The organism is Plantibacter sp. Leaf314 (assembly GCF_001423185.1).
Lineage (GTDB): Bacteria > Actinomycetota > Actinomycetes > Actinomycetales > Microbacteriaceae > Plantibacter.
Map to the genome: position 1 here is coordinate 969190 of NZ_LMOB01000001.1, position 57052 is coordinate 1026241.

Sequence of the window (57052 nt, forward strand, 5' to 3'; positions counted from 1 at the left end):
AGCCGTCGAGGAGGTCGGTGTCCGGAGTGCGCTCGGTCATGTCCTCATCGTGCCCTATGCCGCGCGGCCCGATTCACTAGACTTCTAGGCGAATCGTCCCCACGCAAGGAGAAGACATGCCCGTCGCCACCCCGGAACAGTACGCAGCGATGCTCGACAAGGCGAAGTCGAACGGGTTCGCGTACCCCGCGTTCAACGTCTCGAGCAGCCAGACCATCAACTCCGTCCTGCAGGGCCTCACCGAGGCCGGTTCCGACGGCATCATCCAGGTGACCACGGGCGGCGCCGACTACTTCGCCGGCCACACGGTCAAGAACCGCGCAGCGGGCGCCATCGCCTTCGCCAAGTTCGCCACCGAGGTCGCCAAGAACTACCCGGTCACGGTCGCGCTCCACACCGACCACTGCCCGAAGGATGCGCTCGACGGCTTCGTCATGCCGCTCATCGCCGCCTCCGAGGAGGAGGTCAAGGCCGGCCGCAACCCGATCTTCCAGTCCCACATGTGGGACGGCTCGGCGGTCCCGCTCACCGAGAACCTCGAGATCGCGACCGAGATGCTCAAGCGCACCAAGGCCATCAACGCCATCCTCGAGGTCGAGATCGGCGTCGTCGGCGGCGAGGAGGACGGTGTCAGCCACGACATCAACGAGCACCTGTACACGACGCTCGACGACGCGATCGCGACCGTCGAGGCGCTCGGTCTCGGCGAGCAGGGCCGCTACATGGCCGCCCTCACCTTCGGCAACGTCCACGGCGTCTACAAGCCCGGCAACGTCAAGCTCCAGCCCGAACTGCTGAAGACCATCCAGGACGGTCTCACCGCGAAGTACGGCCACGGCCCGAAGCCCCTCGACCTCGTCTTCCACGGCGGATCGGGTTCGACCGACGCCGAGATCGCCGAGGCCGTCGCGAACGGTGTCGTCAAGATGAACATCGACACCGACACGCAGTACGCGTTCACCCGCTCGATCGCCGGCTACATGCTCTCCAACTACGAGGGTGTGCTGAAGGTCGACGGCGAGGTCGGCAACAAGAAGCTCTACGACCCGCGCGCCTGGGGCAAGGTCGCCGAGTCGGCCATGGCCGCTCGCGTCGCCGAGGCGACGAAGCAGCTCGGCTCGTACGGCACCAGCACCTCCTAGCAGTCGCACCACGAGAACGGGCCCGGCATCGCTGCCGGGCCCGTTCTTCGTGTGGTGCGCGACTACGGCTGCTGCGAGCGGACGTACTCCATGAACGCGGGGTCGGCGCCCATGGCGATGGCCAGGCAGATCACCACGACGATGTTCGCGGCGACGCCGGCGACGAGCGGGATCCAGAACGTCAGTCGTCCGGCGCGCAGCGAGCGCCCGGAGAGGATGATCGCTCCGACCCACAGGGCGATCTGGAGGCCGAGCGCCAAGACGCCCATGGCACTCGCCAGGCCGTCGGACGAGTAGCCGGAGACACCCATCTGCACGAGCGCCGGGCGGATGAGACCGGGGAGGTCCAGCAGCCCCGGCATCATCACGATGAGGCTGACGAGGCCGAGACCGAGCAGGATCGACGTCGCGAGTCGGTCGCCGGTCACCGGTCGTCGAGGGGTCCGTCCGGTGGATGGAGCCGGAGCCGTCACCGGGGCCGCGTCGGTCGTGTGACGGGTCTGTTCACGCAGGGTCGGCTGCGCCGGCCCGTGATCCGCCGGGACGACGGGTGCCACACCGAGCTCTTCGGCTCGCTGGGCGTCGATCGGCTCGGCGATGCTCGCGCGTTGTTCCTCGGGAGTCGCGTACTCGCCGAACTGCGGACGGGGGCGGGGTTCGCTCATGTTCTGCGCCCTCCCAGGGCGCGCGGATCGGTCGTGCCCGCAAGGTCTTTGCGGAGCTCCTTCGGCAGGGAGAACATGAGGTCCTCCTCGGCCGTCTTGACTTCCTGCACGGTGCCGTAGCCGGCGCCCGCGAGCTCTTCGAGCACTTCGTCCACGAGGACCTCCGGCACGGAGGCACCGCTCGTCACGCCGACCGTGCCGACGCCTTCGAGCCAGGCCTGCTGGATCTCGTGCGCGTAGTCGACGCGGTAGGCGGCCTTCGCGCCGTACTCGAGCGCCACCTCGACGAGGCGGACCGAGTTCGAGGAGTTCGCCGATCCCACCACGATCACGAGGTCGGCGTCCTGCGCGACCTTCTTGATCGCCACCTGGCGGTTCTGGGTCGCGTAGCAGATGTCGTCGCTCGGCGGATCCTGGAGCTTCGGGAAGCGCTCACGCAGGCGTCGGACCGTCTCCATGGTCTCGTCCACCGACAGCGTCGTCTGCGACAACCAGACGACCTTCTCGGGGTCGGCGACGACGAGTCCGTCCACGGCCTCCGGGCTGGTCACGAGGGTGACGTGGTCGGGTGCCTCGCCGGCGGTGCCCTCGACCTCTTCGTGCCCCTCGTGTCCGATGAGCAGGATCTCGTAGTCGTCGCGAGCGAAGCGCACGGCCTCCCGGTGCACCTTGGTGACGAGCGGGCAGGTCGCGTCGATCGCGAGCAGGCCGCGCTCGGCTGCGGCGTCGACGACGGCGGGCGAGACCCCGTGCGCGCTGAACACGATGTGCGCACCGGAGGGGACCTCGTCGACCTCCTCGACGAAGACCGCACCCTGGGCCTCGAGCTGATCGACGACGTGGACGTTGTGGACGATCTGCTTCCGGACGTACACGGGCGCACCGTAGTGCTCGAGCGCCTTCTCGACGGCGATCACGGCTCGGTCGACACCCGCGCAGTAGCCGCGCGGGGCGGCGAGCAGCACGCGCTTCTCACCGGCGACCGGGAGGTCGACGAGGCGTCCGGCGACGCGTCGGAGCCTCGGCATGCCGAGGCCGATGGCTGGGGCGTCGCGGAGATCGGTCACGAGTGGATTCTACGCGGCAGCGCTCGGGAGTCGGCCGTGAGCGGACCGCCGCCGCCCGGCCGCGTCCCGTCGGTGCCCGCGGCTAGGCTGGAGGGATGAGCGATGCACCGGCCACGATGGAAGCCCCCTGGCCGGTCGCGCTCCTCGGAACGAAGCTCCGCGACTACATCGACCGCCTCGGCACGGTCTGGGTCGAGGGCGAGCTGACCCAGTGGGGCGCCTCGGGCGGCAACGTCTACGGCAAGCTGAAGGACCTCGAGGTCGACGCGACCGTCGGCTTCACCATCTGGTCGTCCGTTCGGGCGAAGATCCCTGCCGACCTCAAGCAGGGCGACCACGTGGTCGCGCTCGTCAAGCCGAACTACTGGCTCAAGGGCGGCACCCTCACCATGCAGGTGATGGCGATGAAGCACGTCGGGATCGGCGACCTCCTCGAGCGCCTCGAGCGGCTGCGGCGTCAGCTCGCCGACGAAGGGCTCTTCGACGCGTCCCGGAAGCGCGCCCTCCCCTTCCTGCCGCAGTGCATCGGCCTCGTGACCGGCAAGGACTCCGACGCCGAGAAGGACGTCCTGCGGAACGCGGAGCTGCGCTGGCCGTCGGTCCGGTTCCGTGTCGTCCACGCCGCGGTCCAGGGCGACCGCACGCCGGGCGAGGTGGTGAGCGCCCTGCAGACCCTCGACGCCGATCCAGAGGTCGACGTGATCATCGTCGCTCGCGGCGGCGGCGACTTCCAGAACCTCCTCGGCTTCAGCGACGAGCGGGTGGTCCGGGCGGCCGCCGCGTGCAGCACCCCGCTCGTGAGTGCGATCGGCCACGAGGCCGACCGCCCCCTGCTCGACGACGTGGCCGACCTCCGGGCCTCCACGCCCACGGACGCCGCCAAACGGGTCGTCCCCGACGTCGCGGAGGAGTTCGCCCGAGTGCAGCAGGCACGCACCAGGCTCTCGTCCCGCGTGACGTCGATGATCGGTCACGAGATCGACCGACTCGCCACCCTCCGGACGCGTCCAGCCCTCGCCGACCCGTCGTGGATCGTCGACTCCCGAGCCGACGAGCTCACCCGCACCGTCGCGCGCGGCGCGGAGCTGGTCGACCGCGCCGTCGAGCGCGCCCAGCGGGAGGTCACGGAGCTCCGCGCCCACCTCCGCGCCCTGTCGCCGCAGCGGACGCTCGATCGCGGGTACGCCATCGTCCAGCGGGCCGACCCGCAGGGGGACGTGCCCGGCGGCGCGGTCATCCGTGCCGACGGCGACGCCCCGGCGGGCACCGAACTCCTCATCACCCTCGCCTCCGGCGCGATCGGCGCCGCCAGCACCGGCCCGGCCACGGCTGCCGTCGTGACCGACGACGAATAGGATGGAAGCATGCCAACCCCCTCCGATGTCCAGGAGCTCAGCTATGAGCAGGCACGCGACGAACTCGTGCGTGTCGTGTCCGAGCTGGAACAGGGCTCGGCCTCGCTCGAGGACTCCCTCCGGCTCTGGGAACGCGGCGAACAGCTCGCCCAACGCTGCGAGGAATGGTTGATCGGCGCGAAGGCCCGGCTGGACGCCGCCCGCGCGGCACAGCTCGGATCCGCACCGACGGACGCGCCACGGTGAAGGACACCAAGCCCCCTCGCGTCGTGGCCGAGCTCGGCCGCCCGGAGACGCCGCAGGAGACCGCCGACCGCAAGGCCGAGAACTCCCGGCTCTACCGATCCCGCAAGACCGTCAACAACCTCGTCCTCTCGCTCCTGGCCACGGTCGGGCTCGTCGTCGTGATCGTGCTCGCCGTCCCCCGCGGTGAAGCACCGGAGCGTCCGACCGTCGACTACGCGCAGCTCGCCGGCCAGGCACAGCCCGACCTCCCGGTCCCGCTGCTCACGCCGGAACTCGGCGACGAGTGGGGCAGCAACTACGCGGAGGTGCGCACCGGCAGCTCGCCCGTCGCCGGCACCCCCGACATCCGCTCCTGGAACGTCGGCCTGATCTCCCCCGACGACGAGTTCGTCGGCCTCGTGCAGGGCGTCGACGCGAACGACACCTGGCTGGTGGCCGAACTGGACGACGCCCGCCCGACCGGCACCGTCACGATCGACGGCGTCGACTGGGTCGAATACGCGAACGGCAGCGGTGCCGAGGACGGCAACGTCGGCTACGCCCTCTCGACCGTCGCCGGGCGCAGCACCATCGCCGTGTTCGGCACCGCGAAGCCCGAGTACGTCCTCGACGTCGCACGCTCCGTGCGCGCCGGGGTCACCGCCAACCTCGACGCCCCATCGGGCGCCCCTGCAGAAACGGACTCAGAATGACCCAGAAGCGCCCCGGTGCCGTCTGGCGCGAGATGCAGCGCGGCAACGCGCGGTTCGTCGCCGGACAGCCAGCCCACCCCCGCCAGGACGTCGAGCGTCGAGCGACCCTCGCGCACTCGCAGGCTCCGGAGGCCGTCATCTTCGGGTGCTCGGACTCCCGTCTCGCTGCTGAGATCATCTTCGACAAGGGCCTCGGCGACCTCTTCGTGGTCCGCAACGCCGGCCAGATCGTCTCCGACTCGGTGCTCGGCACCCTCGAGTACGCGGTCGGCGTCCTGGAGGTCCCGCTCATCCTCGTGCTGGCTCACGACGAGTGCGGTGCGGTCCGTGCGGCGATCGACTCGCAGATCGAGGACGCCGTCCCGCTGCCGCCCTACATCGACCAGCTGATCCAGCAGATCGTCCCCGCCGTGAGTGCGGTCGCCGGCCCGGCGCCGATCGACGCCGCCTCGGTCGACACCTCCGAAGTCGGACGACGCCACCTCCGCCGTACCGTCATGGAGGTCGTCTCACGCTCCGAGCTCATCAGCGACGCCGTGGCCGCCGGGACGGTCGCGATCATCGGCGCGAACTACAAGCTCCTCGAGGGCACCGCCGTGGCCGACATCGTGATCGGCGACGTCACCGTCCCCGAATGACCTCCACCGCGCCGGCCGACCGGTCGAGCGCAGCACCGACGCAATCGCACGAAGGAGAACGAACAGCGTGGTAGACACCTCAGCAACCGAGTACCGCATCGAACACGACACCATGGGTGAGGTGCGGGTCCCCGCGAACGCGCTCTACGGTGCGCAGACGCAGCGGGCCGTCGAGAACTTCCCGATCTCGGGCAGCGGACTCGAGTCGGCGCAGATCGCCTCGCTGGCACGGATCAAGAAGTCCGCGGCACTCGCCAACGCGAAGCTCGGCGTCCTCGACCAGGGTGTCGCCGACGCGATCGCCGCTGCGGCCGACGAGGTCATCACCGGCGCGCACGACGCGCAGTTCCCGGTCGACACCTACCAGACCGGCAGCGGCACCTCCTCGAACATGAACATGAACGAGGTCCTGGCGACGCTCGCGAGTGCGCGTCTCGGAAGCCCCGTGCACCCCAACGACCACGTCAACGCCTCGCAGTCCTCCAACGACGTGTTCCCGACCTCGGTGCACATCGCGGTGACGAGCGCGCTCATCGACGACCTGATCCCCGCGCTCGACCACCTCGCCGTGTCGCTCGAGCGCAAGGCCGAGCTCTGGAAGACCGCCGTGAAGCCCGGCCGGACGCACCTCATGGACGCCACCCCGGTGACGCTCGGCCAGGAGTTCGGCGGATACGCCCGCCAGATGCGCCTCGGGATCGAGCGCGTCCGCACGGCGCTCCCCCGCGTCGCCGAGGTTCCGCTCGGCGGCACCGCGACGGGCACCGGCATCAACACGCCGAAGGGCTTCCCGCAGCTCGTGATCGAGCTGCTGGCGCAGGAGACCGAGCTGCCCATCACCGAGGCCCAGGACCACTTCGAGGCCCAGGGCGCTCGCGACGGACTCGTCGACGCCTCCGGTGCCCTCCGCGTCATCGCCGTGAGCCTCACGAAGATCTGCAACGACCTCCGCTGGATGGGTTCCGGGCCGAACACCGGCCTCGGCGAACTCCACATCCCCGACCTCCAGCCGGGCTCCTCGATCATGCCCGGCAAGGTCAACCCCGTGATCCCCGAAGCCGTCCTCATGGTCGGCGCCCGGGTGATCGGGAACGACGCGACCATCGCCTGGGCCGGTGCCTCCGGTTCCTTCGAACTCAACGTCGCGATCCCCGTCATGGGGACGGCGCTCCTCGAGAGCATTCGACTCCTGTCGAACGCCACGCGGGTCCTCGCCGACAAGACCGTCGACGGCCTCGAGGCGAACCTTGACCGCGCGGCAGCCCTCGCCGGCTCCTCGCCGTCGATCGTGACCCCGCTCAACAAGATCATCGGGTACGAGTCGGCAGCGAAGATCGCGAAGCACTCGGTCGCGAAGGGCCTGACCGTCCGCGAGGCCGTCGTCGACCTCGGCTTCGTCGAGCGCGGCGAGATCACCGAGGAGCAGTTGGACACCGCCCTCGACGTCCTCTCGATGACGCACCCGGGCTGAGTCTCGACGCTTCGCGCAGACCCACCGTGTCGGCCCCGGATCCCCTCGGATCCGGGGCCGTTCCGTCGCCCTAACCGGTGATGACGAGCAGGGCGACCGCACTCCAGCAGCCGAGCAGGAGGAAGGGTCCGAACGGGATCCTCGTCCTCCAGCCGGCCGAACCACCGGTGGACCGCGTGGCGACCACGACGATCGCGCCGACGACCCCGGCGGAGCAGATCGACACCACGGCGAACGGCAGCACCGCCGTCATCCCGAAGCACCCCACCGTCACACCGAGCAGGGCACCGAGCTTGACATCGCCCATGCCGAGGCCGCCGAAGGCTGCGCACGCGTACAACGCTCCACCGACGAGCAAGCCTGCGAGGAGCGGCTCAGTGGGCATCCGCCCGACGACCAGCGCGTCGAAGATGCCGAGCGGAACGGCGACCGCGAGCGCCGGCAGCACGATGCGGTTCGGCAGACGATGCTCGGCGAGGTCGATGCGGACGAGTGGCGGCGTGATGCAGGCGAGCCACACCAGCAGGACCGCCACCGGGCGGAGGTGCAGCCCCTCACTCGCCACCGTGCCGGCGATGAGCACTGCGGCCATCGGGACCATCCATACGGCCGAGGAAAGCCTGCGGCGCGAGCGAGGACGGCTCCTCGGACGTGTCGGCATGCCGTCAGGATAGGTCGGCCGCCGCCACCGCCGCGGGAGTTCTCCACAGCCCCGGGTGGAGCCGAGGTCGACCGACCCCGACTCCGCCCGGGCCAGGACTAGGCGAGCTCGTTGCCCTCGAGCATCTCCGTGACCAGCGCCGCGATCGCCGAGCGCTCGGAGCGCGTCAGCGTCACGTGGGCGAACAGCGGGTGTCCCTTGAGCGTCTCGATCACCGACGCGACCCCGTCGTGGCGCCCGACCCGGAGGTTGTCGCGCTGCGCGACGTCGTGCGTGAGCACCACCCGGGAGTTCTGCCCGATCCGGCTGAGCACCGTCAGCAGGACGTTGCGCTCGAGCGACTGCGCCTCGTCGACGATCACGAATGCGTCGTGCAGCGATCGACCACGGATGTGGGTCAGCGGGAGCACCTCGAGGATGCCCCGCTCCACGACCTCGTCCAGGACGTTCTGCGACACGACGGCGCCGAGGGTGTCGAAGATGGCCTGTCCCCAGGGGTTCATCTTCTCGCCCTGGTCGCCGGGCAGGTACCCGAGCTCCTGACCACCGACCGCGTACAGCGGGCGGAACACCATGATCTTCTTGTGCGCCTGGCGTTCGAGGACCGCTTCGAGACCCGCGCAGAGGGCGAGCGCGGACTTCCCCGTCCCTGCTCGACCTCCCAGCGACAGGATCCCGATCTCGGGGTCGAGCAACAGGTCGATCGCGAGGCGCTGCTCGGCCGAGCGACCGTGGAGGCCGAAGACGTCGCGGTCGCCCCGGACGAGCTTGTAGCTGCGCTCGCCGGTCACCCGCCCGAGCGCCGACCCGCGATCCGAGTGGATGACGAGTCCGGTGTTGACGGGCATGTCCTCGACGAGCGGGGTGGTCCCCTCCTCGCGCTCGTACAGGACGCTCATGTCGTCGGCGCCGAGGGTGATCTCGGACATCCCCGTCCAACCGGAGTCGACCGCCAACTCCGCGCGGTACTCCTCCGCCTGCAGGCCGATGGACGCCGCCTTGACCCGGAGCGGCAGGTCTTTGGAGACGACCGTGACGGCCAGGCCGTCGTTGGCGAGGTTCAGGGCCACCGCGAGGATGCGTGAGTCGTTGTCGCCCAGCTGGAGCCCCGACGGCAGAGCCGCCATGCTCGAGTGGTTGAGCTCGACGCGCAACGACCCGCCGTCACCGACGGGGATCGGGAAGTCGAGCCGCTCGTGCTCGATCCGCAGCTCGTCGAGGATGCGGAGCGCCTGACGCGCGAAGTACCCGATCTCCGGGTCGTTGCGCTTGCCCTCCAGCTCGCTGATGACCACGACCGGGATGACGACGGCGTGCTCGGCGAAGCGGAAGAGCGCCTTCGGGTCCGACAGCAGCACGGAGGTGTCGAGCACGTAGGTGATCTCGGCCTGCGCCTGACCACCTCCGCTCGCCGTGCGGTCTGCGGGTCGTCGGCGTGTGTCCGTCGACGCGGTCCGCGTCTCGGTGTCGGCTGACGTGTTCTGGATGTCTCGCGAGGCCACAACCACTCCCACCCCGAGCAACTGATGCTCGGATCACTGTGCGAAACGGCCGCCTGCAGGGTTTCGAGCCGAACTTGTGTGGCCGTCTCGACCGGGCTCCATGCCCGATGAGATGAACGTACGTCCGGCCACCGACATCGATGCGACGACACGCCCCGTGTCCTGTTACGGGGAGGTGAACAGATGGGGGTCGCCCGACGAACCGGGGGTGGAGCGGCGGATCAGTAGCTCGCCGCGGTCGCGAACGACACCAGTGCCCCGCGGAGCAGCTCCAGCGTCTCGCGCGTGGTGCCGGCGTGCACGCTGAGCCGCACGGTCGTGCCGCGCGTGGTCGCGGTGACGCCGTGGTTCGCCAGCGACGTCGACAGGGTCTCGAGGACCGCCTCCTCGGGCTCCAACGCGACGATCCCGGCTCGTTCACGCTCGTCGCGCGAGGTGAGCACGGGGATGCCGAACTCGTCGGCCAGCTCGATGACCTCGCTCACGAGTCCGGCGATCGTGCTCTGGACGACCGGTGTGCCCACGGCCAGGGTGGCCTCCAGGGATGCGCCGAAGCGTGCAGCCGCGAGGGGGTCGGCCCGGGTGATCGAGTACGCGCTCGCAGTCCGGCTCGGTTCCGGGGTCGCGCTGAACGGCCAGGGTTCGTCCGTTCCGGTGACCCCGGAGAGGACGGGCTCGAGACGGTCCAGGGCCCGATCGCTCATGGCGAGGAACCCGGTGCCCCACCCGGCCCGCATCCACTTCTGTCCGCCGCTGGCGACGACGTCGGCCGCCTCGAACGGCGCGTCGACGACGCCGAAGCCCTGGATGGCGTCGACGATCAGCAGACGGTCCCCGATCACCTCGCGGATCGCGTGCAGGTCGGCCAGGAACCCCGTCCGGTAGTCGACGAGGCTGACGGCGACCGCGGTCACCTCGTCGTCGAGCTGCGCGCGGATGCGGTCCGGGGTCACGTGGCCGCGATCGGTCTCCAACCAGCGCGGGGTGAGGACGCCCCGGTGCTGCGACGCCCGCTCAGCCGCCAACGGGAGCGAGGGGTACTCGGCCGCAGAGAGGAGGACGACGCCGCGCAGGCCGAACATCGTGTGGACGAGGCCCTGCGAGGTGTTCGGCTGGGCGACGATCTGATCGGACCGGAACCCCGTGAGCGCACCGACGGCGGCGCGCATCCGCGCGTCCGTCGCGTCGACGTCGACGAGCCCGCCGAACGCCGCCTGACCGAGCACCTCGTTCCACCGGGCGGCCTCGGCTCCGGCGCTCCGGGACAGCGGCCCGACGCTGCCGTAGTTGAGGTAGCCGGTGTCCTCGCCGAAGTCGCCCTGGAAGGCGGACAGACGGTCGTCGGCGTCACCCGGGTCCGCGGTCTGCTCGTCGGGGTTCCGGTTCATCCGCCGAACCGCCGCTGCCGCCTGGAGAAGTCGCGGAGGGCACGCAGGAAGTCGACCTCTCGGAGGTCGGGACCGAGCGCCTCGACGAAGTAGAACTCACTGTGCGCGCTCTGCCACAGCATGAAGTCGCTCATCCGCTGCTCCCCGCTCGTGCGGATCACGAGGTCCGGGTCGGGCTGGCCACCCGTGTAGAGGTGCTCACCGATGAGGTCGGGGGTGAGCAGGGCAGCGAGGTCCTCGAGACTTCTGCCCTCGAGGTGGTGCTTGGCGACGATCGCCCGCATGGCGTCGACGATCTCCGTCCGTCCGCCGTACCCGACGGCGAGGTTGATGTGCATCCCCGCGCGATCGGCGGTGCGCTCCTCGGCGCTCTCGAGCGCGGTGCGCAGCGATTCGGGGAGCCCCGCGCTCGACCCGACGTGCTTCACCCGCCAGTCGCGGTAGTGGGACAGTCCCTCGGCCAGATCGGCGATGATGTCGACGAGGTCGTCGAGTTCGTCCGGGGCCCGGTTCACGAGGTTGTCGCTCGAGAGCAGGTACAGGGTGACGACACCGATGCCGAGGTCGTCGCACCAGGTGAGGAACTCGCGCATCTTCGCTGCACCGGCGCGGTGACCGTGGGCCGCCGTCTCGTAGCCGAGCTGCTTGGCCCACCGCCGGTTGCCGTCGATGATCATCGCGACATGGTGCGGCAGTGTCTGCGGACTGAACGTCTTCCGCAGGCGTCTCGCGTAGAGGCCGTACAGGAAGCCGTCCACCGGTGCGGAATGCCTCGTCATCACCCTGCAACGCTAGTGCAGTTTCCTCCGCTGCTCCCAGGAGGAGTTCCGCACCACCCCGTATCCTGAGCACATGACGACCGGAGAGCCCGAGCTGCCGAACCTGCCCTTGCTCGAGGTCGCCGCCGTCGACGCCGCCACACCGGACGAGGTCAAACCGAGCTGGCGCGGCTGGCTCCACGCCGGGATCTTCCCCATCTCCATCATCGCCGGGATCGTGCTCGTGACGCTGGCGCAGGGTGCTGCGGCGAAGTGGAGTTCGACGGTGTTCGTGCTCACGTCGATGCTGTTGTTCGGCAACTCGGCGTTGTACCACCGGTTCTCCTGGCGGCCCCGCGTGAAGCTGCTCCTCAAGCGGATCGACCACGCCAACATCTTCCTGCTGATCGCCGGTACCTACACCCCGCTCGCGGTCCTCGCCCTCCCTCCGGAGCAGGGAACGCTCCTGCTCGTCCTCGTGTGGGGTGGCGCGCTCCTCGGCATCGGGTTCCGAGTGTTCTGGATCGGTGCTCCGCGCTGGCTCTACGTCCCGCTCTACCTCGCGCTCGGGTGGGGCGCAGTCGCCTACCTCGGCGAGATCGCGAACAGCAACGTCGCGACGATGGTGCTCATCGCGACCGGCGGGCTGTTCTACACGGTCGGGGCGATCATGTACGCCATGAAGCGGCCGAACCCCTGGCCCGGGCGGTTCGGGTTCCACGAACTGTTCCACCTGTGCACGGTGCTCGCGTTCCTGTGCCACTGGAGCGGCATCCTGCTGATCGCGATCGACCCGGTGTACCACCGCTGATCATCGTCGCGTCGGGCGCACGCCCGACGGTGCGACACCGTCGGCTCAGCGGCGCGGGTCGTCCGGCTTCCGGAGGGGATCGGTCGAGCCGCCATCGGGGGCGATCGGACCGTCAGCGCCGTCGGCGCGTGCCGCATCCCGCTCGGCGACCTCCGCCTGGAGGCGCTCGTCGATCTCGGCACGGTAGTTGACCCGGCGAACACGGCGCACCATGTCGATCACGAGGAAGACCACGATGCCGGCGATGGCGAAGGTGATGACGAAGCCCCAGGGCCCCGGCGTCACCTGGTTCTCGTCGAACTGCGGTGAGGGTGACGGCGACGGCGTGACCGCCAGGACGAGCTCGGTGAGCAGGTGGTGCATCATGCGGTTCCTTCACTGGTGTCGACGCCGTCGAACAGCTCCGACTCTGGGGTGGCCGACGCGACGTGCGAGGTGACCAGCTGGTAGTCCTCGAACGGCCACGCGGCGCGCAGGACGTCGTTCGGCCAGAAGAAGAACGGTGAGTCCGGCGGCACCTGGCTGCCATGGGCCCGGAGCGCGTCGTCGCGTGCCTCGAAGAAGTCGCCGACACGCACGTGCGTCGTGGCGAGGTCCGGCCGACCGGCCATCCACTCGCGCATCTCCGCCAGTCGCTCGACCGCCGGGTCGTCGGGGTGGTGCTCGAGGAGATAGGCGTACACCGCCTCGAGCCTGGCCGGGCTGAACGAGCGGTCGTAGTAGAGCTTGTCCACGCGCCAGGGCTCGCCGGCCTCCGGGTAGCGGTCGGCGTCGGCCGCGGCGTCGAACGCGGCGACGCTCACCTCGTGGCACCGGATGTGGTCTGGGTGCGGATACCCGCCGTTCTCGTCGTAGGTGACGATGACCTGCGGACGGAACGACCGGACGATCCGCACGAGCACGCCGGTCGAGACCTCGAGCGGGATGTCGGCGAAGCTCGCCGGCGGGACCGTGCCGTCGTCGCGGGCCATGCCGCTGTCCTGGTAGCCGAGCCAGCGGTGCTCGATGTCGAGGATCTCCTGAGCCGCGGCCATCTCGAGGCGGCGGTACCCGGGGAGGTCGCGCTCGATCATCGCGACGTCGGCGAGTCCGGGGTTCTGGAGGTCGCCGCGTTCGCCTCCTGTGCAGCTCACGACCATGACCTCGGCGCCGAGGCTGCGGTAGTACGCGAGCGTCGCGGCCCCCTTGCTCGACTCGTCGTCGGGGTGGGCGTGCACCGCGAGCAGTCTCATGGTCATGGTGCTCCGCCTTCCGGCTGATCTCCGCGAGGAACGGCCTCGCGACTCGTGACGTGGCGACGCGGTCGGGACGCCGCATCCAGGAAGAGGCAATACGCTTGAGGTGTCGACCTCGAGCCGTCTCGCGCTCCTGGTCAAGCTTAACCGTTCGAACCGGAGCCCGTGACGTGACCCCCTCCCCTCGGAACGCCGCCCCGCACGCGGCCGACTCCCAGGACACCGCACCGCCGTCGGCGGTCCTCCCGGACGCCATCGCGGCCCGGTACGGACGCACGTCCCGGAACCGGGCTCGGGACCGCCGCCTGATCTGGTCCGCCGCGGCCGCGTTCGCCGTCGTCTTCGTCGCCTGGGTCGTCTGGGCGGGCCTCGACGGCAGCCGCCCGAGCATCGAGTCGCGCAACACCGCGCACGAGATCGTCGACGACACCCTCGTCAGCGTCTCCTTCGAGGTGACCGGCCCGCAGGACACCCCGATGGCCTGCTCGGTGCAGGCGCTCAACGAGCAGTTCGCGGTGGTCGGCTGGAAGGTCGTCGAACTGCCGCCGTCGGAGCAGCGCACCCGGAACCTCACCGAACTCGTCCGCACGACGGAGCTCAGCAACACCGGCGTCGTCGACACCTGCTGGGTGGTCGAGGACGGTTCCTGACCCGGAGCACCCCGGGCCGCGCCGCACTCCTGCGGCGATCGTGCGATACTCGATGGACGTACTTCTCACGCCCCGGCATTCCGCCGGGGCGTCTGGCATATGACAGGCGTTTCGGCCGTCGTGTGCGACCCACCATGCAAAGGAGTTCCATCGTGTCCGAGCAGATCCAGGAGACGTTCCTCACCCAGCAGGCCTTCGACCGGCTGCAGGCAGAACTCGAGCACCTCAGCACCACGGGCCGCGAGGAGATCGCCAAGCGCATCGAAGCGGCTCGCGAGGAGGGCGACCTCAAGGAGAACGGCGGCTACCACGCCGCGAAGGACGAGCAGGGCAAGCAGGAGGCGCGCATCCGCACGCTCACGCAGATGCTGCGCGACGCCAAGGTGAGCGAGGCCCCCGAGTCGAACGGCGTCGTCGAGTCCGGCACCGTCATCAGCGCGGTCGTCGCGGGCGGCGAAGAGCGCTTCCTGCTCGGCAGCCGAGAGATCGCCGGCAACACCGACCTCGATGTCTACAGCGAGGGCAGCCCGCTCGGGGCGGCCATCCTCGGACTGAAGATCGGCGAGACGACCACCTACGAGGCGCCCAACGGCAAGGAGATCACCGTGTCGATCACCGCGGTGGAGACCTACACCGGTTCCTGATCCCGGCGGCCGCACCGCGGTCGCCCGGACGTGACGAAGGGCCCCACCGATGCGGTGGGGCCCTTCGTCGTCGAGCGTGGTGTCGTCCCGACTCAGTCGTCGACGATCTGCGGGTCGTAGCCCGCCTCACGGAGGGTCTGCACCACCAGGTCGCGGTGGTCGGGGCCGCGTGTCTCGATGCTGAGCTCGAGCTCGACGTCGCTGATCTGGAGTCCGTGGCCGTGCCGGGTGTGGAGCACCTCGATGACGTTGGCGTTCGCCTGCGCCACGAGTTCGGCCGTCCGCGCGAGCTGTCCGGGACGGTCGGGCAGTGGGATGCGGAGGGTCAGGTAGCGGTCAGAGGCGGCGAGCCCGTGGCTCACCACCCGCTGCAACAGGAGCGGGTCGATGTTCCCACCCGAGAGGATCGTGACCGTCGTCCCGGTCGGCTCGATCTTGCCGGCCAGGATCGCCGCGACCCCGGCCGCCCCGGCCGGCTCGACGACGAGTTTCGCGCGTTCGAGGAGGACGACGATCGCACGGGCCAGGTCGTCCTCGGAGACGGTGACGACCTCGTCGACGAGCGCGCTGATCATCTGGAAGTTCAACTCGCCGGGACGGGCCACGGCGATGCCGTCGGCGATCGTCGGCTGCACGGTGATGGTCGTCGGCGTGCCCGCCTCCAGGGACACCGGGTACGCGGCGGCGTTGGCCGCCTGCACGCCGATCACCCGGATGGTGCGACCTTCCAGGGCCGCCCGCTGCTTCATGACGCCGGCCACGCCGGAGATGAGGCCGCCGCCGCCGATCGGGACGATGACCGTCTCGACGTCGGGCACCTCCTCGAGGATCTCGAGGCCGAGCGTGCCCTGCCCCGTGATGACGTCGGGGTGGTCGAACGGCGGGATGAGGATCGCACCCGTCTCCGCGGCGAACTCGGCGGCGGCGATGAGCGGTTCGGCGACCGTGTGGCCGCGCAGGATGACGTGGGCACCGTAGTCGCGGGTGGCGGCGAGCTTGGGCAGCGGGACCCCGACCGGCATGAAGATGGTCGCGGCGATGCCGAGCTCGCGCGCGGCGAATGCGACTCCCTGCGCGTGGTTGCCGGCGGAGGCCGCGACCACGCCCCGAGCGCGTTCCTCCGGCGTCAGGCTCGACATGCGGTTGTACGCGCCACGGATCTTGTAGGAGCCGGTGCGCTGGAGGTTCTCGCACTTCAGATGCACCGGGACGCCGAGGACGTCGGCGAGGTAGCGGGAGCTCTCCATCGGGGTGCGTTGGACGGTGCCGACGAGGGTGTCCCTGGCACGCTCGAACGCGGCGAGCGACGGGCCGGGGATCACAGGTGCGGTGGTCGTTGAATCGGTCATGGTGTGCGGGGTCCTGGACTTTCTGGGGACGGGGTCGCTGGGAGGTCGTCGCTGGGGTGCTGGGGCTCCTGATCGGCTGGGCGATCCTTGGGCTCGTGGGACGAGCGGGAGCCCGGACGGATTCGCCTGGGGCTCGGGACGGTCTGCCAGATGGCGCCGTCGGCGTCCGGCTCCGGTGGAGCGGTGCCGCCGGTCCGCCAGGTGCCGCTGGCGATGGTGTGGACCATCACGTTGATCACGGCCACCACGGGTACGGCGAACAACGCGCCGGGGATGCCCGCGACGAGCGTGCCGCCGGCCACCGCGAGCACCACGGCCAGGGGGTGCACCTTCACCGCGGTGCCCATGATCAGTGGCTGGAGGACATGCCCTTCGAGCTGCTGCACGAGGAGGACGACACCCAGCATCAGCAGGGCGATCAACGGTCCGTTGTAGACGAGTGCGAGGAACACCGCGACGGCCCCGGTGACGACGGCGCCGACGATCGGCACGAACGAACCCAGGAAGACGAGCACGGCGACCGGGATGGCGAGGGGGACCCCGAGGATGAACGCGCCGAGGCCGATGCCGACCGCGTCGATCGAGGCCACGAGGATCTGCGTGCGCACGTAGTTGCCGAGCGTCCGCCAGCCCGCGCGGCCCGCGCTGTCGACGGCGGGACGTGCCCGCTGCGGGAAGACGCGTACCGTCCAGCGCCAGATCGTCCGACCGTCGATGAGCATGAACAGCAGGCAGAAGAGGGTCAGGAAGACGCCCGTGGCGACGTGGCCGAGCGTCGAACCGATCGACAGCGCGCCGGAGAGGAGCACCTGGCCGTCCTGTTGGAGCGAGTCGAAGGCCTGGGCGATGAAGTCGTTGAGCTGCGCCTCGGTCACGTGCAACGGACTGGCGAGCAGGAAGGCCTTGAAGTCGCCGTAGGCGGTCATGGTGCGGGCCTGCACGGAAGCGAACTGCGAGGTGATCTGCGAGATGGCGAGGAAGATCAGTCCGCTGACCACGGAGAGCGTGCCGACCATCGCGAGCGCGATGGCGAGGCCCTTCGGCCAGCGATGCCGCACCAGGACGTCGACGACGGGCTTCAGCAGCGCCGAGACGAGGACGGCGATGAGCAGCGGGATGACGATGAGGCGGAGCTGCACGACGAGGAAGACGAGCAGTGCGACGACCGCGGCGACCAGGAGGATCCGCCAGGACCATGCTGCGGCCACGCGCATGCCGCGCGGAACACTGCTCGAGCCGCTCAGCTCGGGTTCGCGCACGGGCGTTGTCGCTTCGGGAAGGAAACGTCCCCACCAGGTCTTCGGAGTGTCGTCCGCCATTGCTCAAGTGTAGGGCTGGCACATGCCTGTCCGAGCATGCGGATGACGGGCTCTGTGCCCTCGTCGTGGGCCGCCCGGGTGTCGGCGGCCGGTGCTAGCGTCGGGCCGTGCCCGCTCCCCTCTCCCCTGCTCTCGCCCGACGGATCGCACTCGGTGCGCAAGGCCTCGGCGGGCCACCGCGCACGTCCCCGGCCGGGACCCGCACGCTCCGCTCCACGATCGACCGACTCGGCCTCCTGCAGATCGACTCCGTCAACGTCTTCGAGCGCAGTCACTACCTCCCGCTCTTCGCGCGGCTGGGCGGGTACGACAAGGCCCTCCTCGACCGCCTGACCCTCGCGGCCGACTCGCCCTATCTGGAGTACTGGGCGCACGAGGCGGCGTTCATCCCCCGCGAGTCGTGGCCGTTGTTCCGTTGGCGGATGGAGGCGAACCGCGCGAAGCATGCGGGCGACGACACCACCTGGGCGAGCCAGAACCCGGAGATGTTGGACTGGGTGCGAGCCCTGCTGCGCGCCGAGGGGCCGTTGAAGGCGAGCGAGATCGAACACGACGCGAACGTCCGACGCGGACCCTGGTGGGGATGGTCCGACGTGAAGCGGGCGTTGGAGGTGCTGTTCCTCTACGGCGAGGTCGTCACGGCCGGTCGCGATCGATTCGAGCGCCGGTACGCGCTCGCCGAGCAGGTGCTGCCGCAGCACCTCCTCGACGTGGACGTCGCCCGGCCCGACGCGATCCGCGCGCTCGTCGAACAGGCCGCGGCGGCGCAGGGCGTCGCGACCCTCGCCGACCTGGCGGACTACTTCCGGATCAAGCCGCAGACCGCGGTCCGCCTTGCGGTCGACGAGCTCGTGGACGTCGGCGTCCTCGAGCCGGTCTCCGTCGCCGGTTGGGAACGACGCGGCGGGCCGCAGGAGGCCTGGATCCACCGCGACGCCCGACGACCGCGACGCATCGAGGGGGCTGCGCTCCTCAGCCCGTTCGACCCGGTCGTCTGGTTCCGCGAACGCGCACTGAGGATGTTCGGACTCCACTACCGGATCGAGATCTACACGCCGGAGCCCAAGCGCGTCTACGGGTACTACGTCCTGCCGGTCCTGATCGACGGCGAGATCGTCGCGCGCGTCGATCTGAAGAGCGACCGCCAGGCGGGGGTCCTCCGTGTCCAGTCCGCGTGGTTCGAGCGTGGGCATGAGGATGACGTCGCCCGGGGGCTCCGTCCCATCGCCGACGACGCGATCGCGGGGCGCCTCGCGGGGTTGCTCGAGCAGACGGCCCACTGGCAGGGACTCGACGCCGTGGTCGTCGTCGATCGAGGGACGCTCGCGGCTCCCCTGGCCCATGCGGTCGGCACCACGCTCGTCTCCCGTCCACCCGCGTAGGCATGGGCACTACTCCCCATGCTCAGGGGGCGCAATCACTCTCAGGGGATGCACACCGACTGCTAAGTTGATGAGCACCTTCATGGTCCGAAACGAGGGGAACCCGCCCATGAGCAACGACGACACCACACCCGCACAACCCGGCCGACCGAACCCGGACGAGCAGCCGAACCAGCCGTACCAGGGGCAGCAGCAGCAGTCCCCGTACCAGCAGGGTCAGCAGCCGTCCGACAACCCGTACCAGTCGGGCCAGCAGCAGACGCCGAACCCCTACCAGCAGGGCCAGCAGATGCCGCAGAACCCCTACCAGTCGGGCCAGCAGCAGACGCCGAACCAGGCACCTCCGGCTCCGTACGGCCAGCAGCCGACCGGCGGCCACAACCCGTACCAGCAGGGCCAGCAGCAGACCGGCGCGCAGAACCCGTACCAGCAGGGCCAGCAGGGCCAGCAGGGCCAGCAGCCGAACGGCCAGTACGCGACGGCGCAGAACCCCTACGCGACGGGCGCGCCCAAGCAGCCGATGGATCCGAAGCAGAAGAAGCGGATCATCATGTGGTCGTCGATCGCCGGTGGAGCGCTCGTCCTCATCGCAGCGGCAGCCATCACGATCGGTGTCTTGAACACCACGGCCTTCGGACCGCAGGCGAAGGTCGAGGAGTACCTCAAGGCCATCGCCGCGGGTGACGCCAAGCTCGCCAACAGCCTCGTGGCCCCCGACCCCTCGATCGTCGGCAGCACGGACGACGCCACGGCGGAGCCCGAAGCCACGAAGGAACCTGAAGCCACCCCCGACCCCGACGAGTCGGCAGCCCCCGACGATGACGCTGACGCTGACGCCGATGCTGCAGCTCCCACCGCGGTGAAGCCGACGGCGCTGCTCACGAACGAGGTCCTCAAGGCCGCGGACGAGCGCATCAAGGACCCGAAGGTCGGCCGCGTCTACAACCGCAACGGCGAGGCTCGCGTGCAGGTCACGTACGAGCTCGGCGGCAAGAAGTACGAGGACACGGTCACGCTCGAGAGCGAAGGCAAGCAGTTCCTGTTCTTCGACCAGTGGAAGCTCGCGAGCTCGCTCGTCGGCAGCATCAGCGTGTACACCGGTCTCGGCGGCACCGCGTTCAGCGTCAACGGCGTCAACTTCGACGGTGCGGCTGACGCAAGCCTCTTCGCTTACCCGGCCGTGTACACGATCGCGCCGCCGGAGAGCAAGTTCCTGCAGGGCGACGCGCAGACCATCACCCTGACCTCGTACACCGCCGGCGAAGGTTCGGCCTTCGTCGACATCGACGTGACGGCCACGGAGGCGCTCACCACCGAGGTGACCAAGCAGGTCGTCGCCATGATCGAGAAGTGCCTCGGCGCGACCACGCTCGACACCGAGTGCGGTGTCATGCCCGACTGGCAGCAGAAGCAGTTCTCGAGCGTCGGTCCGGTCACGTGGACGCTCACCTCTCCCCCGACCGTCGAGGTCGATGAGAGCGGTTCGTACTTCTACACCTCGGACGGCCGCATCGACGGCTCGTTCGACGCCTCCTGGTACGGTAGCGCCGTCACCGGGCAGCAGGTGTGGGACACGTACCTGAACTTCCCGGGCAAGATCACGATCGACGCCGATGACAAGGTCACGGTGACGTTCGACTCCGACGAGCAGACCGAATAACGGTCCTCGCCTGAACGCCGAATGGGGCGGCACCTCCGGGTGTCGCCCCATTCGTGTGTCCCGGTTCGAAACCCTGACCGGTCCAGACCGCGCCGACAGGAACCAGACGGTGCCCGCGAGAAACCCTCGGTGCCCCCGCGAACCCGACCTGCCCGTTAGAACCCGTCGCCGATGGTGCTGAGTCGCTTGATGCGCTCGACGAGCGGCGGGTGCGTGCTGAAGAGTCGGGCCACGGCCCCTGGCTTCAGCGGGTCGGCGATCCACAGGTGCGCCATGGACGAGTTCTGCTTCGCCATGGGTCGACCGTAGGCGGCCAGCTTGCCGAGCGCACTCGCGAGGGCCTCCGGGTGGCGGGTGGTGAGCGCGCCCGTCGCATCCGCGAGGTACTCGCGCTGCCGCGAGATGGACAACTGGACGAGCGTCGCGAGCAATGGCGCCACCAGCATGGCGACGATCCCGATGACGAGCATGACGGGGTTGCCGCCGTTGTTGTTGTTGCGGTTGCCGCCGCCCCAGATCGTCATCCGGAGGAGCATGTCCGAGAGGAACCCGATCGCGACCACGAGCCCGAAGACGACCATCGAGACGCGGATGTCGTAGTTGCGGACGTGGCCGAGTTCGTGCGCCATGACGCCCTCGAGCTCAGCGTCGTTGAGGATCTCGAGGAGGCCGGTGGTCGCGGCCACCATGGCGTGCTCCGGATCGCGTCCCGTCGCGAAGGCGTTCGGCGCCGGATCGACGATGAGGTAGACCTCGGGCATCGGTGTACCGGTGGTGATCGCGAGGTTCTCGACGATGCGGTACAGACGCGGGTGGTCGGCGAGCTCGATGCGTTGCGCGCCCGTCATCGCGATCGCCTGGCGGCCGGCGAAGAAGTACTGGATACAGGCGTACACGACGGCGACGACTAGGACGATGATCGTGATCGTGAGGTTCTGGTACAGGTATCCGGCCAGCCACCCGAGCCCGCCGATGATCGCCAGGAAGACGATGAAGATCAGGACGGTGTTGCGCTTGTTCCGCGCGATCGCTCGGTACACCGGACGGCGCTCAGGCGATCAGAACTGGACGCGCGGCGGTTCGGCGATCGCCGCGTTGTCGGTGACCTCGAAGAAGTCGCTCTCGGAGAAGCCGAGCCCCTTGGCGAAGAGGTTGTTCGGGAACACCTTGATCTTCGTGTTGAGCTCCCGGACGCCTCCGTTGTAGAAGCGACGCGAGGCCTGGATCTTGTCCTCGGTGTCGACGATCTCCGACTGCAGCTGCAGGAAGTTCTGGCTCGCCTGCAACTGCGGGTAGGCCTCGGCGACGGCGAAGATGCTCTTGAGCGCCTGCTGCATGTGCGTCTCAGCCTCGCTCACCGCGGCCGGCCCCTGGGCGGTCAACGTCTCGGCACGGGCCTTCGTCACGTTCTCGAACACCGCCTTCTCGTGGGCGGCGTAGCCCTTCACCGCCTCGATGAGGTTCGGGATGAGGTCGGCGCGGCGCTTCAGCTGCACCGTGATGTCGCTCCAAGCCTCCTCGACGCGGACGTTCAGCGTCACGAGCGAGTTGTACGTCACCCAGAAGTAGATGCCGACGATGACGACCAGGGCGACGACGATGAGGACTGGGATCAGCCATTCCATGAGGATGGGCTCCTTGCGAATCGATGGAGAGCGGGTGTGTCTATTCTATCCGCGAGGCGCGGCAACCCTTGGGGACTTCGCAGGAAGCACGCAGCCGCCATGCAGCCAGCGCCTGCGGGCCCCGCTCCGGCGTCACTCGCCGAGGACGCGCGTGAGGTACGGGTTGCCGAACACCCGGCCCGGGTCGAGACGGTCGCGAAGGGCGAGGAAGTCGTCGAAATGCGGGTACACGCCCCGGAGGGACGAGGCGTCGCGAGCATGCAGCTTGCCCCAGTGCGGCCGACCCCCGAGCTCCGTCATGATCGCCTCCACGGCCCGGAAGTACTCCCCCGGATCCTCGCGGAAGAACCGGTGGACGGCGACATAGCCGGTCGCCCGGCCCGAGGCCGTGGACAGCCAGAGTTCGTCGGATGCCGCGACCCGCACCTCGATCGGGAACGAGATCCGCCACCCGCGTTCCTCGATGAGGGCTCGAACCCTCGCGAAGGCGGTCGGCAGCTGCTCGAGCGGGACGGCGTACTCCATTTCGACGAACCGCACCGTCCTGCTGGTCGTGAACACCGCCGTCGACCGGTCGACGAACTCCCGATCACCGACGAGCCGGTCGGCGAGTCGATTCACCCCCGGGACGATGGCGGGCGCCACGGTGCCGACGTTGCAGAGCACGCGGTACACCCCGTTCGCGAGCAGGGTGTCGTCGACCCACCGCTCGAGCGGCCGGAGTGGGCGCACCGCGGAATCACCCGGGAGTCGCACGTTCGTCTTCGTGAGGGCGGTCCCGGTGTGCGGGAACCAGTAGAACTCGAAGTGGTCGACGGCGGCGGCCCGAGCGAGCAACTCCGACAGCAGCCCGTCCAGCGGCTCGGGTCGCTCGACGGCATGCAGCACGAAAGCGGGGACGCACTGCAGGGTGACCTCGACCAGGATGCCCAGCGCTCCGAGACCGAGCGCCAGCGCCGGCAGCAGCGCGGTCTCCTGCTCGTCGTCGGCGGTCAGCAGCTCGCCGTCGGCGGTCACCAGTACCACGCCGACGACCTGCGTGGCGATCCCGCCGAAGGCCGATCCCGTCCCGTGCGTCCCCGTGGAGATCGCGCCGGCGATGGACTGCCGGTCGATGTCGCCGAGGTTGGGCATCGCGAGCCCGTAGGGTTCGAGCAGCCGCGGGACGTCGTGGAGGCGGGTCCCCGCCAGCAGGGTCACGCGGCCTCGCTCCCGGTCGACCCGCACCACCCCGGACAACGCGTCGAGTTCGAGCAGCACCCCGGGTGCCACGGCGATCCCGGTGAAACTGTGACCCGCACCGACGGCTTTGATCGGCAGGCCGGCACCGGCTGCCGCACGAATGAGGCGCTGCACCTCGACGATCGACGCCGGGCGTTCGACGCGCACCGGCCGCACCCGTTCGGTGCGCGCCCAGTTCGTCCACACACTCCGACCGCGCATCAGATGAACCCCCGGCCTTCACCGCGGTACGTCGGGAGGACGGCCTCGACCCCGTCGTCGCCGATCACGTGGAACGCGTCGACGCGCTCGCTGAGCTCGCCCGACTTGGTGTGTCGCAACCAGACACGGTCGCCGAGCCGCAGAGCCGCCGCCGCCGCGCCGGAGACCGGCGTCTGGACCTCCCCCGCCATCTCGCGCGGGAGCATCCGCAGGCCTTCGGGCCAGGCGATCACCGGGAGCCGGTCCAGCCCGGGTGGCCCGGAAGCCACCCAACCGCCACCGAGGACGGTCGCGAGTTCGGCCGACGGCTTGCGGACCACGGACAGGCCGAAGGCAGCTGCGGGAGCCGGCGTGAAGGCCCGGTAGTGGTCGAAGAGGTGGCCGCCGAAGACACCGCTGCCGGCGGCGATCTCCGTCACGGCGTCATCGGACGCGGTCAGTTCGAGCGACCCGGTCCCTCCGCCGTTCACGAACTCGAGGTCCGTCACCGCGCGCACCTCGGCGACGACGGCGGCACGCCGCTCCCGGAGCTCCGCCCACGATCGCCGTTGGATCGCGCGGAGGGCGGCCGACCAGGCAGGCCGACCGGCCAGGTCGTCGCCCTGCCCCGCGATCTGCGCCTCGTAGGCCATGACACCCACCAGCCGGAAGCCCGGCCGGCGGTCGACCACCTCAGCGAGCGCCCGGACCGCGTCGGGGGTGCGGAGCGGTGAGCGGCGGACGCCGATGTGGCCGAGCGCCGGCGTGCGGAAGGAGGCGTCGAGCTCGATGCAGACCCGGATCTCGGCGCGCCGCCCCGGTGGCACGACGCTGTCGACGAGGTCGAGGTGCTCGACCGAGTCGATCATGATGGTGACCCTCCGAGCCGCCCGTTCGTCGGCGCCGAGCCGGTCGATCGCGCCGCGTTCCGCGGTCGGGTACCCGACCACGACGTCGTCGACGGTCTCCGCGAGCCAGAGCGCCTCCGCCAGGGAGTACGCGAGGACGCCCTCGTAGCCGGGCTGGCGGAGGAGGGCGTCGATGACGCCGCGCACGCGGATCGACTTGCTGGCGATGCGGATGGGTTTGCCTGCGGCCCGCCGGAGCAGGTCGTGGGTGTTGTACCGGAGCGCCCCGAGGTGCAGGACGGCGGCGGGCGAGTCGACGTGGGCGACTGCGCGTTCGATGCCGCCCCAGTACCGCCTCGGGTCGAGCCACGGCGTCGGGTCGGTCACACGACCGCCCGCGGTCAGTTCGATGGACATCAGCGCACTCCTCTGACTCGGGTGACGGCGATCGCCCCGGCGACGGCACACGCCGCCGAGACGAGGTACAGCCCGGCGAATCCGCCGAGCCACGCGACGAGACCGGCGCCGATGAGCGGCGCGACCGCCTGCGGCACGGCCTGCGCGATGTTCATGATGCCGAGGTCCTTGCCGTGGGACGCGGGGTCCGGGAGCACCTGCGTGGCGAGCGCCTGGTCGACCGACATGAAGCAGCCGTAGCCGAGTCCGATCAACGCGGACGAGACGAAGCCCATCGGCAGCGACGGCCAGATCGCGAGCAGGAGCGCGGCGAGGGCCTGCGACACGGACGCGGCGACGACGAAGGCCCGGCGACGACCGAGCCGGTCGGAGAGGCGGCCGAGCAGGATCGAGGACGCGACCACGAACACGGTGTAGACGATCGTGACGAGCAGGAGGTCGGTCTCCGCGTCGGCGTCGCCGAGCCCGTACAGCAGGAAGTAGAAGAGCAGGGAGGTGCTGAACGCGTTGCCGAGGTTGACGAGCACGCGGCTGAGCATCGTCCAGGCGAAGTCCGGATGCCGGCGCGGTGAGACCCAGAGGCTCTCCACGAGCGTCCGCGGGGTGAGCGGCGCGGGCCGCTCCCCCGCCGGGATCGGGTCGGGCAGGCGGAGGAAGGGCACGACGAGCGCGACGAGGATCGCCGCGAGCGCGAGGTAGCCGACGAACGGCTGGGTGTCGAGGAGGAGGAGCAGGGCGATGCCGAGGATGACGCCGACGGCCTGGGGTGCCGAGATCCATCCGGAGACGAACCCGCGTCGCTCCACGGGGACCTGGTCGGAGATGGTCGCGGTGAGTGCCGCTCCGAGCACGCAGAAGCCGACGATAGCGAGGCACCAGCAGACGCCGATACCGACGACGTCGGTCTGCAGACCGAGCAGCACGAGTCCGAGGGCGAACAGGAGCGTCCCTGCGGCGATCCACGGTCGCCGCCGGCCGTACCGCGACCTGGTGCGGTCGGAGAGGGCGCCGGTCAGCGGGTAGACGACGATGGAGCAGAGCCCCGCGGCCCCCGCGACCAGGCCGAAGGCCACGACGCTGTCCACCCAGTGCTCGGGGGCGAGCCGGGCGTCGATCTGCGCCGGCAGCAGGAGCTGCAAGGGTGCGAGTTGGGCCATCCACACGCCCAACCAGGCGGCGGCGAACGCGGTGACCCAGCGACCGGTGATGCGTCGGCCCACCATGGCGGTACCCGTGCCGCTCATCGTCGTCGCGATTCGGCCTGGGGCTTGAGACCGGGCGTCCGCATGGCGGAGACACTCGGTGGCTCCTGCACCGCGGGGATCCTCGCCATGGCGACCCTTCCAGGTGCGCTCCCGGGTCGTACCGCTCCATCGCCACCGGCCCGCCTGGGGCAGACGACCCAGTCGGGCCAGTATGTCGGACGAGCGGTCGCGGCGCACCTGTCCGAGCCGGGCTCCGGTGCGGATCGCCCGGGAATTGTCGGCCGATCTGGCGCGGGAGGTTGACTTCGCGCGGCGATCTTGGGGGAATGGAGACGGTGACCGGGGAACACGCGCGCGCAGGAACAGGAGTCCGATCGAATCGCTCGATCGGACGCGTCGCGATCCTCCTCACCGGTTTCCTGCTCGCGGGGCTCTGGACCACGACGATCGCCGCCCCCGCCTGGGCGACGCCCGAACCGCTTCCGGCTCCCAGCCCGAGCGACACCTCGGCGGCCCCGACCCCGCCGCCGCTCGACGGTCCGACGATCACGAGTCCGGCCGCCGGTTCGTTCATCGGCAGCGGGTCGGTCACCGTCACGGGCACGAAGGACACCGGGACCGGCATCCAACTCCAGCTCGGTGACGGCATGGAACCGGCCTGCATCCTGCCGCAGGACGACGGCACCGACTGGTCCTGCTCGGTCGTCCTCCCGGACGGCGGCGGCATCTCGATCACCGCGGTCGAGGTAGGCGCCTCCGAGACCTTGTCCGCGCAGGTCTCCGTGTCCGCGCTCGGCCCGCCCACGATCACGGACGGGACCCCGAGCAACGGTGGCGTCCGCGGCACCGCCTACCCGGGCGCGACGGTGACCGTGCGTGCGGACTCCGGCGCCACCTGCAGCTTCGCGGCGGACAGCTCGGGCAGCTGGTTCTGCGTGCTGGGTGAGCCGCTGCCGGCCGGCGACCTCTCCGTCACCGCCACGCAGCAGGCGTCGTTCACGGGTGGACAGCGTTCCGACGCCTCCGCCCCCGTCGTCCTCTCGATCGATCGGGACGCGCCCGCTCCCCCGGTGATGACCTCGCCGGTCGCCGGCCAGGCGATGCCCCTGGGCGCCTCCACCTACGCCGGCACCGGCGAAGCGGGCGCGACCGTCACCGTGTTCGCCGACTCCACCTCCGTCTGCACGGCGGTCGTCGTCGACGGCTCCTGGACGTGCTCGGGTGCCGGTGTCCCGGCCGGCGCGCACGTGGTCCTCGCCATCCAGCAGGACGCGGCAGGCAACACGAGCGGCGCGAGCACGGCCGTCACCCTCACCTTCGGGGACGCCGCCGGAGCACCCGCCACACCCGCACCCTCCCAGCCCTCCCCGCTGCCGACGGAGGGCGCCTCGCCGGCGCCGGCCCCCGGGAGCCAGCCGCCGGGGACGCAGCAGCCGGCACCCTCACCGAGCGGCGAGCCGACGCCCGATGCGGCTCCCCCGGTCGGTGGTGGCGGCGGGCTCTGGTCGGGCTCGACGCCGTTCTCCCAGACCCTCTCCTCGACGATCGACGGCCGTGGTCAGCCCGTCTGGTGGCTCGCGGCCCTGCTCGCGCTCGCAGCCGTGGCCCTCATCGCGGTCCCGGCGCGACTCCTCGCGACCTCGACCGCCGGATGGCTGTCGATGGTCGGCGAACACCGTCGAGCGCCCGTGACGGGGCGCAACCGGCCCCGGAGCGAGTTCGAGCGCCCGCCGTCCGTGCCGCGGCCGAGCCGGTCGATCCTCGCCGTCGTCACCACCGTCCTCGCCGGCGGCATCCTGATGTTCGCGCACCCGGTCGTCGGACAGCCGGCCTACCTCCGCCTGTGGTTCGCATCCGTGCTGGCCGTGGTCGTCATCAACGTCGCAGGGCTCCTCGCCCAGCTCGTCGTCGCCCGGCGGTCCGCACTGGGTCCGATGCGGGTCAGCATCCGGAGCGGTGGCCTCGTGACCGTGGGCCTCGTGACCGCGCTGTCGAGACTGTTCGCACTGCAACCCGCGTTGCTCTTCGCCCTCCTGGCGGACCTTCGTCCAGCTCCGAGCGCTGAGGCGTCTGATGACGCCGACACGGCCTCAGGGACCGTCACGCCGGCTCGTGCGGCAGGCGTCTCCACACGGACCGCCGGTCACCTCGCTCTGGCGAGGATCGCCGCCGCCGCCGGGATCGGATCCCTCGCCTGGTTCGTGTCCGCATTGGCCGGCGAGCCGAGCGGCGCCGTCGGCGCGATGGCCGTGGAGGCCGTGAACCTGACCGCGATCGCCGGGATCGGGTCGGCGTCGATCGCGCTCCTCCCCCTGGGTCCGCTGGGCGGTCGCGCCGTCCTCGACTGGTCCAAGCCGGTGTGGCTCGCGAGTGCCTTCCTCGGCTTCACCCTGCTGTTCGGACTCCTGGGTCCGACGGCGACGATGCCCGGTGCCACCGACACCCTCGTCGGGATCCTGCTGGGTGCGCTCGTCTTCGCGGCGATCGGTGCCGGCGCGTGGGCGTGGCGTCGACACATCCGTCCGCTCCTCGACGCGCACTGAGGGCGCCGTGGCGTCCGCGGACGGCCCCGCTGGACGCGATTCGGCAGGTGGACGCGGAGGGAGCGTCAGCCGGCGTCTGCGGCGCGCTGGACGGGCAGGCCGCTGGCAGCCCACTCGGAGATGCCACCGGTGACGTTCACCGCGTCGTAGCCCTGCTGCTCGAGGTACCCCGCGACCCGTGCGCTGCGGCCACCGGAGTGGCACATCACGTAGACCGTCTCCTCGCGCGGGACCTCGTCGAGGTGGTCGAGGAAGGACGACATCGGCAGATGCCTCGCGCCGGCCACGCTCGCGACGGCGACTTCGTCGGCCTCACGGACGTCGATGATGACGGCGTCGTCGAGCTTGCTCAGTTCGGTTGGGGTGATCTCCTGCATCGCATCAGCCTACCCTCGCATCGCTGCCCCGCGGCCTGGTCCGACGGCGGGCAGACGTGAGGGCGAGGTAACCCGAATACCTCGCCCTCACTTGAGGCGTCTAGCAACCGATCGACCTGGAAGCTTGCGGCTTCCGGGACCGGCTCACGGGTGACGCCCCCACTCGAAGGTAGCGGACCGTCGGCCCCTTCCGTGACGTCGACCGCCGTGTCGCGACCCGGAAGGCGAAAATGGCGACCCCCGTTCGGGGGTGCTCACCGACGGCCGGGAGGGTCAGTGGGCGCTGTCGGGGTCGCGTGGGAGGTGGAGCTCGCCCGGGTCGACGTCCACGTCACCGACGTCGTCCGGCCCGCCCGTACCGGGGGCGACGTTGATCATGCCCGAGGCGATGTCGGGGTCGCGGACGACCGGCTGTCCGTCGTCCTGCTTGGCTTCCGTCTCGGCTTCGCTCGAGGGGCTGTAGGAGCGGTCCTTGGTCGTCCGCTCGTCGTCGTTCAGGCCGGATTCGTTCGGAGTACTCATGCTCAGCACGCTACTGGCCATCGCGGTCCGCACCCGGCCCCTTGCAGGATGGTCGAGAACGTGCAGACCTCCGAGGCCACCGGGACGGTTCGCCTCGGCCGCGATCAGTGCAGGCGGCGGAGCGACGCCGCGGCGACGATCGGCCGGGCCGCCTCGACGTACGCGGAGAGCGTCTCGCGGAGCGCAGCCGCGTTCTCGTCGGTCAGATCGATCTCGTAGTTCTCGCCGTCGATGCCGAAGCGGACGGTCTCCCCCAGTCCGCGTGGGATGTCGGAACCGTCGAGGTCGTCGATGAGCGTCGTGATCGTTCGGGTGGCCATACATCCATCCTCCCACCTCCCGAGAGGGGATCGTCGTACCCCCGGTGGGGTTCGAACCCACACTGCGGCGATTTTAAGTCGCCTGCCTCTGCCAGTTGGGCTACGGGGGCGTGCCTCTCATCGTATCGAGGCGTGAGACGCCGAGAGGCGCATGTCCCGGCTGACCGGTGACATGCGCCTCTCGAAGGACGGAGCGGGACGCTCCAGCCGCACTACTTGCTCGCGCTGACGTCCTCTGCAGGCGTCGCGTAGGCCTGCTCGTCGCCGGCGCCGGTCGGGGCACCTGCGGCGGCGGCGGCGGGAGCCTCCGACGAGGGAGCCTCAGCGGCGGGCGCTGCGGCCTCGGCCGGGGCGGCCTTCGGCTTGCGCTTGACGGGAGCCTTCCGGGCGGGCTTCTCGGCGGCTGCCGGAGCCGCGGGGGCCGCAGCAGGAGCCGCGGCGTCCGCCGGGGGCTTCGGGCGCGACGCGAAGGTCTCGAACGCCTCGCGGGGCGTCTGGACGGCCTGCAGGGAGACGATGTCGCGTCCGAGCCAGAAGTTGTTCCACCAGCCACCGAAGACGCGGAACTTGCGCTCGAAGCTCGGCATGGCCAGACCGTGGTAGCCACGGTGGGCGAACCATGCCGGGAGGCCCTTGATCGCGAGGTTGCCCGACTGGAACACGCCGACGCCGATGCCGAGACCGGCGACCGCGCCCATGTTCTTGTGGAAGTAGTTCTTCGGCTCCTCGCCACGGAGGACCGCGGTGATGTTCTTCGCGAGGAGCTTGCCCTGACGCACGGCGTGCTGCGCGTTCGGCACGCAGAACCCGCCGACACCGCCGCCGCTGAGGTCGGGGACGGCGGAGACGTCGCCGGCCGCCCAGGCGCCCTCGACGATGTCGTCGTCGGTGCCCACGCGGAGGTCGGCGCGGGTCTTGATGCGGCCACGCTCCTCGACGGGGAGGTCGCCACCACGGACGACACCCGGGTTCGCCATGACGCCGGCGGTCCAGACGATGAGGTCGGACTCGAACGACTCACCCGTGGAGAGCTCGATCTTGCCATCGACCGCGGACTGCAGCTGCGTGTCGAGGTGCACGAGCGCGCCGCGCTCGGCCAGGTTCTTGAGGACCCAGTGGCTCGTCTCGATCTTGACCTCGGGCATGATGCGCCCCATGGCCTCGATGAGGTGGAAGTGCGTGTCCTCGAAGGAGAGCTGCGGGTAGAACTTCAGCAGCGAGCTGGCGAAGGAACGCAGCTCGGCGAAGACCTCGATACCGGCGAACCCGCCACCGACGACGGTGAACGTGAGCAGGCGGTCGCGCTCGGGACCGGCGGGCAGGTTGGCCGCCTTGTCGAAGTTGGAGAGCACGCGGTCGCGGATCGCGACGGCCTCCTCGATCGTCTTCAGACCGATCGCGGTGTCGGCGACACCCGGGATGGGGAAGGTCCGGGAGACGGCGCCGGCGGTGACGACGATGATGTCGTAGTCGACCTCCCACGGCTCGCCGATCTCCGGCGTGATCGTCGCCTTCTTCTCGGCGTGGTTGATGCCCGTGACCTTGGCGGTGATCACGTTGGTGGACTTCAGGTGACGACGCGGCGAGACGACCGCGTGACGCGGCTCGATGGAACCGGCGGCGACCTCGGGGAGGAACGGCTGGTAGGTCATGTACGGCAGCGGGTCGACCATGGTGACTTCGGCTTCGCCACGGCGAAGCTGCTTCTCGAGCTTCCAGGCGGTGTAGAACCCGGCGTAACCACCACCGACGATCAGAATTTTGGGCACGGCGAACGATCTCCTACGTCAAGACGATTGGTTCAGATCAATGTCTGAGAATATCGGAACAGAGTACTACTTCCGCAGTACCCGCTTGAAATGCCTGGTAGCGCCTATGACACCGAGCGCCACCAGGCTACCAGTTCCGAGCAGGAGCGCCAGCGGCAATGACCCGTAGAGCAGGGTGCTCGGGGTGGGCAGGAAGGGGTTCGCGCGGACCTCGACGGCCTCGCCCTCCGGGATCGCGGGTGGCTGCGGTTCCGGTGTCGGCCGGTGGAACCCGTCGGCCGGATCGGTGTCCTGCGGAGCACGCCGGTAGAGCGTGATCCAGTCGGACAATTGCTCCTCCGGAGACGTCGACGCTGGCCCGACGGTCGCGCTGACCGCCCGCTCGGCGTCGATGAGACCGGCGCCGTAGATCGGACTCTGGGCGGAATCGCCCACCTGCTTCGCCGTGGCGGTCACTCGCTCGATGGCGTCGGCCGCGCTGAGGTCCGGCCACGCCGAGCGCACGAGCGCGACCAGCCCGGAGACGATCGGCGCCGCGCCGCTCGTGCCCTGCCACTGCACGGAGGAACCGGCCGGCGTCACCCCGACGAGCTGCTCGCTCGGCGCGGCGACCGCGATCGTGATGCCCTGGCTCGAGGCGTCGAAGCTCGCCGAGCCCGTCCGGTCCACGCCCGCGACGGTCAGCACCCCGGGGATCGTGGCGGGGGCGCCGACCTCGACCGTCCCGCTCCCCCGGTTGCCCGCCGCGGCGACGACGACCACGTCGTGCGAGAAGGCGTACAGGAACGCGTCGTCCCAACTGGTCGGCCAGTCGAGACTGTTGCGGGTGAGGGACATGTTGATGACGTCCGCACCGTTGTCGACGGCCCACCGGACGGCCGTGGCGATCTGCTCGTCCCAGGGCACGACCGTAGACCCCTCCGAGCCGAACCCGACCGAGATGGAGAGCAGCCGGGCCTCCGGAGCGACGCCGATGACGCCCGCGCCACCCGTCCGGCCGCGGCCCGCGATCATCGACGCGACGAGCGTCCCGTGCTCACTCCCCTCGGACCCAACCGGGGTCCGTCCGTCGGCGCTGCCGAGACCGGAGACGTCGACGCCGCCCGCCACCGCACCGTTCAACTCCGTGGGGCCGTCGGCGATCCCCGTGTCGATGACCGCGACGGTGACCCCGGCGCCCTTCGTCGTCTCCCACGCCGTGGTGAACCCGTAGTCGTCGAGCCAGTACTGCATGTCGCGGACGGTGTCCGCCGAGGCCGGGAGTGCCGGTGCGACGACGAGGATGACTGCCACCAGGGCACCCAGCGCGGGGCGCAGACCACGGAGACCACGCGGACGGCGTCCGTGTCGCTCCCCGACGCTCCCCCGCGTGCGACGTCCGTCGCGTGCGGGGGCTATCCCAGACCCGCCTGGCCGTCCGCGCATGCGCAGACCTCCGGGCTCCACGTCGCACGCTCGAGCGCGAGGTCGCCGATGGGGTTGACGCCCGGGCCGGCCGCGAGGGCGTGGCCGACGAGCGCGTGCAGGCATTTGACCCGGACCGGCATGCCGCCGGCGGAGATCCCGTCGATCTCGGCGACCTCGGCGATGGAGGTGCGGTCGGCGAGGTAGGCGGCGTGAGCGCTCGCGTACCCGCTCCGCAGCTCCTCGTCCTCGGCGAGCAGCTCGGTGTACTCGTTCATGACCTGCGTCGCCTCGAGCGAGGACACCGCGGCGGTGGCCGCAGGATGCGTCAGGTAGTAGAAGGTGGGGAACGGCGTGCCGTCGGCGAGACGCGGTGCCGTGGAGACCACGGTCGGGGCACCGCACACACAGCGTGCGGAGATGCCGACGACGTCCCGTGCCGGGCGTCCGAGTTGCGCCGACACGATCTCGACGTCGCGCTCGGAGACGGGGCCGAAGGGAGGGGTGCTCATGGTTCCATTATCGCCGGGATCACCGACGTCGCTCGACGTCAGCCTCCGGCGGGCGGCGCGGCGGGTGTCGTCTGCGCGGGCGCCGGTGTCTGCGCCGGGTCGGTGGCGTCGGTCGCGGTCGGTGCCGGCGAGTACCCTGTGGCGACGAGCGAGGCCAGCAGTCCGTCGAGCCAGTCCGACTTCGCGTCGACGAGGGTGTCGCTCACCGGGGTCTCGGTCGTGGGCAAGGACGCCGGGTCGACGTCGTTGATGATGATGTAGCTCACCTCGCCGGGCAGCGCGTAGAACAGGCGGTCGCGGGCCTGCGTCATGACGTAGCTCTGGTCGTTCCACCGTTCGCGCTCCGCCTGCTGGGCGTCGACCTTGGCCTGGGTGTCGGCGACCGAGGCCTGCAGGACCGCGATCTGCTGCCGCTGCTCGAGGAAGGTCTTGAGGTTCGGGGCGAGGACGACGACACCGAGGACCAGGATGCCGAGGAGGAGCACGCTGAACCCCGAGAGGCGGAGGCTCCGCAGCCATCCGCCGGCCTCGGACGGGCGTGCCGGGGCCGTCCTCGTCGATCCGGTCCGCGTCCGCGGGCCCGAGGAACCGGCGGCCGCCGAGCGGGCGGCCTTGGTCGCGGGTCGCGTCGCCTTCGTCGCGGATCGCGCCGGCTTCGCCGTGGCTCCCGCTGCGCGCTTGGACGGCGCGGCGCCCCGCGGCGCGGTCGCCTTGTCGGCTGACGGCCGCCGAGACGCCGACGACCGCTGCTTCGCCGTGCTGGCGGACGACGTCCCGCTCGTCGGCGGCGTGCCCTTCGGCTCGCCTCCGGCCGGCATCGATGGCTTCTTCACAGGCGCCTCCCGCACACGACGAAGGCTCTCAGGGGTGCCGATCGGCACCCCTGAGAGCCTTCAGGTGACGATGCTTAGGCGGTGAACCGGGGGAAGGCGCTGCGGCCGGCGTAGACGGCTGCCTGGCCCAGCTCCTCTTCGATCCTCAGCAACTGATTGTACTTCGCGACCCGCTCGCTGCGTGCAGGCGCACCGGTCTTGATCTGGCCCGCGTTCGTGGCGACGGCGAGGTCGGCGATCGTGGTGTCCTCGGTCTCACCGGAGCGGTGCGAGAGGATCGTGGTGTAGCCGGAGCGCTGCGCGAGCGAGACCGCGTCGAGCGTCTCGGTGAGCGTACCGATCTGGTTGACCTTGACGAGCAGCGAGTTCGCCGCACCCTTGGCGATGCCGTCGGCGAGACGCTTCGGGTTCGTGACGAACAGGTCGTCGCCGACGATCTGGACCTTGGAACCAAGCTCCGGCGTGAGGTGGGCGTACCCGGCCCAGTCGTCCTCGGCCAGCGGGTCCTCGATCGTGATGAGCGGGTAGTTCGCGACGAGGTCGGCGTAGTACGCGGTCATCTCGGTGCTGTTGAGCGCCTTGCCCTCGAACTGGTAGGCGCCCTCCTTGTAGAACTCGCTGGAGGCGACGTCGAGGCCGAGCGCGATGTCGGTGCCGACCGTGAAGCCGGCCTGCTCGATGGCCTCGACGATGAAGTCGAGGGCTGCGCGGTTGTGCTCGAAGTCGGGGGCGAAGCCGCCCTCGTCGCCGAGGCCGGTGGCGAAGCCCTTCGACTTCAGCAGGCCCTTCAGCGTGTGGTACGTCTCGGTGCCCCAGCGGAGCGCCTCACGGAAGCTCGGAGCACCGATCGGCAGGATCATGAACTCCTGGATGTCGACGCCGGTGTCGGCGTGCGAGCCACCGTTGATGATGTTCATCATCGGGACGGGCAGGACGTGGGCGTTGGCGCCGCCGACGTACCGGTAGAGCGAGAGGTCCGCGGAGTCCGCAGCGGCACGGGCGACCGCGAGGCTGGCGCCGAGGATGGCGTTCGCGCCGAGGCGGCTCTTGTTCTCGGTGCCGTCGAGCTCGATCATGGTGTGGTCGACGAGACGCTGGTCGTCCGCCTCGATGCCCTCGAGGGCCGGGCCGATCTCGTCGAGGACGGCGTCGACCGCCTTCTCGACACCCTTGCCGAGGTACCGTGCGGCATCGCCGTCACGCAGCTCGTACGCTTCGAACGCACCGGTCGATGCGCCGGACGGGACTGCTGCACGACTGACCGTGCCGTCCTCCAGGAGCACCTCGACCTCGACGGTCGGGTTGCCTCGGGAGTCGAGAATTTCGCGAGCGCCTACTGCCTCGATGAGTGCCACTGATGTTCTCCTTGTGGGGATTGGGACGTGGGACGGGTACGACGGCCGCCCGCGCTCAGTCTAGTGACATCGGCTGAACGGGCGCAGGGCCCCGGTCCGTCGACGGGTGACACGCCTCAGCGGTCGAGGCGGAAGCTCGAGACGATGCCGTGGTGGTCACTCCCCTGCGCGTCGCCGACGGCGTTGTGGGTCGCGACCATGCCGCGCACGAACACGTGGTCGAGTCGCATGAGCGGGGTGCCCGCCGGCCAGGTGAGGCCGAACCCGCCCTCGCTCTGATTCGGTTCCGAGACCTCGCTCTGCAACGCGGCGAGCGCGCGGTCGGAGGCGGAGGCGTTGAAGTCGCCCATGACGACGACGCGGTCCCTGGTGTTCGCCGCGACGGCCTCCGCCAGTTCCTCGAGCATCACGTCGCGCTCGGCGTGCGCGCCGGGGCGGGCGGAGTCCGCGTGGATCACGTAGACGCTCACCGCACCCGCCGGCGTCTCCACGACGGCGTTGATCGCCCGATACCAGTCGAGGCCGAGCTTCAGGCCGACCGAGTCCTCGATCGGATATCGACTCCAGAGGCCGACGGTCCCGGTGACGACGGAGTACGGGTAGGCGGCGTCGAGGGTCGCCGCGAGAGGCTCTCGGTCCTGGTCCTCGATCTCCTGCAGCGCGATGAGGTCCGCCCCGCTCGCCGCGAGCGAGCCCGCGATCACCGCCGGGTCGCCCTCGGGACCGAGGTTCTGGCTGGCGACGGACAGTGCTGCCGCCGCCGGGACGGCTTGCCGCGCATCGCCCAGCGGGACGACGCCCGGCCCGAACAGGAAGCCCCAGACGAGCGTCGGGGCGAGCAGGCCGATGACGGCTCCCGGCGTGCGCGCCACGAGCACCAGGAGGGCGAGGACGGGGAGCACGACCCAGGTCCACGGCAACGCGTTGTCCCACACGAGGCCCAGGCCGAGGACATCCGGCACGAGCGCGTGTGCGGCCGTGAGGAGCGCGAGCGGGACGCCCACGAGCAACGCGATCGTGGTCGCCTTGCGACGGACACGACCGACGCCGCGGCGGACGGGGACGGCCGTCTCCGGCGCGCGGCGCGAGCGCGGCGGGGAGGCCATGGCGGTCATCGGAACCAGTTCTTCGGTCGAGGGGTCGTGAGCGGGCGTCCACCTCGCGGTGCGGTTCCGTCGGAATGCTCCATCCTGCCCCGAAGAGCTGGGCAGGCGCTCGGAAGCGCGCCGTGCGTCGCGGACCTCGTCGCGCGGAGGCTCAGTCGAGCGGCTTGAACTCGAGCGATTCGCGCGTCGAGTCCGCCGCCACGAAGGCGAAGGAACCGAACCCGGCCGCCGTCACGCGCTCGAGGAGCGCTCGGAGGTTCTTCACCCGTGCCTCGAGGCGGACGCGGCGACCCTCGGCGACGAGTCTCGCCTTGAGCGCGACGAGCGTGGCCGGGGCGACGTCGCGGTCGTGCACGAGGACGACGGACTCCCCGGCGGCGTCGCTCGGGAGCTCGACGAGGTCCACGATGCGCTCGAACCCGATCGAGAACCCGGCGGCGGGCACATCCTGACCGAGGAAGCGACCGATCATCCCGTCGTAGCGACCGCCACCACCGAGCGAGTATCCGAGATCCGGGTGGGCGATCTCGAAGATCGCACCCGTGTAGTAGCCCATCCCGCGGACGAGGAAGGGGTCGAAGACGAGAGGGTTCGCGAACGGGTCGGCCGGCTGGCCCTGGAGCGGGCTCGCCGCAGCGACGGCCTTGCCGAGTGCGTCGAGCTCCGCCACCACGGTGTCGTCCGCACCGGCCGGCAGGGCCTTCCGGATCGCGCGTTCGCCGAAGGTGTTGAACTCCATCGTCTGCGGACGGGAGAAGAAGGCCTCGAGGGCGTCCACCGCCGCTTCGTCGACTCCACGTCCGCGGAGCTCGGCGACCACACCCGCCTCGCCGATCTTGTCGAGCTTGTCGATCGTGATGAGCACCTGCGCGTGCGTCTCGGCGGGGAAGCCCAGGGCGTCGAGCATGCCGATCAGCAGGCGGCGGTCGTTGATGCGCACCGTGGACCCGGTGATCCCGAGTTCGACCAGGGTCGCGAGCGTCGCGGTGATGAGCTCGGCCTCGGCGAGGTTCGAGGCTTCGCCGATGATGTCGATGTCGCACTGCACGAACTGGCGGTACCGGCCCTGCTGCGGCCGCTCGCCGCGCCAGACCGGCGCGATCTGGATGGAGCGGAACACCGGTGGCAGCTCCGCCCGGTGCGAGGCGTAGAACCGCGCGAGCGGCACCGTGAGGTCGAACCGCAACCCGAGGTCGGTGAGCTCGGTCTGGTTCTCGGCCGCGGCCACGATGGCCTCCGGCGTGAGCTTGCGCCGGAGGATGTTGAACGCCATCTTCTCGTTGTCGCCGCCGAGCCCGGAGTGCAGGCGGTCGTACTCCTCGACCACCGGCGTCTCGATCTCGTCGAAGCCGTGCGCGGTGAACACCCGGCGGATGGTGCCCAGCGCGTGCTCCCGACGGGCCTTGTCGGCGGGGAGGAAGTCACGCATGCCGCGCGGCGGGTTCACTGGAGCAGCCATGCCTCAATTCTGGCACGGCGCCGACGGTGTCCAGTGAGGGTGTGACCGGCGATCAGCCGTCCCGGTCGGCCGTCGTCGGTGCCGCACCGGGGCGCTCGGCGTCGAGGACCCGTGCACTGAGCCGACGGACCGCGGTGCGCAGCGCCCGCTCGGCGTCGAGCCCGTCGGCCTTCGCCGCGGCGACCACGGCGAGGAGGTGGTCGCCGAGGGCGTCCTCGTCGGCGAACCGCTCCACCTCGGGCTCCGGCCGCACGCCGAGCGAGGCGGCCCGGCCGAGCACCTTGTCGGCGAGGGCGAGCGAGGGCATCGCCTGTGGGATCCCCTCGAGGGCGCTCGCCCGCTGCGCCTTCTCGGTCGCCTTCGCCGCGTTCCAGACCCGCAGGACGTCCTCCGGGGTCGGTGCCTGCTCGTCACCGAAGACGTGCGGGTGCCGGTGGACCATCTTGCGGGTGACCGCTTCGGCGACGTCGTCGAAGTCGAACGGTGCGTCCGGGTCGCGTGACGCGATCTCCGCGTGGAAGACGACCTGCCACAGCACGTCACCGAGCTCCTCGACGAGATCCTCGCGCGACCCCGCCTCGACGGCTTCGACGAGTTCGTAGCTCTCCTCGATCAGGTACGGGACGAGCATCCGGTGGTCGATGCCCTGCGTCCACACGCACCGGTCGCGGATCTGGCGCATCGCGTCGACGAGGCGCGCACCGGAGGTGTCGCCGACAGGCACACTGCTCATCGGCGCGGTCCGCCGAGACGAGCGTCACCCGCGCGCCCGGTCCGGGACAGCAGCCGTACGATGCGGTCCCTGGCTTCGGTGAACGGCGGATAGACGAGCGACAGGGTGTCGGGCGAGAGGGGCTTGGAGAACACCGCCTTGGCGTGGCTGAACGTGTCGAAGGAGTGGCGACCGTGGTACGCGCCCATCCCGCTCGCTCCCACGCCACCGAACGGCAGTCCGGGGACCATCAGGTGGGCGGCCGGGACGCCGAAGGCGAGGGCCCCGGACGAGGTGTCCCGGGTGAATCGGCGGCGGGTGGTCGCGTCGTCGCTGAAGACGTAGAGCGCGAGCGGCTTCTCCCCCGCGCGGATGTGGGCGATGGCCTGCTCGAGACCCGACACGTGGAGGATCGGCAGGATCGGCCCGAAGATCTCCTCCTGCATGATCGCGGCGGACGCGTCGACGCCGTTCACGACCGTCGGGGCGATGTACCGCTGTGATGCATCCACCACACCGCCGATGACCGGTTCCAGTCCGCCGAGGAGGCCGCTGACCCGCCCGAAGTGTCGGTCGGAGATGATGCGACCGTAGTCGGCGTTCCCGGCGGGATCGGCGCCGTAGAGGTGCGCGACCGCATCGCGCAGGTACGGGACCAGCCGGTCGGCCACGGATTTCGTGGCGAGCACGTAATCGGGGGCGACGCAGGTCTGTCCAGCGTTCATGAGTTTGCCCCACATGATCCGTCGGGCGGCGTCCGCGAGGTCGACCGTGTCATCGATGTAGACCGGCGACTTGCCACCGAGTTCGAGGGTGATCGGCGTCAGGTGCTCCGCCGCCGCCCTGGCGACGACCCGCCCGACGGGGGCCCCTCCCGTGTAGAAGAGGTGGTCGAACCGTTCGGCGAGGAGGGCGGTGGCGACCTCCGCATCGCCCTCGACGACCGCGACCGCGCGGTCGTCGAGGTACTCGGGGAGCAGCCGGGCGAGCGCCGCGCTCGTCGCGGGGGCGAGCTCGCTCGGTTTCAGCAGGACGGCGTTCCCGGCGGCGAGCGCTCCGATCATCGGGCCGAGGGACAGTTGGACCGGATAGTTCCACGGCCCGATCACGAGGACGACGCCGACCGGCTCCGCCACGACCGACGCGGAGGCCGGCGCGAGGGTCAGCGGCACGGCCACCCGCCGCGGCTTGACCCAGCGCTTCAGGTGCTTCAGCGTGTGGTCGAGCTCACTGATGAGGAGACCGATCTCGGTGATCTGCGCCTCCGTGCCGCTCTTGCCCAGGTCAGTGGCGAGCGCCCGCTCCAACTCGTCCCCGCGCTCGAGCAGCAGCTGCTTCACCGCACGGAGCTGCCGGATGCGCCAGGCGAGGGGCTTCGTCGCTCCGCGGTCGAAGGCCTGTCGGAGCCGGGCCACGGTGTCGGCGACGACCGTCTCCGGGTCTTGGATCGTCCGGGTGCTGGTCGCCATGGGTTCCTCCGACTCGACGGGATCGTGCGCCCCAGCATACGTCCGCCGACCGATCACCCGCGGGGCGGGACGGCCGGCTCATCGACGCCGGCTGCGGCGAGGAAACGCCCGACCCCGGCCGCGATCTCGGGCGATCTCGTGTGGTGCAGGTAGTGGTCGGCGTCGAGCGGGACGACCTCGCCGCGGATGACGCTCGCCGCCTGGTCCTCGTGCAGCGGGAGCCAGCCCTCCACCGTCGGGTTGTGACGTTGCACGAACAGCAGCACCGGGAGGTCGCTCGGAAAGGTCTTCCCCTTCGCCGCGCGGAAGTTCGCCGCGATGCGGGACATCTCGTCCGACGACGTGGCACTCGAGGTGTTCCGCTGCGAGATCATCCCGAGCTGCTCCCGGGTGTGCTGCTCGTAGGGCGGATCCGGGTAGGGGTCTCCCGACAGCGCCGTGACGAGACGGGTGATACCGAGCGCCTTGGCCGCGCGCAGGGCGTCGACCGGCAGGGCCGCGTCCATCCCGGGCTGGTCGGGGACGCTGCTGTCGATACCGACGAACGCCGTCACCTCGTCACGGAACCGCTCGACGTAGTCCAGTGCGTAGATCCCGGCGATCGAGTGCCCCATGAGCACGTACCGGTCGATGCCGAGCTCGGAGACGGCCTCGTGGATCTCGGAGACGATGTTCGCGGTCGTGCGGGGCGCGTCGGTCTGGTCGCTGAGCCCGTACCCGAGCGGCTCGACGACGACCACCCGGTACGTCGCGGACAGCTCGTCGGTGAGCGGCGAGAAGTCGAGCACGGGCGAACCGGTGCCGAAGCCCGGCAGCAGGACGATCGTCTGCTGACCCTCCCCCGCCACCTGGACGTTCATGCGTCTGCCGTCGACCTCGACCCGCTGCCCGTAGTCCTCGATGCGCGTGGCCTCGGAAGCCGATGTGGCGGTGTTGACGATGGTGGTCGTGAGGAGCCCGGCGAGCACGAGCGCGACGAGCGCCACGACCCCGGTGAGGACGATGCGGAGGAACTTCTTCATCCCTCCACGCTAGGAATGAACGACACCTGTCGGATCAGCCGCGGGTGCCGATCTCGTCGTCCCGAAGTCCCATCAGGACCGCGGCGTCTCGGCCGCAGGTACCTCCGGCAGCGGGTAGATCGCGTTGAGGAACTGCTGCACCCACGCGATGAGGTCCGTGTCGGCCAAGGCTTCATCACCCACCCGCGGCAAGGGCACGATGACGGTGTTCGTCTGCGCCAGGTACTTCGCACCGGGGTACATGCGACGCAACCGGGTCTGGATCGAATCCGGCAGATCGGCGGGCGTGACCCGGAGGTTCGGCCCCACGGCGATGAGGTCGCTGAGTCCGGAACGCTGCGCCCGCTGCCGCAGCCGTGAGACCGCCACGAGCGTGCTCACCTGCGCCGGCGGTTCGCCGTAGCGGTCGGTGAGCTCGTCGATGACGAGGTCGATCTGGCCGTCCTTCGCGGCGGGACCGGAGGCGGCGGACAGCTTCTGGTAGGCCTCGAGCCGCAGGCGCTCGCTGTCCACGTACTCCTCGGGGATGTGCGCGTCGACCGGCAGTTCCAGCCGGAGTTCCGTCTGGCCCTCGGCGACGTCACCGCGGAAGGTGGACACGGCCTCGCCGATCATGCGGAGGTAGAGGTCGAACCCGACACCGGCGATGTGCCCCGCCTGCTCGCCACCCAGCATGTTGCCGGCGCCCCGGATCTCGAGGTCCTTGAGCGCGACCTGCATGCCGCTGCCGAGCTCGTTGTTGGCCGCGATCGTCGACAGGCGGTCGTGGGCGGTCTCGGAGAGGGGCTTGTGCTCGTCGTAGAGGAAGTACGCGTAGGCGCGCTCGCGACCGCGCCCGACCCGCCCACGGAGCTGGTGCAGCTGACTCAGGCCGTACTTGTCGGCGCGGTCGATGATGATCGTGTTCGCGTTCGAGATGTCGAGGCCGGTCTCGATGATCGTCGTGCAGACGAGGACGTCGAAGCGGCGCTCCCAGAAGTCGACGACGACCTGTTCGAGTGCGGCCTCGCCCAGCTGGCCGTGCGCGATCGCGATCCGCGCCTCCGGGACGAGCTCGGCGAGGTCGGCCGCGACCCGGCTGATCGACGACACACGGTTGTGGACGAAGAAGATCTGCCCCTCGCGGAGGAGTTCGCGCCGGATCGCCGCCGAGACCTGCTTGCCGTTGTACGGCCCGACGAACGACAGGATGGGGTGCCGGTCCTCCGGCGGCGTCGCCAGGGTCGACATCTCCCGGATGCCGGTGACGGCCATCTCGAGCGTGCGCGGGATCGGCGTCGCGCTCATCGCCAGGATGTCGACGTTCGTCTTCAGTTTCTTGAGGGCGTCCTTGTGCTCGACGCCGAACCGCTGCTCCTCGTCGATGATCACGAGACCGAGGTCCTTGAAGTGCACCTTGTCGGTCAGCAGGCGGTGGGTGCCGATGATGACGTCGACGGTGCCGTCCGCCAGTCCGGCGAGCGCCTCCTTCGCCTCCTTGTCGCTCTGGAACCGGCTGAGCGGTCGGAGGTGCACCGGGAATCCGGCGAAGCGCTCCTGGAAGGTCTCGAAGTGCTGCTTGACGAGCAACGTCGTCGGCACGAGCATCGCGACCTGCTTGCCGTCCTGGACCGCCTTGAACGCCGCCCGGACGGCGACCTCCGTCTTGCCGAACCCGACGTCGCCGGACAGGAGGCGGTCCATCGGGATCTCCCGCTCCATGTCGGCCTTGACCTCGTCGATGGTCTGCAGCTGGTCGGGCGTCTCCGCGAACGGGAACGCCTCCTCCAGCTCGCGCTGCCACGGGGTGTCGGGCCCGAAGGCGTGCCCCTTCGACGCCATGCGGGCCGAGTACAGCTTGACGAGCTCGACCGCGATGTCGCGGACGGCCTTGCGCGCCTTGCTCTTGGCCTGGGACCAGTCGCTGCCGCCCATCTTGCTCAGCTGCGGGGCCTCGCCGCCGACGTAGCGCGTGAGGAGGTCGAGCTGGTCGGTGGGGACGAGCAGTTTGTCGCCCGGGTACCCGCGTTTCGACGGCGCGTACTCGAGCACGAGGTACTCACGCGTGCTCTTCACGGGGTTGCGGCCACCGCTCGAGACCTCCCGTTGGGTCATCTCGACGAACTTGCCGATGCCGTGGGTCTGGTGCACGACGAAGTCGCCCGAGCGCAACTGCATCGGGTCGACGACGTTCTTCCGGCGGGTGGCGAGCTTCTTGACGAGTCGCGAGTCGTAGCCGGCGGTCCGCCCGTAGAACTCGGTCTCGCCGAGCAGCATGAGCTTCGATGACTCGAGCTCGAAGCCGCCCTCGACGTCGGCCTGCAGCAGGTAGGCGACCCCGGGCTCGGGGTCGGCGGGCAGCTCGTCGACCATGCGTGCGGCGATCTCGTGCTCGGCGAGGACGTCGGCGGCTCGCTCGACGAGGCCGACCCCGCGCGCGGCGACGATGACCGTCCAGCCCTCACGGACGCGGGCGGCGACGTGCTCGATGGCGCCCTCGACGTTGCCGTGGAAACTCGGCACCGTGTCGCCCTCGACCGTGACCGTGAGCAGTTCGTCGAGTTCGAGGTGCTCGGGGAGCGTCTCGACGTCCGGCCCGGCACGGAAACCGCTGAGGGTCCACCACGGGTGGTCGGGGGCCGGAGCCCCTGGTGCACTGAACGTGACGGAGTCCTTCAGCGCCCCGAGCGACATGAAGTCGCCGGACGCGAGGTCGATCGGCGCGTTCGCCCCCACGGTCGCCGCGCTCCAGGCGGCGGCGAGGAACTCGCGGTTCGTCTCGGCGAGGCTGATCGAGCGCGTCACGACGCGCTCCGGTGAGACGACGGCCACGGCCGCTCCGTCCGGCAGGTAGTGCGTCAGCGGCACGAGGCGGTCGACGAGCGCCGGGGTGAGCGACTCCATGCCCTCGACGGCGATGCCCTCCGCGATCTTCTCGAGGATGCCGGTCAGGCTCGGGAACTCGTGCTGCATCTCCGCGGCGCGCTGCCGGACGGCCGGACTGAGGAGCAGCTCACGCGACGGCGGCAGGCGGATGGCGTCGACCGGCTCGGGCAGCGAGCGCTGGTCGGCCACCGAGAACGCCCGGATGCCGTCGACCTCGTCGCCGAAGAACTCGACCCGGTAGGGGTGGTCCGCGACGGGCGGGAAGACGTCGAGGATGCCGCCGCGCAGCGCGAACTCGCCGCGCCGGGACACCATGTCGACGCGGGTGTACGCCAGCTCGACGAGCCGGAGGGCGATGGCGGCCAGGTCGTGCCCGCGGCCTCCCTGGACGAGCTCGATCGGGGCGGTGTCGGTGAGGTTGTCCGCCACGGGCTGGAGGGCCGCTCGGACCGACGCCACGAGGAGGAACGGACGCTCGCCGGTCCAGGCGCCGAGCCGCCGCAGCGCCTCGAGTCGTCGTCCGACGATCTCCGCGCTCGGGCTGAGGCGCTCGTGCGGCAACGTCTCCCAGGCGGGGAACTCCACGATCTCGGCTTCCGGCATGAGGTCGCTGAGCGCGGAGCGGAGCCGCTCCGAGTCGCGGCCGGTCGCCGTCACGACGAGGGCCGCCTGAGATGCACCCTGGCGACCGCGTTCGTCCATGAGCGCCGCGAGGAGCGGGGCACGGAGGCCGTCGATCACGGAGAAGTCCGCGCTCTTGCCCGCATACGCAAGGGCGTCGTCGATCGTTGCGGCGCGCCGAAGCGCGTGAGTCAAACCCTGAAGCGTCACCGGGACAGCCTACGCCGAGCCACCGACACCGGTGACCGGACGGGCCCGTCCGCCACCGCTGTCAATCGGCTGCGGACGACGCCCCATGCGCCGTCCCGGTCCGCCTGACGCGCCATGATTGAGGCATGACCAGCACGGAGCCCCGGCCCGACCAGTACGCAGCGGTGGAGCCGGTTCGCGGCTTCCCCCTCCCGCCCATCCGTCAGCCGATCCGCCGGATCGGCGCACGGACGTTCGACTTCTCGAAGCAGGTCGCGGTCATGGCGATCATCAACCGCACCCCCGACTCCTTCTTCGACCAGGGCGCGACGTTCTCGCTCGACCGCGCCGTCGAGGCGGCGGTGACGGCCGCAGAACAGGGCGCGGACTGGGTCGACATCGGCGGCGCGAAGTTCGCCCCCGGTCCGGAGATCCCGGCGGCCGAGGAACTGGACCGGGTCCTCCCGGTGGTCGAGGCGCTCGCCGCTCGCAGCGACGTCGTGATCTCCGTCGACACCTTCCGCCCCGAGGTCGCCGCCGCCTGCATCGCGGCCGGCGCCTCCGTCATCAACGACACGACCGGCATCCACGATCCGGCACTCGCCGACGTGGTCGCCGCGAGCGAGGCGACCCTCGTCATCACGCACAGCCTGGCGAAGCCCCGGCAGCCGCACCCTCGGCCGCACTACGACGACGTCGCGCGCGAGGTCGCCGCGTTCCTCGCCGACCGGGTGGAGCTCGCGATCGCACACGGCGTCCCCGAGTCCCGACTCATCGTCGACCCGGGCCACGACCTCAACAAGACCACGGTGCAGACGCTCGAACTGACCCGCCACCTGGGTGAGATCGCCGCACTCGGCTTCCCGACGCTCGCCGCCGTGTCGAACAAGGACTTCATCGGCGAATCCCTGGACCGCCCGAAGACGGAGCGCCTCGAAGGGTCACTCGCCGCGGCGACCGCCTGCATCCTGCTCGGTGCTCGCATCGTGCGCATGCACGCCGTGCCGGAGTCCATCGCCGCCGTGCGCATGGTCGAGGCGATCCTCGGCTTCCGCGCGCCGGTCGCGCCCGTCCACAACCTCTGACCCACACCCCTCGAGGAGCCCGATGAGCACCCCCACCATCACCAGTCTCGTCCCCGGACGGGACGAGGCCATGTCGATCGACGACCTCGTGGCCGCGTACACCGTCGACGATCGCGCCGCCACGACGGTCCGCGTCAACTTCGTGGCGAGCCTCGACGGCGGCGCGACCGTCGACGGCGTCTCCGGAGACCTCGGCGGACCGGCCGACAAGGTCGTGTTCGACATCCTGCGCCGGCTCGCGGACGTCGTCCTCGTCGGAGCGGGCACGGTACGCGACGAAGGGTACGGGGCGATGCGCCTCGACGTCGACGCCGCGACCTGGCGGGACGAACACGACCTCCCGCTGCACCCCGTGTTCGCGATCGTCTCCGGTTCGCTCGACCTCGACCTCCGCTCGGACGTCTTCACCCTCGCTCCCGTCCGCCCGCTCGTCGTCACGACGGATCGGGCCGACCCGGCGAAGCGTGCGGCGATCGAAGCGGTCGCCGACGTCGTCGTGTGCGGCGACGAACACGTCGAACCGGCGAGGGTGGTCGAGGCGCTCGCGGAACGCGGCCTGCGGCAGATCCTCTGCGAGGGCGGGCCGGCGCTGTTCGGCTCGTTCATCGACGCGGACGCCGTCGACGAGTTCTGCCTGACGATCAGCCCGACCCTCGTCGGTGGCCAGAGCTCGCGGATCTCGGCCGGGCCATCGCCGGCGGCGCCGCGCGGGTTCCACCTGCAGCACCTCCTGCGTTCGGAGGACCTGCTGCTCTCCCGGTACGTGCGAGCCCGACCGACGTCCACGCCGGAGTCGTCTACCCGGTGACCCGGCCCCGGGACACCACCGTGGCGCCGACGACCCCGCAGCTCGCGGGGGTCAGGCCCCGTGGAACCGGGTCTGGGCCGCGAGGAGCCCTTCGGACACGAGGAGCTCGACAGCGTCCGCCCCATCGGAGACGAGCATCGGAAGCTGCTCCCGCTCCGTCCCCGCGAAGTCCTTGAGGACGAAGTCGGCTGCGTCCTGACGGCCGGGCGGGCGGCCGATGCCGACGCGCACCCGCGAGAACTCCGGAGTCTTCAGGGCCGCAGCGATGTCGCGGATGCCGTTGTGGCCACCGTGGCCGCCGCCCTGCTTGAGCTTGATGGAGTCGAACGGGATGTCGAGCTCGTCGTGGACGGCGATGACGTGGTCGGGCTCCACCGAGAAGAACTGGGCGAGCGCCGCGGTCGGCCCACCGGACAGGTTCATGTAGCTGTTCGGCTTCGCGAGGATGAGCTTCGGGCCTCCGGGGACGAGTCGTCCCTCCGCCACGCGGGCGTTGCCCTTGTGGCTCTTGAAGGTGCCACCGATCCGCTTCGCGAGTTCGTCGAGGACCATCTGTCCGACGTTGTGCCGGTTGCGGGCGTATTGCTCGCCAGGGTTGCCGAGCCCGACGACGAGCCATGTGTCTGCAGCCATGCTGCCTTCCTGATCGAACGCCTCGGTACGCCCGGTGAGACCGGCCAGAAACCGAGCGAACCTGCCGCCTGCCATGCCCCGAGACTATCGGGGCCGGCGGGCGACAGGTTCGTCTGCTGGGGTGGTGACTACTCTGCGGCCTCGGCTGCGGTCTCCTCGGCGGCGGCCTCAGCGGCCTCCGTCTCCTCGTCGGCCGGAGCGGACGGCACGGTGATCGCGACGATGAGGACGTCGGCCTCGGTGATGAGCGACGCGCCCTTCGGGAGCTCGAGGTCGCCGGCCAGGATCTGGGCGCCCTCTTCGAGGCCCTCGACACTGATGGTGACGCGCTCGGGGATGTGGGTGGCCTCGACCTCGAGGCTGACCGTGGTGGCGTCCTGGTTGAGGATGGTGCCTGCGGCGGACTCGCCCTCGATGGTCACGGGGATGTCGACCTGGACCTTCTCGCCCTTCTTGACGACGATGAGGTCGAGGTGCTCGATGATCTGGCGCACGGGGTCCTTCTGGACGTCCTTCACCAGGGCGAGCTGGCCCTTGCCGTCGATGTCGAGCTCGAGGACCGCGTTCGACTTGCGGAGGATGAGCAGCATCTGGTGGCCGGGCAGTGAGACGTGCACGGGCTCGGTGCCGTGGCCGTAGAGCACGGCCGGGATCTTGCCGAGGGCACGGAGCTTGCGGGCTGCGCCCTTACCGAACGATTCGCGGAGTTCCGCGGCTACCTTCAGGTCTTCAGACATGATGTTCTCCTCACGGGTCTTGCACCCGGTTGGTCGTGCCGCGACGCTGCGCGGCGGAATGGATGAGTCAACTCGAACGCGTATCTGCGTGAGGAAAAGCCGGAAGCCAGACCACCGCGTCGATCACGGAAGCTGCCACGGGCCGCTTCCCTCGCCGAAGTTCAATGGGAGAGTCTACCGCACGGCCTGGAGGCCCGCGACCGCCTCGTCCACGATCTCGTCGACGGTCGCGTCGACGTCGACGATGAACCCCGGCTCGTCGGCGTCGAGCTCCTCGAGCAGCGCGAACTGCGAGTCGAGCAGCGACGGCGGCATGAAGTGCCCGCTCCGGCCCTCCATGCGGCGGCCGAGCACCTCGCGCGAGCCGTGCAGCAGGACGAACCGCACGCCCGGCGCCTCCGCGAGGATCGCCTCGCGGTACACGCGGCGGAGCGCCGAGCAGGCCATCACGAGCCCGGTGTCCTCGGCGTCGGCGAGCGCCTTGCCCACGAGGGCCAACCACGGCCACCGGTCGGGATCCTCGAGCGGTGTCCCCGCCGCCATCTTGCGGACGTTCTCGAGCGGGTGCAGCGCGTCGGCATCGACGAACGGCACACCCAGCCGATCGGCGATGAGGACGCCCGTCGTACTCTTCCCGGACCCGGACACGCCCATGACGACGACGAGCGGTGCATTCACACGGAACCCCCTGCGGTCTCCGGCCCGTGACCGGTGGCCGGCTCGTCCGACCAGGACAGCACGATACCCGACCGCCGTCGGAGCCCACCTGATCGACCCAGGACCGCACCGCCCTCGGAGGTCATTGAGAGGTGCGGGAACACCTCCCTTTGCTACGGTTGCAGCACGGGCCGTGCCCGGATCGACGAGGGCGTCACTGCTGTCACACCGCCGCCGGATCGAGCCCCGAGCACTCGGAACGCCTCCCGCATCACCCACTCTGAAGGAGAACCACATGGTGAACACCGCCGAAGCGCACGCCAACATCGGCGTCGTCGGTCTGGCCGTCATGGGCAGCAACCTCGCTCGCAACCTGGCGAGCCGCGAGGGCAACACGGTCGCCGTGTACAACCGCTCCCCCGAACGCACCGAGCTGCTCGTCTCCGAGCACCCCGAGGCCGGTTTCGTGGCGTCGAAGACCATCGAGGAGTTCGCCGCTTCGCTGTCGAAGCCGCGGACGGCGATCATCATGGTGCAGGCGGGCAAGGGCACCGACGCCGTCATCCAGCAGCTCACCGAGGTCTTCGAGCCGGGCGACATCATCGTCGACGGCGGCAACGCGCTCTTCACCGACACCATCCGTCGCGAGCACGCGGTTCGCGAGACGGGCATCAACTTCGTCGGCGCCGGCATCTCCGGTGGCGAGGAGGGCGCCCTGAAGGGTCCCTCGATCATGCCTGGCGGCTCCGCCGAGGCGTGGGAGACCCTCGGCCCGATCCTCAAGTCGATCGCCGCGGTCGCCGAGGGCGAGCCGTGCGTGACCCACGTCGGCACCGACGGCGCCGGTCACTTCGTGAAGATGATCCACAACGGCATCGAGTACGCCGACATGCAGCTCATCGCCGAGGCCTACGACCTCATCCGCCGTGGAACGGGCAAGTCGCCCGCCGAGATCGCGGAGATCTTCGCCGAGTGGAACCGCGGCACCCTCGAGAGCTACCTCATCGAGATCACCGCCGAGGTCCTCAAGCAGGTGGATGCGAAGACCGGGCAGCCGCTCATCGACGTCATCCTCGACCAGGCCGGTGCCAAGGGCACTGGAGCCTGGACGGTGCAGACGGCCCTCGACCTCGGTATCCCGGTGTCCGGCATCGCCGAGGCCGTGTTCGCCCGCTCGCTCTCGTCGAAGCCGGCGCAGCGCGCCGCGGCCCGTGAGCTCGCCGGCCCCTCCGAGGAGTGGACGGTCGCCGACCCCGACCAGTTCGTCGAGGACGTGCGCCAGGCCCTCTACGCCTCGAAGATCATCGCCTACTCGCAGGGCTTCGACGAGATCGTCGCCGGCGCCGAGCAGTACGGCTGGGACATCAAGAAGGGCGAGATCGCGAAGATCTGGCGCGGTGGCTGCATCATCCGTGCGCAGTTCCTCAACCGCATCACGGAGGCCTACGAGGAGAACCCCGAGCTCGTCGCCCTCGTGACGGCACCGTACTTCAGCGATGCCGTCGCCGAGGCGCAGGACAGCTGGCGTCGCGTGGTCGTCGCGGCCGCCCAGGCCGGGATCCCCTCCCCCGCGTTCTCCTCGTCGCTGTCGTACTACGACGGGCTCCGCGCCGAGCGTCTGCCCGCAGCGCTCGTGCAGGGGCAGCGCGACTTCTTCGGCGCGCACACCTACAAGCGCGTCGACCTCGACGGCACCTTCCACACGCTGTGGTCGGGCGACCGCAGCGAGGTCGAGCAGGAGGGCTCGAGCCACTAGCTCCCAGCCCCTGAACACGCGGAACGCCCGGTCCTCCTCGGACCGGGCGTTCTGCGTTGCTCCGGCTCTCCGGCGGCACGCGAAACGCCCGGTCCGTGACGGACCGGGCGTTTCGCGTCACTCTGGCGGTTCGGCCTTATGCGGCGCCGTCGAACATGCTCGTCACGGAGCCGTCGTCGAAGACCTCGTGGATCGCGCGGGCGATGAGCGGGGCGATCGAGAGGACGGTGAGCTTGTCGAAGCGCTTCGCCTCGTCGACCGGCAGCGTGTCGGTGACGACGACGGAGTCGATCGCTTCGCTCTGCAGGAGCTCGACCGCGGGGTCGGAGAACACGGCGTGCGTGGCGGCGACGACGACGCCGATCGCTCCAGCGTTCTTGAGCGCCTCGGCCGCCTTGACGATCGTGCGACCGGTGTCGATGAGGTCGTCGACGAGGAGGCACACACGCCCTTCGACCTGTCCGACGATCTCGTGGACGCTGACCTGGTTCGGCACCAGCGGGTCGCGACGCTTGTGGATGATCGCGAGGGGCGCACCGAGCTTGTCGCTCCAGATGTCGGCGACGCGGACACGGCCCATGTCGGGCGAGACGACGGTCAGCGTCGACGGGTCGAGCTTCGCGCGGAAGTGCTCGAGGAGGACCGGCATGGCGAAGAGGTGGTCGACGGGGCCGTCGAAGAAGCCCTGGATCTGCGCGGCGTGGAGGTCGACCGACATGATGCGGTCGGCACCGGCGGCCTTGAAGAGGTCGGCGACGAGACGGGCCGAGATCGGCTCSCGGCCACGACCCTTCTTGTCCTGGCGGGCGTACGGGTAGAACGGGGCGACGACGGTGATGCGCTTCGCGCTCGCCCGCTTCGCCGCATCGACCATGATGAGCTGCTCCATGAGCCACTCGTTGATCGGAGCGGTGTGGGACTGGATGACGAAGACGTCGGTCCCGCGGATGCTCTCGTCGTACCGCGCATAGATCTCGCCGTTGGCGAAGGTCCTGGCGTCGGTGGGCAGGAGCTCGGAATCGAGTTCTGCGGCGATCGCCTCGGCGAGTTCCGGGTGGGCTCGTCCGGAGACGAGGACCAGCTGCTTCTTGTTGTCCGCCGTGATGCCTGACACAGACCCTGCCTTCTGCCGGAATCCTCCGGCCTCACTCACGAGTCGACGTTACCAGCCGCAGCCGAGTCGCCCGACACGGGATCCACGGCCGGAGGCGCGGTCGCCGCGGCTGCAGCCGACGCCGCCGCGGTACCCGGGCGCTTCTGCTCGACCCAGCCTTCGACGTTCCGCTGCTGTGCGACCGTCAGGGCGAGCGCTCCGGCGGGGACGTCCTTGCGGATGACCGAACCGGCTCCCGAGTAGGCGCCGTCGCCGACGCTGACCGGAGCGACGAGCGTGTTGTGCGCACCGGTGCGGACATGGGACCCGATGGTCGTGCGGTGCTTGTGCACGCCGTCGTAGTTCGAGGTGATGGTGCCCGCGCCGACGTTCGACTCGACGCCGATCTCGGTGTCGCCGATGTAGCTGAGGTGCGGGACCTTGCTGCCCTCGCCGATCTGGGCGTTCTTCGTCTCCACGAAGGTGCCGATCTTGCCGCGCTCGCCGAGCACGGTGCCGGGGCGGAGGTAGGCGAACGGGCCGACCTCGGCACCAGCGCCGATGACCGACAGCGTCGCGTCCGTCCGGCGCACCCGAGCACCCGGACCGACCTCGGTGTCGACGAGCGTCGTGTCCGGACCGATCGTGGCGCCGGACTCGACGACCGTGGCTCCGAGGATCTGCGTGCCCGGCAGCAGGGTGACGTCGGCGTGCAGTCGCGCCTTGATGTCGATCCACGTCGTCGCCGGGTCCTGGACGGTCACGCCGGCGAGCTGCCAGGCGCGCACGAGGAGGGCGTTGAGCTTCGCCGCAGCGGCGCTCAGCTGCGCGCGGTCGTTGATGCCCTCGACGAGCCAGGAGTCGCTCACCGGGAGCGCCGAGACCTCGGACCCGGCACGCCGGAGCAGGCCGATGACGTCCGTGAGGTACTTCTCACCCTGCGCGTTGTCGGTCGTGACCTCGGCCAACGCGTCGCGGAGCTGGCCCACCCCGAAGAGGTAGACACCGGCGTTGATCTCGTTCACGGCACGCTCGGCGTCGGTCGCGTCCTTCTGCTCGACGATGTAGTCGAGCGCCCCGGCGTCGGTCCGGATGATCCGCCCGTAGCCCGTCGCGTCGTCCGGCACGGCCGAGAGGATCGTCGCGGCGACGTCGTGGTTGCGGTGGCGTTCGATCAGTGTCGTGAGCGTCGCGGCGTTCAGCAACGGGACGTCGCCGTTCACGACGAGGACGTCACCGTCGAAGTCGTCGGGCAGCGCCACGAGCGCCTGCTCGACCGCGCGGCCGGTGCCGGGGACCTCGTCCTGGTCGACGATCGTCGCGCCGGGGAGTTCGGCCTCGATGGCCTCGACGAGCCGGTCGCGCTCGTGGCGGACGACGGCGATGACGTGCGCGGCGTCGAGCGAACGCGCCGTCGCGAGCACGTGCCCGACGATCGGGACGCCACCGAGCGGATGCAGCAGTTTCGGCGTCGCCGACTTCATGCGGGTTCCCTGGCCAGCGGCCAGGATGATGATGGCCAGACGGTCGTCGGTCACGTGTGCTCCCCCTCGGTACGGGCACTCGCCCGGTCGGTGATCGGTCGCTCCGCCACCAGGATTCGAACCTGGACCGAACAGCTCCAAAGGCTGCCGTGCTGCCGTTACACTATGGCGGACCACTCAGCCTGACGGCGGAGCGTGGTCAATTCTGCCATGGATGGGCGACCATCGATTCAGCACCCGGCACTCGATTCGGGCCCGGTCGCCGCTGTGCCTCGATAATGGTGGGATGCCAGCTAGCACCGATGAGGTCGACCGCATCGTCGACGCGTGGAACCGCGAGCGCCCGGACCTCGACTTCTCGCCACTCCAGGTCCTCTCGCGCGTCGCCCGGCTGTCCCGCCACCTCGACCGTGCGCGTCGGGCGGCCTTCACCCGGTCGAACCTCGAGCCCTGGGAGTTCGACGTCCTCGCCGCCCTCCGACGTGCCGGTTCCCCGTACCGGTTGAGCCCGAAGGCACTCCTGCTGCAGACGCTCGTCTCGAGCGGGACGATGACGAACCGCATCGACCGTCTCGTCGAGCGTGGACTCGTCGAGCGGCAGGGCGACCCCAACGACGGCCGGGGCATCCTCGTCCAGATGACCAACGCCGGCCTCAACACCGTCGACGCCGCCATCACCAGGCTGGTCGACGCCGAGGCCGACCTCCTGGGTGGCCTGAGCGGCGCTGAGCAGACCAGGCTGACCGTGTTGCTCCGGAAGCTCAGCCTCGACTTCGACTAGCTAGCGGCGGAGGACCTTCCGCGCCAACCAGTTGCCGAAGAACTGGATGAGCTGGACGAGCAGGATGATGATGATCACCGCGGCCCAGGTCACGACCGGCTCGAACTGCCGGAACCCGTACTGGATCGCGAAGGCGCCGAGCCCCCCGCCGCCGATGAAGCCGGCCACCGCAGACATGTCGACGATGACGACGAACACGAAGGTGTAACCGAGGATCAGCGGCCCGAGCGCCTCCGGCAGGACGATGCTCAGGAGCGTCCGGAGTCGGCTCGCGCCCGCGGCCCGTGAGGCCTCGATGACGCCGGGCGACACCGTCAGCAGGTTCTGCTCGACGATGCGGCTGATACCGAAGGTCGCGGCCAGGGAGATGATGAAGATGAAGGCGTTCGCCCCGATCCCGGTGCCGATCACAAGTCGCGAGAGCGGCTGCGCGGCGGCCAGGAAGATGATGAACGGGATCGGCCGGAAGATGTTCACGATCACGTTGAGCACGCCGTAGAGCACCGGGTGCGAGTAGAGGTTGCCGGGCCGGGTGACGTACAGACCGGTCCCGACGACGAGGCCGGCGATGCCACCGAAGAGGAGGCTGAAGGAGACGAGGTACAGGGTCTCGACGGTCGCGTCGCCGAGCTTCGGCAGGAGGTCGATCAGGGCGTCCATGTCAGCGCACCTCCGTCACGGTGGCCTGCGATCCGATGGCGGTCAACGCCCCGTCGATCGTGGCGTCGTCGCCGCGGAGCGCGAGCGTCAGGTGCCCGAACGCGCGCCCCTGGATGTCGTTGATGCCGCCGTAGACGAGTTCGAAGTCGACGCCGGCCTGCGCGAGCGTGAGGAAGACGCCGGCCTGGGACGCGTCGCCGTCACGGAAGGACAGGGTGACGATGCGGCCGACGTGGCGTTCCTGGAGGACGGCGAGCTCGGCCGGCGACGGGACACCCTTGATGACCGTCGAGACGAAGCGCTTCGACGCCGCGTGCTGCGGGTCGGAGAAGACCTCGAAGACGTCGCCCTGCTCGATGACCTTGCCACGCTCCATGACGGCGACCTTGGTCGCGAGCGACTGGATCACCTCCATCTCGTGGGTGATCACGACGATCGTGACGCCGAGGTCGCGATTGACCTGCTTGAGCAGGGCGAGCACCTCCTGCGTCGTCTCGGGGTCGAGCGCGCTCGTCGCCTCATCGGCGAGCAGGATCCGGGGCGAGGTCGCGAGCGCCCGGGCGATGCCCACGCGCTGCTTCTGTCCGCCGGAGAGCTGGTCCGGGTAGTTGTCCGCCTTGTCGGCGAGGCCGACGAACTTCAGGAGCTCGTCCACCCGCGTGCGCACCTCGGAGCGTGAGCGTCCGGCGACCTCGAGGGGGTAGGCGATGTTCTTCCGGACCGACTTCGAGTTGAAGAGGTTGAACTGCTGGAAGATCATCCCGATGCCGAGTCGCAGCTGCCGCAGTCCGCTCTCCGAGAGCGTCGTCACCTCGGTCCCGTCGACGACGATGCTGCCGGACGTCGCCGGCTCGAGCGCGTTGATGAGCCGCACGAGCGTGGACTTCCCGGCTCCCGAGTAGCCGATGATGCCGAAGACGTCACCGGCCTCGATGTCGAGGTCGACGCCGTCGATCGCTGCGATCGGTGGGGCGCCCTTCTGCGGAGACGGGTAGCGTTTCGCGACGTCTCGGAGGCTGACGAGTGGCATGCGGGTGTCCTCGGGGTGGGGCGGTCAGCGGGCGGGGAAACGACGATGCGTTCCTGCGGGGGCGGGTGACAGCCTCCCACAGGAACGCATCGGACGCTGGATCAGCCCTTGGCCTTGATGTCCTTCTGGACGGTCTCGAGCGACTGCACGAGGTCCTTGACCGGCGTCTTCAGGGGCACGGCCGTGCCACCGGAGTTCTCCACGACGCCGTCGACGACGGACTTCGTGTCCTGGTAGATCTTCACGAGCTTCGCGTACGTCTCGTTGTCGGCGTCAGCGGCCTTCGCGGCGAAGATGTTGACGTACGGCAGGGCGTTCGGGTCGGACGGGTCGTCCTCGGCGATCGCGTCGGACGCCTTCAGACCGGAATCGTTGATGAAGTCGTTGTTGATGATCGCACCGGTGACGTCGGGCAGCGAGGTCGGCGTGAGCGAGGCCTCGAGCGAGGTGACCGTGACCTTCGACTTGTCGGCGATGATGTCGTCGGGCGTCGAGAAGATGTTGCCGCCGTCCTTGAGCTCGAGGAGGCCGGCCGACTGCAGGACGAGGAGGGCGCGCGCCTGGTTGCTCTCGTCGTTCGGGATGGCGATCGTGTCGCCCTTCTTGATGTCCTTCACGCTGTCGACCTTGGTCGAGTAGAGACCGAGCGGGTAGATCGCGGTCGAACCGATGGGCGTGAGGTCTTCGCCGGAGGCCTCGTTGTACTGCGCGAGGTAGACGATGTGCTGGAACTGGTTGATGTCGATCTCGCCCTCGGTGAGCGCGGGGTTCGGCTGCGTGTACTCACCGAAGTCGACGATGTCGACGAAGATGCCCTCCTTCTCGGCGGCCTCCTTGTAGGTCTCCCAGTAGGGGTCGCTCGCGCCGACGACGCCGATCTTGACGGGGTTCGCCTCGGTGCCCTTGTCTTCGGCGGCGGCGCCTGAACCGCCGGCGCATCCGGCGAGGAGCGCGATGGCGGGGATGATGGCCAGTCCGGCCAGAAGCTTCTTCGAGAAGGTCATTGCTGTGATTCCTCTTTCGGGTGGTGCGCGCCGGTGGACGCTGATTCGACGGTACGTCGGCCTAGCAGGGATGACGAACCGGTGCGTAACACTT

At 70.0% G+C, this 57052-nt stretch carries 54 protein-coding genes and 2 tRNA genes (1 of these 56 cut by a window edge); 16 read left to right on the forward strand and 40 right to left on the reverse strand.

Annotation, left to right across the window (positions count from 1 at the left end):
• On the reverse strand, positions 1-40 hold the 5' end (the start) of the coding sequence (locus tag ASF68_RS04510) for a fructose-bisphosphatase class II (RefSeq protein ID WP_056007376.1). The gene continues 956 nt to the left of window position 1, outside the view; only the first 40 of its 996 coding nucleotides appear in the window; its start codon is at positions 38-40; its stop codon lies beyond the left edge, outside the window.
• Between the two features lie 76 nt (positions 41-116).
• Between ASF68_RS04510 and fbaA the strand changes: the two genes are divergently transcribed.
• The gene (gene fbaA / locus ASF68_RS04515) at positions 117-1142 is read left to right on the forward strand and encodes a class II fructose-bisphosphate aldolase (protein WP_056007380.1); all 1026 of its coding nucleotides are present in this window, start codon (positions 117-119) and stop codon (positions 1140-1142) included.
• A 62-nt stretch (positions 1143-1204) separates the two neighbouring features.
• Here the strand turns inward: fbaA and ASF68_RS04520 are convergent, their stop codons facing one another.
• Together ASF68_RS04520 and ASF68_RS04525 are read right to left on the reverse strand one after the other, a co-directional pair.
• Entirely contained in the window at positions 1205-1807 is a 603-nt protein-coding gene (locus ASF68_RS04520; RefSeq protein WP_056007383.1) for a DUF6264 family protein, read from the reverse strand.
• A complete protein-coding gene (locus ASF68_RS04525; RefSeq protein ID WP_056011366.1) occupies positions 1804-2835 on the reverse strand; it encodes a 4-hydroxy-3-methylbut-2-enyl diphosphate reductase in 1032 nt (343 codons plus the stop codon). The genes ASF68_RS04520 and ASF68_RS04525 overlap by 4 nt, the downstream gene beginning before the upstream one ends.
• Positions 2836-2969: 134 nt before the next feature.
• On the opposite strand from ASF68_RS04525, the gene xseA reads away from it, so the two are divergent.
• The 5 genes from xseA (at position 2970) to ASF68_RS04550 (ending at position 7276) form a co-directional block, all read left to right on the forward strand.
• Positions 2970-4229: an exodeoxyribonuclease VII large subunit gene (gene xseA / locus ASF68_RS04530; protein WP_056007386.1), complete on the forward strand. Its 1260-nt coding sequence runs from the start codon at positions 2970-2972 to the stop codon at positions 4227-4229.
• A gap of 9 nt (positions 4230-4238) precedes the next feature.
• Positions 4239-4475: an exodeoxyribonuclease VII small subunit gene (locus ASF68_RS04535; RefSeq protein ID WP_056007389.1), complete on the forward strand. Its 237-nt coding sequence runs from the start codon at positions 4239-4241 to the stop codon at positions 4473-4475.
• Entirely contained in the window at positions 4472-5167 is a 696-nt protein-coding gene (locus ASF68_RS04540; RefSeq protein ID WP_056007392.1) for a DUF4245 domain-containing protein, read from the forward strand. The genes ASF68_RS04535 and ASF68_RS04540 overlap by 4 nt, the downstream gene beginning before the upstream one ends.
• On the forward strand, positions 5164-5805 hold the full coding sequence (locus tag ASF68_RS04545) for a carbonic anhydrase (protein ID WP_056007395.1): 642 nt from the start codon (positions 5164-5166) through the stop codon (positions 5803-5805). The genes ASF68_RS04540 and ASF68_RS04545 overlap by 4 nt, the downstream gene beginning before the upstream one ends.
• Before the next feature lie 67 nt (positions 5806-5872).
• Positions 5873-7276, forward strand: a complete 1404-nt coding sequence (locus tag ASF68_RS04550; protein WP_082455866.1) for an aspartate ammonia-lyase — start codon at positions 5873-5875, stop codon at positions 7274-7276.
• Between the two features lie 70 nt (positions 7277-7346).
• Here ASF68_RS04550 and ASF68_RS04555 read toward each other — a convergent pair whose 3' ends face one another.
• From ASF68_RS04555 to ASF68_RS04570, 4 genes are all read right to left on the reverse strand, one after another.
• Positions 7347-7868: a prepilin peptidase gene (locus tag ASF68_RS04555; protein ID WP_056007398.1), complete on the reverse strand. Its 522-nt coding sequence runs from the start codon at positions 7866-7868 to the stop codon at positions 7347-7349.
• Between the two features lie 167 nt (positions 7869-8035).
• Positions 8036-9439, reverse strand: coding sequence for a PhoH family protein (locus ASF68_RS04560; protein ID WP_235526753.1), 1404 nt, complete (start codon positions 9437-9439; stop codon positions 8036-8038).
• A 221-nt stretch (positions 9440-9660) separates the two neighbouring features.
• The gene (locus ASF68_RS04565; RefSeq protein WP_082498485.1) at positions 9661-10827 is read right to left on the reverse strand and encodes an aminotransferase class V-fold PLP-dependent enzyme; all 1167 of its coding nucleotides are present in this window, start codon (positions 10825-10827) and stop codon (positions 9661-9663) included.
• Positions 10824-11606 (reverse strand): isoprenyl transferase, encoded by a 783-nt coding sequence (locus ASF68_RS04570; RefSeq protein WP_056007401.1) that lies wholly within the window; start codon positions 11604-11606, stop codon positions 10824-10826. Before ASF68_RS04570 ends, ASF68_RS04565 begins: the two co-directional genes overlap by 4 nt.
• 73 nt (positions 11607-11679) lie before the next feature.
• Here ASF68_RS04570 and ASF68_RS04575 point away from each other — a divergent pair, with 73 nt between their 5' ends.
• On the forward strand, positions 11680-12396 hold the full coding sequence (locus tag ASF68_RS04575) for a hemolysin III family protein (RefSeq protein WP_056007403.1): 717 nt from the start codon (positions 11680-11682) through the stop codon (positions 12394-12396).
• A gap of 45 nt (positions 12397-12441) precedes the next feature.
• Here ASF68_RS04575 and ASF68_RS04580 read toward each other — a convergent pair whose 3' ends face one another.
• Together ASF68_RS04580 and mca are read right to left on the reverse strand one after the other, a co-directional pair.
• Positions 12442-12762 carry a hypothetical protein gene (locus tag ASF68_RS04580; RefSeq protein ID WP_056007406.1) on the reverse strand — a complete coding sequence of 107 codons (321 nt, stop codon included), beginning with the start codon at positions 12760-12762 and terminating at the stop codon, positions 12442-12444.
• A complete protein-coding gene (gene mca / locus ASF68_RS04585) occupies positions 12759-13634 on the reverse strand; it encodes a mycothiol conjugate amidase Mca (protein WP_056007409.1) in 876 nt (291 codons plus the stop codon). Before mca ends, ASF68_RS04580 begins: the two co-directional genes overlap by 4 nt.
• A gap of 167 nt (positions 13635-13801) precedes the next feature.
• Between mca and ASF68_RS04590 the strand changes: the two genes are divergently transcribed.
• Positions 13802-14281, forward strand: a complete 480-nt coding sequence (locus tag ASF68_RS04590) for a DUF4307 domain-containing protein (RefSeq protein ID WP_056007411.1) — start codon at positions 13802-13804, stop codon at positions 14279-14281.
• A 152-nt stretch (positions 14282-14433) separates the two neighbouring features.
• Positions 14434-14925: a transcription elongation factor GreA gene (greA, locus tag ASF68_RS04595; RefSeq protein ID WP_235526754.1), complete on the forward strand. Its 492-nt coding sequence runs from the start codon at positions 14434-14436 to the stop codon at positions 14923-14925.
• A gap of 92 nt (positions 14926-15017) precedes the next feature.
• Here greA and ilvA read toward each other — a convergent pair whose 3' ends face one another.
• Together ilvA and ASF68_RS04605 are read right to left on the reverse strand one after the other, a co-directional pair.
• Positions 15018-16274, reverse strand: a complete 1257-nt coding sequence (gene ilvA / locus ASF68_RS04600; protein WP_056007416.1) for a threonine ammonia-lyase — start codon at positions 16272-16274, stop codon at positions 15018-15020.
• Complete coding sequence (locus ASF68_RS04605) at positions 16271-17593, reverse strand: AI-2E family transporter (RefSeq protein ID WP_082455870.1); 1323 nt, start codon at positions 17591-17593, stop codon at positions 16271-16273. Before ASF68_RS04605 ends, ilvA begins: the two co-directional genes overlap by 4 nt.
• A gap of 107 nt (positions 17594-17700) precedes the next feature.
• Here ASF68_RS04605 and ASF68_RS04610 point away from each other — a divergent pair, with 107 nt between their 5' ends.
• Positions 17701-18975 carry a winged helix-turn-helix domain-containing protein gene (locus ASF68_RS04610; protein WP_056007421.1) on the forward strand — a complete coding sequence of 425 codons (1275 nt, stop codon included), beginning with the start codon at positions 17701-17703 and terminating at the stop codon, positions 18973-18975.
• A gap of 109 nt (positions 18976-19084) precedes the next feature.
• The gene (locus ASF68_RS04615; RefSeq protein WP_056007424.1) at positions 19085-20635 is read left to right on the forward strand and encodes a hypothetical protein; all 1551 of its coding nucleotides are present in this window, start codon (positions 19085-19087) and stop codon (positions 20633-20635) included.
• 155 nt (positions 20636-20790) lie between these two features.
• Here ASF68_RS04615 and ASF68_RS04620 read toward each other — a convergent pair whose 3' ends face one another.
• The 5 genes from ASF68_RS04620 to ASF68_RS04640 all read right to left on the reverse strand — a co-directional run bounded on the left by ASF68_RS04620 (position 20791) and on the right by ASF68_RS04640 (position 26191).
• Positions 20791-21675 carry a M48 family metalloprotease gene (locus tag ASF68_RS04620; RefSeq protein WP_056007427.1) on the reverse strand — a complete coding sequence of 295 codons (885 nt, stop codon included), beginning with the start codon at positions 21673-21675 and terminating at the stop codon, positions 20791-20793.
• 18 nt (positions 21676-21693) lie between these two features.
• A complete protein-coding gene (locus ASF68_RS04625) occupies positions 21694-22260 on the reverse strand; it encodes a LemA family protein (protein WP_056007430.1) in 567 nt (188 codons plus the stop codon).
• A 132-nt stretch (positions 22261-22392) separates the two neighbouring features.
• The gene (locus tag ASF68_RS04630) at positions 22393-23706 is read right to left on the reverse strand and encodes a D-arabinono-1,4-lactone oxidase (protein WP_369796475.1); all 1314 of its coding nucleotides are present in this window, start codon (positions 23704-23706) and stop codon (positions 22393-22395) included.
• Positions 23703-24947: an alanine racemase gene (locus ASF68_RS04635; protein WP_082455871.1), complete on the reverse strand. Its 1245-nt coding sequence runs from the start codon at positions 24945-24947 to the stop codon at positions 23703-23705. The genes ASF68_RS04630 and ASF68_RS04635 overlap by 4 nt, the downstream gene beginning before the upstream one ends.
• Positions 24947-26191, reverse strand: a complete 1245-nt coding sequence (locus ASF68_RS04640; RefSeq protein ID WP_056007436.1) for an MFS transporter — start codon at positions 26189-26191, stop codon at positions 24947-24949. Before ASF68_RS04640 ends, ASF68_RS04635 begins: the two co-directional genes overlap by 1 nt.
• A 287-nt stretch (positions 26192-26478) precedes the next feature.
• Here ASF68_RS04640 and ASF68_RS04645 point away from each other — a divergent pair, with 287 nt between their 5' ends.
• The gene (locus tag ASF68_RS04645) at positions 26479-28695 is read left to right on the forward strand and encodes a hypothetical protein (protein ID WP_056007439.1); all 2217 of its coding nucleotides are present in this window, start codon (positions 26479-26481) and stop codon (positions 28693-28695) included.
• Between the two features lie 65 nt (positions 28696-28760).
• Here ASF68_RS04645 and ASF68_RS04650 read toward each other — a convergent pair whose 3' ends face one another.
• The 15 genes from ASF68_RS04650 to mfd form a co-directional block, all read right to left on the reverse strand.
• Positions 28761-29072, reverse strand: coding sequence for a rhodanese-like domain-containing protein (locus ASF68_RS04650; protein WP_056007442.1), 312 nt, complete (start codon positions 29070-29072; stop codon positions 28761-28763).
• Positions 29073-29345: 273 nt separating this feature from the next.
• Positions 29346-29594, reverse strand: a complete 249-nt coding sequence (locus ASF68_RS04655; RefSeq protein WP_157580203.1) for a hypothetical protein — start codon at positions 29592-29594, stop codon at positions 29346-29348.
• A 104-nt stretch (positions 29595-29698) separates the two neighbouring features.
• Positions 29699-29914 (reverse strand): Lsr2 family protein, encoded by a 216-nt coding sequence (locus ASF68_RS18650; protein WP_200936392.1) that lies wholly within the window; start codon positions 29912-29914, stop codon positions 29699-29701.
• Between the two features lie 36 nt (positions 29915-29950).
• Positions 29951-30024: transfer RNA gene (locus ASF68_RS04665), tRNA-Leu, on the reverse strand.
• A gap of 102 nt (positions 30025-30126) precedes the next feature.
• A complete protein-coding gene (locus ASF68_RS04670; RefSeq protein WP_082498486.1) occupies positions 30127-31683 on the reverse strand; it encodes an NAD(P)/FAD-dependent oxidoreductase in 1557 nt (518 codons plus the stop codon).
• A gap of 66 nt (positions 31684-31749) precedes the next feature.
• Positions 31750-32976, reverse strand: coding sequence for a S8 family serine peptidase (locus tag ASF68_RS04675; RefSeq protein WP_327078805.1), 1227 nt, complete (start codon positions 32974-32976; stop codon positions 31750-31752).
• Positions 32977-33077: 101 nt separating this feature from the next.
• On the reverse strand, positions 33078-33599 hold the full coding sequence (locus ASF68_RS04680; RefSeq protein WP_056007448.1) for a DUF501 domain-containing protein: 522 nt from the start codon (positions 33597-33599) through the stop codon (positions 33078-33080).
• 38 nt (positions 33600-33637) lie between these two features.
• A complete protein-coding gene (locus ASF68_RS04685) occupies positions 33638-34432 on the reverse strand; it encodes a septum formation initiator family protein (RefSeq protein WP_157579814.1) in 795 nt (264 codons plus the stop codon).
• Between the two features lie 74 nt (positions 34433-34506).
• Positions 34507-35787, reverse strand: a complete 1281-nt coding sequence (gene eno / locus ASF68_RS04690) for a phosphopyruvate hydratase (protein WP_056007454.1) — start codon at positions 35785-35787, stop codon at positions 34507-34509.
• A 116-nt stretch (positions 35788-35903) separates the two neighbouring features.
• On the reverse strand, positions 35904-36902 hold the full coding sequence (locus ASF68_RS04695; protein ID WP_056007456.1) for an endonuclease/exonuclease/phosphatase family protein: 999 nt from the start codon (positions 36900-36902) through the stop codon (positions 35904-35906).
• 142 nt (positions 36903-37044) lie between these two features.
• On the reverse strand, positions 37045-38352 hold the full coding sequence (gene hisS / locus ASF68_RS04700) for a histidine--tRNA ligase (RefSeq protein WP_082455874.1): 1308 nt from the start codon (positions 38350-38352) through the stop codon (positions 37045-37047).
• A 52-nt stretch (positions 38353-38404) separates the two neighbouring features.
• On the reverse strand, positions 38405-39085 hold the full coding sequence (locus ASF68_RS04705) for a MazG family protein (protein ID WP_056007461.1): 681 nt from the start codon (positions 39083-39085) through the stop codon (positions 38405-38407).
• A complete protein-coding gene (locus tag ASF68_RS04710; RefSeq protein ID WP_056007464.1) occupies positions 39082-40533 on the reverse strand; it encodes an aldehyde dehydrogenase family protein in 1452 nt (483 codons plus the stop codon). The genes ASF68_RS04705 and ASF68_RS04710 overlap by 4 nt, the downstream gene beginning before the upstream one ends.
• A gap of 53 nt (positions 40534-40586) precedes the next feature.
• A complete protein-coding gene (locus ASF68_RS04715) occupies positions 40587-41555 on the reverse strand; it encodes an alpha/beta fold hydrolase (protein WP_056007467.1) in 969 nt (322 codons plus the stop codon).
• Between the two features lie 72 nt (positions 41556-41627).
• On the reverse strand, positions 41628-45251 hold the full coding sequence (gene mfd, locus ASF68_RS04720) for a transcription-repair coupling factor (RefSeq protein WP_056007470.1): 3624 nt from the start codon (positions 45249-45251) through the stop codon (positions 41628-41630).
• Positions 45252-45376: 125 nt separating this feature from the next.
• Here mfd and folP point away from each other — a divergent pair, with 125 nt between their 5' ends.
• Positions 45377-46315, forward strand: coding sequence for a dihydropteroate synthase (folP, locus tag ASF68_RS04725; RefSeq protein ID WP_082455875.1), 939 nt, complete (start codon positions 45377-45379; stop codon positions 46313-46315).
• A gap of 22 nt (positions 46316-46337) precedes the next feature.
• Positions 46338-47123 (forward strand): pyrimidine reductase family protein, encoded by a 786-nt coding sequence (locus ASF68_RS04730; RefSeq protein WP_056007473.1) that lies wholly within the window; start codon positions 46338-46340, stop codon positions 47121-47123.
• Positions 47124-47174: 51 nt separating this feature from the next.
• Here the strand turns inward: ASF68_RS04730 and pth are convergent, their stop codons facing one another.
• The 3 genes from pth to ASF68_RS04745 all read right to left on the reverse strand — a co-directional run bounded on the left by pth (position 47175) and on the right by ASF68_RS04745 (position 49171).
• Positions 47175-47756, reverse strand: a complete 582-nt coding sequence (gene pth, locus ASF68_RS04735; protein ID WP_056007476.1) for an aminoacyl-tRNA hydrolase — start codon at positions 47754-47756, stop codon at positions 47175-47177.
• Between the two features lie 128 nt (positions 47757-47884).
• Positions 47885-48493 carry a 50S ribosomal protein L25/general stress protein Ctc gene (locus tag ASF68_RS04740; protein ID WP_056007478.1) on the reverse strand — a complete coding sequence of 203 codons (609 nt, stop codon included), beginning with the start codon at positions 48491-48493 and terminating at the stop codon, positions 47885-47887.
• Between the two features lie 174 nt (positions 48494-48667).
• On the reverse strand, positions 48668-49171 hold the full coding sequence (locus tag ASF68_RS04745) for a gluconokinase (RefSeq protein WP_235522562.1): 504 nt from the start codon (positions 49169-49171) through the stop codon (positions 48668-48670).
• A gap of 274 nt (positions 49172-49445) precedes the next feature.
• Here ASF68_RS04745 and gndA point away from each other — a divergent pair, with 274 nt between their 5' ends.
• Entirely contained in the window at positions 49446-50906 is a 1461-nt protein-coding gene (gene gndA, locus ASF68_RS04750; RefSeq protein WP_056007481.1) for an NADP-dependent phosphogluconate dehydrogenase, read from the forward strand.
• Positions 50907-51042: 136 nt separating this feature from the next.
• Here the strand turns inward: gndA and ASF68_RS04755 are convergent, their stop codons facing one another.
• The 3 genes from ASF68_RS04755 to ASF68_RS04765 form a co-directional block, all read right to left on the reverse strand.
• On the reverse strand, positions 51043-52020 hold the full coding sequence (locus ASF68_RS04755; protein WP_056007484.1) for a ribose-phosphate diphosphokinase: 978 nt from the start codon (positions 52018-52020) through the stop codon (positions 51043-51045).
• Between the two features lie 35 nt (positions 52021-52055).
• Positions 52056-53537, reverse strand: coding sequence for a bifunctional UDP-N-acetylglucosamine diphosphorylase/glucosamine-1-phosphate N-acetyltransferase GlmU (gene glmU, locus ASF68_RS04760; RefSeq protein WP_056007487.1), 1482 nt, complete (start codon positions 53535-53537; stop codon positions 52056-52058).
• Between the two features lie 47 nt (positions 53538-53584).
• Positions 53585-53656, reverse strand: a tRNA-Gln gene (locus tag ASF68_RS04765).
• A 113-nt stretch (positions 53657-53769) separates the two neighbouring features.
• Between ASF68_RS04765 and ASF68_RS04770 the strand changes: the two genes are divergently transcribed.
• Complete coding sequence (locus ASF68_RS04770) at positions 53770-54264, forward strand: MarR family winged helix-turn-helix transcriptional regulator (RefSeq protein WP_056007489.1); 495 nt, start codon at positions 53770-53772, stop codon at positions 54262-54264.
• Here the strand turns inward: ASF68_RS04770 and ASF68_RS04775 are convergent, their stop codons facing one another.
• From ASF68_RS04775 to ASF68_RS04785, 3 genes are all read right to left on the reverse strand, one after another.
• Positions 54265-54924, reverse strand: a complete 660-nt coding sequence (locus ASF68_RS04775; protein ID WP_056007493.1) for a methionine ABC transporter permease — start codon at positions 54922-54924, stop codon at positions 54265-54267.
• 1 nt (position 54925) lies between these two features.
• Positions 54926-55954: a methionine ABC transporter ATP-binding protein gene (locus ASF68_RS04780; protein ID WP_056007496.1), complete on the reverse strand. Its 1029-nt coding sequence runs from the start codon at positions 55952-55954 to the stop codon at positions 54926-54928.
• A gap of 101 nt (positions 55955-56055) precedes the next feature.
• Positions 56056-56958 carry a MetQ/NlpA family ABC transporter substrate-binding protein gene (locus ASF68_RS04785; RefSeq protein ID WP_056007498.1) on the reverse strand — a complete coding sequence of 301 codons (903 nt, stop codon included), beginning with the start codon at positions 56956-56958 and terminating at the stop codon, positions 56056-56058.
• Positions 56959-57052: the final 94 nt, after the last annotated feature.

Bases quoted from the DNA above. Each gene is read 5' to 3' on its own strand.
- fbaA (WP_056007380.1), top strand. From the start codon at position 117: ATGCCCGTCGCCACCCCGGAACAGTACGCAGCGATGCTCGACAAGGCG.
- ASF68_RS04520 (WP_056007383.1), bottom strand. From the start codon at position 1,807: ATGAGCGAACCCCGCCCCCGTCCGCAGTTCGGCGAGTACGCGACTCCC.
- ASF68_RS04525 (WP_056011366.1), bottom strand. From the start codon at position 2,835: ATGCCGAGGCTCCGACGCGTCGCCGGACGCCTCGTCGACCTCCCGGTC.
- xseA (WP_056007386.1), top strand. From the start codon at position 2,970: ATGAGCGATGCACCGGCCACGATGGAAGCCCCCTGGCCGGTCGCGCTC.
- ASF68_RS04535 (WP_056007389.1), top strand. From the start codon at position 4,239: ATGCCAACCCCCTCCGATGTCCAGGAGCTCAGCTATGAGCAGGCACGC.
- ASF68_RS04545 (WP_056007395.1), top strand. From the start codon at position 5,164: ATGACCCAGAAGCGCCCCGGTGCCGTCTGGCGCGAGATGCAGCGCGGC.
- ASF68_RS04555 (WP_056007398.1), bottom strand. From the start codon at position 7,868: ATGGCCGCAGTGCTCATCGCCGGCACGGTGGCGAGTGAGGGGCTGCAC.
- ASF68_RS04565 (WP_082498485.1), bottom strand. From the start codon at position 10,827: ATGAACCGGAACCCCGACGAGCAGACCGCGGACCCGGGTGACGCCGAC.
- ASF68_RS04570 (WP_056007401.1), bottom strand. From the start codon at position 11,606: ATGACGAGGCATTCCGCACCGGTGGACGGCTTCCTGTACGGCCTCTAC.
- ASF68_RS04575 (WP_056007403.1), top strand. From the start codon at position 11,680: ATGACGACCGGAGAGCCCGAGCTGCCGAACCTGCCCTTGCTCGAGGTC.
- ASF68_RS04580 (WP_056007406.1), bottom strand. From the start codon at position 12,762: ATGATGCACCACCTGCTCACCGAGCTCGTCCTGGCGGTCACGCCGTCG.
- mca (WP_056007409.1), bottom strand. From the start codon at position 13,634: ATGACCATGAGACTGCTCGCGGTGCACGCCCACCCCGACGACGAGTCG.
- ilvA (WP_056007416.1), bottom strand. From the start codon at position 16,274: ATGACCGATTCAACGACCACCGCACCTGTGATCCCCGGCCCGTCGCTC.
- ASF68_RS04605 (WP_082455870.1), bottom strand. From the start codon at position 17,593: ATGGCGGACGACACTCCGAAGACCTGGTGGGGACGTTTCCTTCCCGAA.
- ASF68_RS04615 (WP_056007424.1), top strand. From the start codon at position 19,085: ATGAGCAACGACGACACCACACCCGCACAACCCGGCCGACCGAACCCG.
- ASF68_RS04625 (WP_056007430.1), bottom strand. From the start codon at position 22,260: ATGGAATGGCTGATCCCAGTCCTCATCGTCGTCGCCCTGGTCGTCATC.
- ASF68_RS04635 (WP_082455871.1), bottom strand. From the start codon at position 24,947: ATGTCCATCGAACTGACCGCGGGCGGTCGTGTGACCGACCCGACGCCG.
- ASF68_RS04640 (WP_056007436.1), bottom strand. From the start codon at position 26,191: ATGAGCGGCACGGGTACCGCCATGGTGGGCCGACGCATCACCGGTCGC.
- ASF68_RS04645 (WP_056007439.1), top strand. From the start codon at position 26,479: ATGGAGACGGTGACCGGGGAACACGCGCGCGCAGGAACAGGAGTCCGA.
- ASF68_RS04650 (WP_056007442.1), bottom strand. From the start codon at position 29,072: ATGCAGGAGATCACCCCAACCGAACTGAGCAAGCTCGACGACGCCGTC.
- ASF68_RS04655 (WP_157580203.1), bottom strand. From the start codon at position 29,594: ATGAGTACTCCGAACGAATCCGGCCTGAACGACGACGAGCGGACGACC.
- ASF68_RS18650 (WP_200936392.1), bottom strand. From the start codon at position 29,914: ATGGCCACCCGAACGATCACGACGCTCATCGACGACCTCGACGGTTCC.
- ASF68_RS04680 (WP_056007448.1), bottom strand. From the start codon at position 33,599: ATGAGCACCCCTCCCTTCGGCCCCGTCTCCGAGCGCGACGTCGAGATC.
- ASF68_RS04695 (WP_056007456.1), bottom strand. From the start codon at position 36,902: ATGACCGCCATGGCCTCCCCGCCGCGCTCGCGCCGCGCGCCGGAGACG.
- hisS (WP_082455874.1), bottom strand. From the start codon at position 38,352: ATGGCTGCTCCAGTGAACCCGCCGCGCGGCATGCGTGACTTCCTCCCC.
- ASF68_RS04705 (WP_056007461.1), bottom strand. From the start codon at position 39,085: ATGAGCAGTGTGCCTGTCGGCGACACCTCCGGTGCGCGCCTCGTCGAC.
- ASF68_RS04710 (WP_056007464.1), bottom strand. From the start codon at position 40,533: ATGGCGACCAGCACCCGGACGATCCAAGACCCGGAGACGGTCGTCGCC.
- ASF68_RS04715 (WP_056007467.1), bottom strand. From the start codon at position 41,555: ATGAAGAAGTTCCTCCGCATCGTCCTCACCGGGGTCGTGGCGCTCGTC.
- folP (WP_082455875.1), top strand. From the start codon at position 45,377: ATGACCAGCACGGAGCCCCGGCCCGACCAGTACGCAGCGGTGGAGCCG.
- ASF68_RS04730 (WP_056007473.1), top strand. From the start codon at position 46,338: ATGAGCACCCCCACCATCACCAGTCTCGTCCCCGGACGGGACGAGGCC.
- pth (WP_056007476.1), bottom strand. From the start codon at position 47,756: ATGGCTGCAGACACATGGCTCGTCGTCGGGCTCGGCAACCCTGGCGAG.
- ASF68_RS04740 (WP_056007478.1), bottom strand. From the start codon at position 48,493: ATGTCTGAAGACCTGAAGGTAGCCGCGGAACTCCGCGAATCGTTCGGT.
- gndA (WP_056007481.1), top strand. From the start codon at position 49,446: ATGGTGAACACCGCCGAAGCGCACGCCAACATCGGCGTCGTCGGTCTG.
- ASF68_RS04770 (WP_056007489.1), top strand. From the start codon at position 53,770: ATGCCAGCTAGCACCGATGAGGTCGACCGCATCGTCGACGCGTGGAAC.
- ASF68_RS04775 (WP_056007493.1), bottom strand. From the start codon at position 54,924: ATGGACGCCCTGATCGACCTCCTGCCGAAGCTCGGCGACGCGACCGTC.
- ASF68_RS04780 (WP_056007496.1), bottom strand. From the start codon at position 55,954: ATGCCACTCGTCAGCCTCCGAGACGTCGCGAAACGCTACCCGTCTCCG.
- ASF68_RS04785 (WP_056007498.1), bottom strand. From the start codon at position 56,958: ATGACCTTCTCGAAGAAGCTTCTGGCCGGACTGGCCATCATCCCCGCC.